Below are 51,409 nucleotides of genomic sequence, written 5' to 3' on the forward strand. Positions count from 1 at the left end.
TCCCCTCTTGTGGTCCGGGATCCACTCCGGCGTATCAAGACAACTGCGGCGCATTGGTAGTGTCCCACTGAACTGCTCAGACCACGCTGCGCTGGGGTGATACGGGGGTACTCCGAAAGTTGGGCTAGACCTCTGGCTTGACAGCTCTCTCCTTGGATAGTAACGTCGAGAAGTGCTCATGGATGAGCAGCGAATCACTAGCGCAAAGGGGATTTCCACTGCACCAGGAAGGCACCATTGCCAACGTGCATCGCAGCAATGGGAGCTGGTCCAATTCTGGGTCCGCCCCTAGTACGAGCAACACCAAGGAGGGTCTGTGCGCACGCTCATATCGGTCATTGTTGTTTCGTTGGCGGTATCCATATCCCTGGTATCGGCGACGCGATCAGCTCCGTTTCAACTGACTGGCGTCATCGCCTCAGGTGGGGGCTCTGGGTCAACCTATCGGATCGTTCTGCGCGGGTCGAACGGGTCAACGACCGGAACCGGCACATCGAAGATCGGCCCCGAGCCGGTGTTCGTGCCCTCGCTCGTGACCCACACCGCGAGCAGTCTCGCTGTAAGCTGCGTCACCTATCACGCGGTCATCACCAGCTCCCAAAGCGTCTATCAGGCCGAGCTCGCGTGGGCACAGGCTGCATGGGCGCGCCTCAGTGTCTATCCGCGATGCGACGCCAACCCAGTCGGCACCCTCAACCTGCTACGGATATGGACCCAGATCGTCGAGGATCGCTTGCCGTCCCCACACATCCAGGTCAACCCCTCCTTTGGTCTCGTCAACATCCCCCTAGAACTCATCACCTCCAGCACCACGAGCACCGCCCTCACCGTCACTACCAATGACGGGAAACTCTCGATTGCGGCACATGGTTGGCTCAGTTGGGGCTTCTCGAGCTCCGAACCCCGTACGGCGCCCCCAGCCGGTCCTGACAAGAGCACCTGGTACCGACCCACCCACCCAGGCGTAATCCGCGCGGTCCTCGTCGAACACTGGCAAGGGACCTACAGCGTCGCAGGAATCTCTGGATCCCTGCCATTGCTGGCCCAGACGAGCGCACCCGTGTCGATTCCGGTCATTAGCCTCACCAGCGAACTCCATAACGTCACATAACCTTGAACTCACGACATGAGCGCTACGCGCGACGTGCTCGCCATCATGGACACCGACTCTTGCACGACTGGCATCTCATGACAGATACGCCCACCCCTGCCAATGCCTGGCGGTCGGGCAGAACTCAATGATGGATGCAACGCCCGAACCTCAAAGGCTACTCCAACCCATAGGCGTGGCAGCGCTGGCGCAGCAACGCGATGTCGCTATTACGCGGACCGTCACCATCGCCAGGAACTTCGAGGATGACATCCGCCGACCGGAAGACGTCATGATCAAGAAACTCAATCAGCGCATCAAGGCCGATCTCACCCTCATCAAGATTCGCATGTCGGTCATGGGCTGAACCGAGATCTGTGGCCGAGTCATTGAGGTGTACGACCGCGACGGAGCCGAATGCCTCCGCCAGTTCAGCAGAGAGTTCGTCGCGCACGCCACGTTCTCGAAGATCGTATCCAGCGGCAAAGAGGTGCTGAGTATCAATGCATATGCCAACTGCACTCGGACGGTTCAACCGATCGACGAGAGCGATGAGCTCCTCGACAGATCGACCCATTGCACCGCCGCCACCGGCGGTGTTCTCGAGCAAGAGCTTCGTTGTCGGTGTCGCGATACCCACGGTCGCCTCGATGGCTTGACTCCACGAAACCAGACTCGCATCGAAACCGCGACCCTTGTGCGATCCCGGATGCAAAACCACACCGCTCAGGGCGAGTTCGGTAGCGGCTGCCATAATCGAGGTGAGCAGCTCTGCCGACTTGCCGATCAGTTCAGGGTCGTCAGATCCAAGGTTGATAAGGTACGGCGCATGCACCACGAGATGGCTGACTCCAAAATTGGGTGCCACCTCCATCACGGCCCCCTCCTTAGCCGGAGCAAGCGGACGAAAACGCCAGGTCCGCGGGGAGGACAGAAAGAACTGGGCCACCTCGACATCAAGCCCATGAGAACGTTGTAATAGGCCATCAAAACCACCAGCTGCCGACACGTGAGCACCTAAACGCATTCGCACCAGGCTAGCTGCTGACCCGTTTCTAGCACCCGACTAGTATTGCCCGATGGCGATCGATCGTCAATCACTGCAATTTTACTAACTGGTTAGGTGGAGGTTCATGGCGACCAAACTCGAGATTGAGTTGACAAGTCAGCTTGACAGCGATAGCTGGACATGGCGTGCTGCAGGAGCACGGAGTCCAAAGGGAACGGTCGCGACGAAACTCCTCTACGAGGGTGCCAAAATCGGCGACATCACAAAAGCTGAGGTCCAAATGGGACTTGACGGAATCGAAGTCCTCGCCGTCACAGCGCCAGCGACCAAGAAGAAGCAGGGGGACAATCGGATCGAGCTTGTCGGTTCCTCTTCCGACGAACCCGCAGTGACGATATCCCTCAAGAAGAAGGATCGCCCAAACCGGGGAGCGCGAGGAAGCAACGAACGTCCAAGTCAAGGAGCCGATCGCCTTAGGAGTGGACAGAATCCACGAGAGCGAGGCGTCCGCAATGACCGGCCAAACGATGGCGATCGGCGGCCCGGTAGCTCCGCTCGAACTGCCCGCAGTCGACCGGGTGCCACCGACCGGCGCAGACCCATTCGCCCAGAACCAAAGCGGCTTCACCCAAAGGAGCTTCACCGCAAGGAGGTCATTGAAGCCCTACTCCCAGAACATCGTCCTATCGGCGAGGCACTGATGAGGGGAGGTCTTCCTGCAGTCAGGACCGCAATCGCCGAGCAGAACGCCCGTGCAGCTGCTGCAGGGAACCCAGAGACGCCGGTTGACGCCACCCTCAAGATCGCTGAGGACATTCTGCCAAGGCTCCGCGTTGCCACTTGGCTCGACCGCGCTGAAGCAGCCATCGAGGTTGCCAACGATGTCTCACTCAAGGATCTACGCTCCATCGTCGCAGCCGCTGACCGATCGGCCAAGAATCCACAGGTTACTGAACTCGTAGCCAAACTCACCGACGTGCTTACTTCCCGTACACGCCTCGAAACAGAGAAATGGCAGAGCGAAGTGGCGGAAGCTCTTGAACAAAACAGGCTCGTGCGTGCCCTCCGACTGGCCGCCAAACTACCCGATTCTTCGGCTAAGTTGCCGACCGAAGTCACACAACGCATGGTTGCCAGCTGTAACGAGGAGATGAATGCTGAGACACCCTCCGATCGGTGGATGGTGCTTATCGATGCGGTTGCGCAAAGCCCAATCCGTCGTCAGGTGCAGCCACGGAGCCTTCCAACCGATGCAACACCAGAGCTCATCGAGTTTGCTAAGGAAAATGCCGGGCGTATCCCAGCGTTAGCTGCACTCACTGGAGTCTCCGTTCCCCCGCCCCCTCGGCCAGAGATTCTCGCGAAGGTTCCTAAGACCTCTCGTCCTGCAAAGCAAACCACACCAGGCAGCACACCAACGGCCGTGGTCCATGAGGAGGCCACTCCGGTCGAAGATGTAATCGTACCCGAGACCACTCCGGCCGAAGACACCTCTGTTGACAACGCGTGACGCTTGAGCATTGAGGTTGTTTCACTAGCCCACATCCCCGCCGACTTTGAAGGTTGGCTCGATGGTGAGGACGCCCTTAGGGAACCTTCGGCATTCGTCGTCGCGCACTATGAGGGTGTTCCGGCTGGCCTCCTGGCGATTAACGTCGTCGGTACCAACGCGGAGATCACCTTCCACTACGTTGAGCCAGAATTACGTGATCTAAGCATCGGAGAATCACTTCTAGAAGAGGCGATCGCGTTCGCGCGTCAATCCGGTTGTAGTACCTGCACGGGATGGGTGCGGCCTGGCGACCGTATTGCCAAACTAACGTACGAGGCTCAGGGCTTTCGTGCTGAACGAATCCGCGTCGTCAGGGCACTCTAGCGTTGCGTCCGCCGTTGGTGCCGAGTCAAGCGAGGCGGGTGCAGATGGCGGTGTCTGCAATCACCATTTACAACGACCAAATACTTCTCGTCAGGCGCTCGCCTGCATGGCCAGAACAATGGGCTCCCCCGGGTGGGAAAGTCGAGCCAAACGAGAGGATTGTCGAGGCGCTGCGCAGAGAAACACAAGAGGAGATCGGCATTGATCTGCATCCCCTGCAGCTGGTGGCAGAACTTGAGCTTCACACTGCGCTCAAAGATTATGTCATCATCGCTTTCCTTTGCGACGTCATCGCCAACCCTGGATCGGTGCGCGCCACAAGCGACGCACTCCAAGCCTCGTGGGCACCCTTCGCTCAGGCAATCCGACTTCCGCTTGCCCCTGGAGTTCGCCAAGTACTGTACAAACTCCACCTACGCTGACGCCAACCCAATTGGTCACCGCCGCAAACTGACCCCAAGGACACATGAGTCGTGACTTTAGAATCGACCCCCGCCTAACGACACGACATGCCCGATCACTCGCTAGTCGAATGCCTTGGCCAGCATGAGACTCAATGGGCCACATACCGACCAAAAACGACCCTAGCCCGAGCACACAGCCATCGCTGTACGCCGGGCCCGAGGACATCCACAATGGTGGTGTTGCTAGGTATCTATTGGTGCTCTTCGCGAAGCTTTGAGACGCGCCCGAGGACCGTACGACGCCGACGGTGTTCAAGCTCAAAGGCCTCGACTTCACCAAGCTGTGCGAGCGTGAGCTCATCCAGGTGTCCTATGACCTCAGCCGCCGTCATGGACTCGTAACCCACAATCCCGCCAACGGTCTCGCTTCCCTCCGCTTCGTGTACGACAGTCTCGTCAACGGTGGGGCTCTTCTCGGAACTCGAAGCTCCATCTTCTCGATGAGTCGCAGTACGATCAGAAAACCCTGCGACCCTTGATTGGGCTGTCTTAATCACCAGATCCGCAGTACCCTCAACCGTTCGGCGTACATCAGCCACCTTGTTCTCTACGTCGGTGATCTGTGCACCATACTTGGCCTTGAAAACACCGGCGGCCATATCCCCAACGAACTTCGCAGTCTGAAGAGGACCCTCTACAACCCGGCGTCCCTCCTCCGCTGCATTCGGAAGCGTCTTGACAACCGCAGCGAGCAGACCAATCGGCTGGAAGACTAAACGATCGACGACCTCCTTCTTGAGTTCATCGAAGTCAAACGACGGAGTCTCCTGTGTAGCCATTGTTACTCCTTTCGGACCGTGCCAACAGTGACACGTTACCTATAGCCTACTAGACGCAGTCCCGGCAGAACATCTTCTCGGAATCCGCGAGCTGAATCATACTCTTAACAAGGAAACACGACTGGCAGACAAACTCATCAGGTTGACGCGGCTTGACCCGAACGACCGTGTCTCCTGACTCGTCCACCTCCTCCTCATCGTCGACCTCTGCGACCACGAAGCGCTCCCGCAAGATATCGTCGAGTGCCGATTCGACCTCATCATCGTCGACGTCATCGGCCTCATCAGTATCGTCATCCGACTCTTCAGCCTCTTCGTCGTCATCGTCATCTTCCTCATCCGGTGAAATCTCTTGCAGTACCACCGCGTCTTCATCGTCGAGAACAATTTCGTCGTCAACCTCTTCGTCAACATCCATGTCATCATCAAGGTCAAGCTCTTCGTCAAGCTCGTCGTCGATTACGAGTTCATCATCAAGGTCGAGTTCATCATCAGCGACAGCCTCATCATCGAACTCGTCGTCGAGCTCTTCATCACTGGCATCCACCGGCGTCTGACTCTTGGTCTCTTTTTCTCGACTAGCCATCTCTACCTCTTTCACTTGTGCGTTGCATCTTTCAATTCGGCAATGCTAACCAGTTTGGAGGTCGTTTAGTTCCTCAAAATGACCTATTTTTGAAGTTTTTGGATCGTGCGCTGTTCTTGGGCCTTTCGGCCCAGGATGTGGTCATCCAAATCAACGAATTGCATGCTCGCGGCGATCCGGTGATGACCCACCGATTCAAGCAACCGATACATCTCCTGGGCTATCTTACGATAGACCGGGTGCCCCTGAGGCTGGGAACGCAACTCCACCATATGCAACAACTCCCTAGCATTGAGCCGCAGCGCAAAGCGGACGCGAGCCGCCATCGGCAATACCATTCTGGCCGAAGCGCGCAGATCATCGCGGACATCGTCCGCGAACCGGAACGCATCGCCAAACACGGGATCGATGCGCTCCAGTAGCCCCTCCTCGATCAGCCGCTCATCAACCTGGTAACCTCCGACGTGAACAGGATCCTGTTCAAGCAGTGTCAAGAGTCGATGTCTAGCGAGGTCACGGTATGACCCGTAGTCGGTCTCGATCTCAAAGGTGTAGGCAGTCATCTCCCATGCGCGCGATGGCTTGTGCCGTCGGTTATCGCGGTCGCCTACATACGCGTCAAAGAGCTCCGACAACTGGGCTTCAGAGAACTCTCGAGCACGCCGCCGACAGGCTGCAAACTCCAGCCCACTGCGCTCATAGAGCATCCAAGCAATGACCTCTTGCTCTCCGTTGGGATCGGCCTCGAGTAAGCGCACAAGAGGCGCAGCAAAAGGTGTTGGCGGCTCCGTGAGGGCTCGGGGCAACAGCCGATCGATGACCGCCTCCATCCCGACTCCACGCTCGGCAAGGTAGCTAGTCCATCGACCACCGCGCTCGGGCCTGTCCATCCGTGCCACGAGTGGACCCAAAACCTTGGCGACTTCGCGGGCGATCTCATCGGCGATCAACCGGCTCTCAACTGATCCAATGGCACGAAGACGCACCACCAAATACTCCAGCGCTTGGGCGCTACCGACGATGCCGACATTCGTCATCGTCGCCATCGGGAGGCAACCCCGAGCGATATCGAGCGCAGCCGCTCGTGCCGCGCGTATACTTGCTACATCTTCTTGGGGCAGCCCCTCGACAAACCGAGCAAACATGATGTCATAGACTGATGCGTAGAGTGCGAACTCCTGGGCAACGATACGTTGATAGTGAAGGCCTAGTTCGCCATCGAGCTCCTCGGGCACCACAACCCGGAAACTTCCATCCGGGCGCAATGACGCAAGGTTGACATAGCGCGTCGATTGCTCCAGAAACGACAAGAGTCGGTGCCGCTCCATCGTCCTCGTTAAAACGGTGGAGACCTGCTCAACAGCGACGTGGGCGACCCCCAACTGAGCGACCGAGTCATCACCGTATTCCCCAATGACCTTCCCCATGAGTGCCCGCGTCCGAGACGTGTCCCCAAGGCTGGAACCTGCTCCAGCATCGCTGAGGTCGTCTGCGAACTCATCCAAGAAGATCCGTCTGAGCGACTTATTTGACCGTGAGTACCTGGCGAACAGCGCAGCCGCAAGCTCCTGGGGAACGTTGTGGATGCAAAACACTGGCCCATCGAGGTTCGTCACGTATCGTTCCAGCACACTGCGTTCTTGATCGGTAAACATTTCGGGGAGGTAATTTGTCACGCCGCCAGCCTAACGATCAAGCACCCGTGAGGAGGCAGGTCCGTCATCCTCTTCGTGGACGACGACAACGGATTGATGACCCAAGGAGATCAACTTGGTCCTATGCCCTGGCCTTTGATGGTTTCTAAAGGCTACAAACCAACCACATCGACGTCCGGCTCCCCGCCAAACTGACCAACCTGATCATCGGGCACCGTGACCTCCGACGAAAGTGCAACGATGCCACGCACAATGGAGGCTTCGGTCCGACGAGCCAACCTTCCAAGAGGTCCATTCGGATACACGGCCGCAACCTGACGCGCGAGATCAGCGATTTGCTTGGTGTTGCGAACAAAATCACCAGGCGGTATCGGCGACGAGCGCAGGATCCGCTCCAAGGGACGCTGATCGGCCCAATCGTATACCAGCTCACTGAAGCCTAGGTCTGGCATACGGGTCAACGGCAACTCTCGCACTCCCTCAAGACGCTGCAACTGGGTCGAGAGGTGTTCCAACTCCACAAAACGGTCAATCAACGGTCGGTGCGTCGAGCGCAACCCAACCCCCGTAAAGCTTGGACGTGGCTCGAACGTCATCCACGACAAGACGGCTGCAAAGCTTGGCTCATCGAGCTCTTCAAGCGCCAAGCTATCGAGCGCCAACGCCACAATAATGTCAGACTCCGCGTAGATGTTAGCCAACACCGCGCCCGTCGGTGTCAACGACCATCCCTTGGAAAATCCAAACGCCTCCATCACCGACAGAACGCGCTCGAAATAGCCTGAAAGTGCCGCTCGCCGCTGGCTGATGCGCTCCTGTAGCCGTGCGACCCTGCCCTCCTGTCGCAGTTCGACATCGCGACTGTGGCCTGTCTCAAGAAAATCCCGAGACGGCTCTACATGGTGGCGGGCCTTGAGGCTACGCTTGAGCTCCTTGGCCGCCTCACGCCGCAACAGCTCCTTGCGACCGCGCTCGATCTGTGGCAAGGTGATACGTTTTTGCATACGAGCCTCGCGCAGATGGGTTGCTCCAAGGGTGTAACCCCGGCCCGCCGGCGATACCGTTTGAATTTTCATTTGCCCGTGCCCGCGCTTGGCAACCGACAACACCACGAGCGACGCTCGGTGACGACTGCCATCACCTCCGGGTACCGAGATGACCGACCCGGGGACAACATGAACCTCGTCAACCGTCCCAAGCGAAGGATCCGGTCGACGTTGACGGCGTAGGCCCCGCAGCTCGGCCTCCAGTCGCACGACCTCCGCATCTTGGGAAAACTGGGCAAACGAGAGGTTCAACAACTCGCGCGCAGCTTCAGGCGTATAGCGTTTGACCAAGTTGGCAGCCATGTTGTAGGTCGGGCGGAACGAGCTGGTGATCGGGTAGAACTCTCCCTCGACCACACGAGCGACATCGGCAAATGCCACCCCGCCACCCCAGGCTACGTAACTGGTGCCTCGGCTGTCGATGCCACGACGACCTGCACGCCCGGAGAACTGTGTGTACTCACCCGGGGAGAGAATCTTATGCGTCTCACCGTTGAACTTGACCATCTTTTCGATCACCACCGATCGAGCCGGCATGTTGATACCCAGCGAAAGCGTCTCCGTCGCAAATACCACCTTGATCAGCAGCCGCTCAAAGCACTCCTCGACGATCTCGCGAAACGGTGGTATCAACCCAGCATGATGCGGTGCGAACCCGGCCTCGAGTTCCGCAAGGAACTCTGAGAAACCGAGCACCTTCAGGTCACGAGGGTCGAGTTTGGCCAGCCGTCGATCAACCACCTCACGCACGAGCCCACGCTCGACCGGAGTCGTCAGGCGCAGACCACTCGCCAGGGTCTCCTCGGCAGCAGCCTGGCAACCAGCGCGCGAAAAGATGAAGATGATTGCAGGCAACTCGCGATTAGCTGCGAGAAACTCAATGAGCTCCGGTCGTCCAACACCACGCGCCTTGGGTCCAAAGGAGCGTCGTGTGCTCGCCAGCCACGGAGGGTCAAGCTCTGATCCCTTTGGATTGGGACGACCCCCTTGCAAAACAGGGAGCGCCGACACCTGCCGAGAGCGACGATCAGCATAGAGATATCGATGATCGAGCGGCACCGGCCGACCTCGCGCCTCGACTACGGTCATTTGACCGCGCACCTCGCGCATCCACGCGGCGAAATCACTCACGTTGGATACCGTCGCGGAGAGACAGACGAGTCGAACGCTTCGGGGCAGGTGGATGATCACCTCCTCCCAGACCGATCCACGGTAGGGATTTTGCAGGTAGTGCACCTCATCGAGGACGACAAGACCCAAATCATCGAGCGACTCGATATTGGCGTAAATCATATTACGCAATACCTCAGTCGTCATCACGACAACCGGGGCACCTGGGTTGATAGCGTTATCGCCAGTCAAGAGACCGACGTTCTCAACGCCAAAGGCATGCACAAATTCGGCATACTTTTGATTCGAAAGTGCCTTAAGTGGCGTGGTGTAGAAGGTCCTCAGCCCAAGGTCGAGAGCGCGACATGCGCCAAACACACCCACGAGCGTCTTACCAGAGCCCGTGGGTGCTGCGACCAGAACAGATTCGTCTCGCAGAATAGCCCCGATAGCCTCCTCCTGGAACGGATCGAACTCAATGTCAATCCGACTCTCAAAGTGAGAGACAAAAGTCACGCATCGCCCCATTCGACACTTCGGTGCTCCAAGAAGGTGACCTTGAGCATTCAGCATCTCCATGCTCAAGCTTACCAGCGAACCGTTAGGTCTCCTGACGAGCGACCTTTGGCGAGCCTCGGAGAAGTATCCTGCCGACCAGAATGGCCAGTTCATAGAAGACCAGCAGCGGCACGGTCATTGCGGTCAAGGAATAAGGATCGTTACTCGGTATGAACACAGCCACGACCACGATGATGCCCAACCAGGCGTAACGCCGTCGCTTCCGTAAAGCCGTTGGCGAAACAGCACCAACCAGCTCCAAGACAATCAGGACAAGCGGGAACAAGAACGATACCCCGAAGGCGACCATCAACAACATCAAAAAGTTCAGGTAGTTCTGCGGCGTGTAAATTGCATGGACGTGGGCACCGGCAGCGGACTCAAAGAAGTGTAAGGCGTGAGGAAAGACCAGGTACGCGACCGCGGCACCAAACCCGAACAGCACAAGCGCACTGAGTACGAACGCAAGACCGTAACGACGCTCCTTGGTATGCAGGCCAGGGGAGATGAAGCGCCAGAGCTGCCATAAGACGATTGGGGAGGCAAAGAACAGCCCGGAGATGGCCGCAACCTTGAGCCGAATCGCGAACCCATCGAATGGACCGGTGACGTAGAGCCCACAGTTGTCCGCACCGTTGGTGACACACAGGGGATGCATCAGGAACGTCAAAATATCTGGATAGACGATGTAGCCCACCACTGCGCCAATCGAGACGGCGATGATGGAGATAATTAGTCGTTTTCTGAGCTCCCTGAGGTGCTCAACCATCGACATTTCATTAGCAGGCGTCGATTGCCGACGGTGGATTGAGAGGCCCATACTAGTTCAGGTCCGGAGATCCAAGAGTGTAGCCGGGGTTGGAGCCAAGCTCCCTTCTCGACTGCGATGCGGGCTGCTGGACAGCTGAAGACTCGGCACCGAGCATCGGGGCACTCGCAGACGTGGGCGGAGCCTGGGGAACCCGTGAGCTGGGTTGGAGAACGGAGTTGACCATCCTGACGGGCTGTAGGACCGAGCCAACCATACCGGCCGGCCCAAACATGGAAGTAACGGTGCCCGCGGTCTTGAGGGTCTCCCCGAGGAAGCCACTTACCGCGCTGTTGGGCAAATTGGTGGCGGCATTGATCTGGCTGGTCAGCGAGTCACGGTGCGTCCGTAACTTCGATAGCAGCTCACCGGCTTTCTTGGCCAGCTCTGGGAGGCGCTCCGGGCCCAGCAGAACGAGTGCCGCGATGGCGAGAAATGCCAACTTGACCGGGTCAATCTCCATATCCAACCTCCTTGGCGGTTAGGTACCCTATCGCATCATAGGCACGCGCCACCGTCGTTGCCGCCTTCGCCCTCGCTCGCTCACGACCCAGGGCCAACCAGGACTGTAGTTGGCCACGATCCGCAAGGAGGGTGTCGTATCGCTGGCGAATAGGGACAAGGTGATCGATCACGGCGTCGGCCGTCGCCGCTTTGAGATCACCGTAGCGATCGAAGTCCCCGGCCACATCTTTGGGGGCTCGGTCGGTAAGCGCACCCAAAATCTCCAGTAGGTTTCTCACGCCAGCGCGCTCCTGATCATCTTCCACATACTGTACTTCGTTGAAGAGATCGGTTTTGGCTTTCATAATCTTACGACGGATCTGCTCCTCGGAATCGAGCAGGTAAATGTTCCCTTGACTATCAGCGGAGGACTTGCTCATTTTGACCTCTGGCCGACTGAGATCCATCACTCGGGCGGCGACTTCGGGAATCACCGCCCGCGGAATCGTGAACACCTCGCCATAGGCACGATTGAAGCGCGTGGCGATCGTGCGCGTCAACTCGACATGCTGGGTTTGGTCTTCGCCAACTGGGACAAGATCCGTCTGATACAGCAAGATATCCGCCGCCATCAGTGCTGGATAGGTGAAGAGGCTTGCGCGGACCATGCTCTGACTCTTGGACTTCTCTTTGAACTGAATCATCCTGGAGAGCTCACCATAGGTTGCCGTTGACTCCATCAGCCACGCCAGTTGCGCGTGCTCTGGCACATGACTCTGGACGACCACAGTGGATCGATCCGGATCGATCCCCACCGCGAACAAGAGCGCCGCCATCTGCAAGGTTCCCTCTCGCAACGCGACGGGGTCATGCTCAACGGTTAAAGCATGCTGGTCAACGATCAAAAAGGTGGTGTCATACCGATCTTGTTGGCGACGCCATTGCCGAAAGGCACCGAGATAGTTACCAAGGGTCGCCTGCCCAGTCGGTTGCACCCCTGAAAGTACGCGTTCGCGCCCCACTAAACCAACTCCAATCCTCGTCGGCCCCGCACCTCGACACTAATCTCCAACGTCATAGACAGTGAATCCTGTTCACTATGTCCCGAGCCATCACGCACCCAACCGTCAACATCAACGCCTATGGTATCGACCGCTATGCTCTGACGACGCCAACGCGCTCCGCTACCATCGGACCCGCTGTGCAACCATCTAGCTCTCTTGTCATAGGGGGACCCTAGCCGCGCACCTCATGGGTTGCAAGACTCACGCAGGATCCACCACTACCTTTCAGACTAGCGCCATCGTCGCTCGATAATTGCCGGTGCGCTGGTACTCCAACACACACGACTGGAGCACCACAGCAGGTTTTTGGCTGGTGACACAACATGGAGCGTCGCTGGCGAGACAAGGTGAAGGTTTAGGCATACTCGCTCACTCACTACGGTCATCTCCCCACCGATGGTCTGTGTACACCCTGGGATGTGAGCACCGCGACCTGGCCCCGCCACCGGCATCACCGTCGATGTCGTCGCCCATTACTGTTCGTATTTGCCCTGGCTATAGCGAATCAGACGCTCGAGCCAGGTCGGATCTGCGAGCTGATGATGAAATGCGAGCAGATCGTCGTAGTTCACTGGAGGGCCAGTGAACTCATCGTGTGTGGTATCCGGCAGTCGCCAAAAATGGATCTTAACCCCTGATGAAACCAGGATCTCAACAATACGCTGGTCAACCGACCTGGAAACTACCATCGTACAACTCGGACAGCGAAAGACGTAGCTTGCCTGTCCATTGGATGAACAGAGCATCACGGTCATGGCGCTCGGCGTAATGTCGACGTCCCCGCATGTCGGGCATGAAGCTCTAATGATTGGCATAGCGACTCCCTTCGCACCTTCGAATTCATCCTGTGCTCCTGGTATCGGTACGTTCGCCCCTTTATCTGAGTCAAATCTCATAAGTTGCAAAAGTAAACATCCGACCAGCGATTCCCCTAGCGATGTCGCCCATTTGCCGCTTATGGACTGGAAAGGCAGCGATGTCCTCGTGCCCAGACTTGGACATCCGACCCAGATGACAAGGGCAACCATGAATCGCTCCGTTCATGGACCATGCGCCCCTAGGCACAATGGGGGCGTCGAGGATCCCCACGCGTAGGCCAAACCGCTCATTGGCCGCCTAGTAACACCACCGGAATCTTCGGAAACGGTGCCCCCACGGTAAGGCACCAACCTAAAAGAAGTGCCATTGAGAGAGCGGCCAGTAGATCAACACCACTCGACCGACGATCAGCGAACGTTGAATCGGGCCAAAGACACGTGAATCAGCCGAATCGCCTCGATTATCACCGAGGACGTAGTATTCGTTCTTCGGAATGTGGATCGGAGCACCCGAGGCCGTGTGAATACCATAGGTCTTCACCCCTTTGGGCAAGAACGGCTCGGCGATTGGCTTGCCGTTGATGTAGACCGATCCATCGTGGCTCCAGATCGTCTGCCCTGGAAGGCCGATGACTCGCTTGACAAGATAGTGGATGTCGGCTGGGGTGTGGTCGTCGGCTGGTTTGTGAAAGACGATGATGTTACCAAAACCGACCGAATGAAGATGATAGCTCAGCTTATCGACCACCATATGGTCGCCGATCTCGATGGTGGGTATCATCGAACCGGAGGGAACGAAAAAAGACTCAAAGACATAGGCTCGCACCAGCACAGCGGCGACGACGGCGACGACCACCACAATGAGCCAATTGCGAAGCGAATGAGATCTGCGGCTAGAACGTTTTGGCGTCGCCTTGGTCTCGGCATTGGCAAGATCTTCGCTCATAACCCAGCAATCAACCTCTCCACCCGGTCATCATAGGATGCAAACGGATCCTTCAACATCACTGTTCGCTGTGCCTGATCGTTCAACTTCAGGTGCACCCAATCTACCGTATAGTCCCTGTGGTGCGCCTTAGCCGCGGCAATAAACTCACCCCGCAGCCTGGCCCTCGTCGTCTGTGGGGGGATGTCGACCGCTCGCTTGATGCGGGCCTCGTCGACCAGTTCAACCGTACGTCCATGTTCGACAAGCTTGTAATAGATACCCCGACGCCGATTGATGTCGTGATACTGAAGGTCGACCAGCGATACTTGTGGATGCGAGAGCGGGAGTGAATGCCGAGCCCGATAGTCCTCGATGAGCCGATACTTGGTTACCCAGTCGACACGTCCCTCAAGCCTCATTGGATCCTCGCGAAGCGCCTCGAGCGCCTCACCCCACATGCTCAATGCTCGTTGCTCATCCGGCGGGATCGAGTGGCCCGTCACGAATCGCTGAACGCGCTCGAAATAGCTCTCCTGGATTTCGAGCGCCGTCATCTCGCGCCCGTTGACCAACCGAACCCGCTTGGTCAACGACTGGTCATGGGAGATCTCTCGAATCGCTCTGATTGGATTCTCCATCGACAGATCTCGAAGCACGACATCATGCTCAAGCATCCGTAGCACCAGCGACATCGCCCCAACCTTGAGATAGGTTGCCCATTGCGACATGTTGGAGTCGCCGACGATCACGTGAAGGCGGCGAAAACGCTCGGCATCGGCATGTGGCTCATCGCGGGTATTGATAATCGGCCGCGAACGCGTAGTGGCCGAGGAGACGCCCTCCCAGATGTGCTCGGCTCTCTGTGATAGGGTGTAGACAGGACCTCGTGAGGTGAGCAAAACTTTGCCAGCTCCAGCGTAGATCTGTCTCGTAACAAGGAATGGAATCAGTACCTCGACAAGCCGAGAAAGATCATCGACCCGCAAGGTTAAAAAATTTTCATGACAACCGTACGAGTTGCCGGCGGAGTCGGTGTTGTTTTTTAACAGGTAAACCGAGCCACGGATCCCCTCTTCGCGCATCCTGACCTCTGCCGAATAGGCCAAGGACTCCAGGATCAACTCGCCAGCCTTATCGTGGCTGACCAGGTCGTCCAGCGTGTCACACTCCGGGGTCGCGTACTCGGGATGACTACCCACATCCAAATACAGCCGCGCTCCGTTCTCGAGAAAGACGTTCGACGACCGGCCCCAGCTCACGACCCTGCGAAACAAGTAGCGTGCTACCTCGTCAGGGCTTAATCGCCGCTGCCCCCGCAGGGTGCATGTGACACCATACTCGTTCTCGATCCCGAAGATCCTGCGATCGAGCTCGCCGACCTTGCTCAAAGAGCATCACCAAGTAACGTCTCAAGTTCAGTCCCGTTCACTCGGCGAAACGTTCTGCGCTCACCCCGATCCTCGAGGACTGCCACCTCCAAATCCTGTGGATTGAGGTGTTGCCCATCTCCTTCGAGGGCCGCGACACAGGATCGCAATGCCTCCGCTAGTCCGAAGGTCTGGTCATAGGCCTGGACAACCCGCTCGGCAATCGCGTCTGAATCACCACCGATGACAGCGAAGTGCTGCTCATCCACGACGGTCCCATCATAGAGAATGTGAAAGAGCTGTGCCTCATGCCCAGGTCGACCGAGTTCGGCGACTAGGATCTCAACCTCAAGAGGCTTGATCTCGTGGGTAAAGACCTGACCTAAGTATTGGGCGTAGAGATTCGCGAGGCTACGAGCGTCAACGTCATCACGAGCGTAGGCAAAACCTTTGGTATCGGCGTGACGAATGCCAGCCACCCGCAACTGGTCGAACTCGTTATACTTTCCAACCCCGGCGAAGGCAATCCGATCATAGATCTCCGACACCTTGTGCAGCGACCGTGATGGATTTTCGGCGCATAGCAACACGCCAACCTCGTAGACCATCCCAATAAGGGCCCGACCGCGCGCGATACCCTTTCGCGCATAATCAGCGCGGTCCTTCATCATCTGCTCTGGAGCTACATAGAAGGGCATACTCATTGTGGCTGCCTCCTCGTCGTTAGCTCACCCTCTAGCTCTCGAGCCAGCACCATGAGTTCATCGTCACCGACACGCTGATAGCCCGTTGCATCAATCACACCGACAACCGGGAAAATCCCCCGTAACAGATCAGGACCCCCGGTAGCCGAGTCTTCTTGCGCTGCCTCAAAGAGTGCCTTGGTGGCCAAGCGCACAATCTCGTCGCGGCTCATCTCTGGCCGAAAGCCGAGCCTGAGCGTGGCACGCGCGTCGCGCCCACCAGACCCAGTGGCATAAAACGCCTCCTCCTCGTACTTGCCGCCTGCAATATCGTAGGTAAAAATTCTGCCCTGACTCCGGTGCAGATCCCAGCCCGCAAAGAGTGGCACCACCGCCAATCCTTGCATCGCCATGCCGAGATTTGCCCGAATCATCTGGGCAAGTTGGTTAGCCTTGCCTTCGAGGGATAAGACCGAACCCTCCACCTTCTCGTAGTGCTCAAGTTGCACCTGGAAGAGTCGCACCATCTCCACCGCCGGTCCAGCCGCACCCGCGATAGCCACAGCCGAATACCGATCAGCGGGGAAGACCTTCTCAATCGTGCGGTTTGCGATGATGTTACCCTCGGTTGCCCGGCGATCGCCCGCGATGACGACCCCGTCGCGAAATCGCGCCGCCGCGATCGTCGTTCCATGAGGAACGCCGTCTAACACCGTGCTCGCAGCACTGCCTCGATCACCTCTCTGCGTGCCAACAGCCAGGACATCCAAAAGACCAGCAAAATCCGGTCCTGGATCCTGTACCACGTCAAACAATGGCAGCGCCAAAACGCCTACCGCCTCTCTATTCTCAGCTGCTTACTTCTCAGTGTCAACCAGTCAACTTCTCAGTGTCAATCGCTTACTGCCCGCCCTTTTGTACATAGTTTCGAACGAACTCCTCAGCGTTATCCTCCAGCACCTCGTCGATCTCGTCCAGGATGTCATCAAGTTCAGCCTTCAACTGGTCAGAGCGCTCAGCCGAAGGTACTACCTCCTCTTCGACGACCTCATCACGATTCGATGACGACTTTCGAACTTGTTCACGTTCAGCCATAGATCCACCTCACCTTTGCACTTTATCCTACTTAGGAACCTAATGCTTCGAGTAACTCTTGCGCACTGTGTACTCGCCGCAATAGCTCACCAACGTGACTCTCAGTACCACGAAGAGGATCCATCATGGGCACACGACGCAGTGGATCCGACCCCAAATCAAAGATGATCGAGTCCCAGTTGGCAGCCGCGATTGCACCAGGAAATCTCGCCAGGCAAGTCCCACGAAAATACGCTCGGGTGTCGGGGGGTGGATTACTCACCGCCCAACTCACATCGGCGTCATCAAGCATTCGCTGCATCGGCAATCGACGAAACAGCGACTTTTCGGGACGCATGTCGTGGTACTGCAGATCAATAGCGGCAAGCCTTGGGTCAATTGCATCAACCTGATGACGCTCTTGATAGCCTCGAACCAATTGCCACTTCGCCACCCAGTCGAGGGTGTCGGCCATGGCGATCGGGTCGCGCTCGAGGCCCTCAAGCACGCGTTCCCACTCTGCCAGCAATGCGGGGCCATCCGTCTCGTTACCAAGATAGGCCATACCGACATGTTCGGCATGCTCCAGAGCACGCTCAAGATAGGCGTACTGTACTTCAAGCGCGCGCATGCGACGACCATCCTGGAGTAACACCGTGCGCTCGAGCGTCGTGTCCCACGAGATCTCGCGCAATGCCCCCACTGGATCAGCCAACTCAATCTTGAGATCCCTCAAAACGCCATCCTCGATCATCGCCAACACGATGGCCGTCAGTCCGAGCTTCAACCAGGTTGACCGCTCGGATAGATTGGCATCGCCGAGAATCACGTGCAATCGTCGAAAGCGCTGGCCGTCAGAGTGCGGCTCATCCCGGGTATTGATGATGGGCCGCTTAAGTGTCGTCTCGAGACCGACCTCCTCTTCAAAAAAATCAGCACGCTGCGAGAGCTGAAAGGCAACGTCGGAGGCGGTCTTGCCAGGAAACTCAGATCCCACCTTCCCGGCACCAACGATGATCTGGCGGGTCACGAAGAATGGCACCAATTCGCGGACAACTTGCTGGAATGGCACACTCCGGTCGACCAGATAGTTTTCATGACAGCCGTACGAGTTACCCTTACGATCGGAGTTGTTCTTATAGACGACGATCTCCTGATTCGGGGGGAGAACCCGCTTTGCGCTTGCCATTGCACGGATCATGACCTGCTCTCCCGCCTTGTCGTAGAGCAGAGCCTGCGACGGGGAGATGCACTCTGGAGACGAGTACTCAGGGTGGGCATGATCGACATAGAGACGAGCACCATTGGTGAGAACGGCATTGACCAGGTGAGTATCGAGCTCAATCCCGGATCCCCCATCGAGGGCAAAACCGCGAGCGTCAACCCCCGGAGACTCATCGACGAAATCCCACTCCACGCGATCAGCAAGCCCAGCGACATAGGCGTTGATCAGCGTGGACGATGTGGTTATTGGGTTGGCATCAGGTGCGCCTGCGACAACGATCCCATACTCAGTCTCGATACCAAGCACCTTCGCTATCGGCATCGTCCCTCCTCTCGTTCTACGGTTTGACGAACGTAGGTCTCATAGGTATTGACCAGTCGCCACCCGCTCGATCGCACGCCCACCTTCAGACCCCTCCTCCTGGGAGAGAAGAATACGCATGAAGACAATCCGCTCACCCTTCTTGCCCGAGATTTTGGCCCAGTCGTCCGGGTTCGTCGTGTTCGGCAGATCCTCGTGTTCTTTAAACTCCTTCGCAATTGACTGCAAGAGGTCCTCCTGTGAGATACCAGGTGGATCTCCCGCAATCTCACGCTTGATAGCGAGCTTCTTGGCTCGACGAACGATATTCTCAATCATCGCGCCAGAGGAGAAGTCCTTGAAGTACAGCACCTCTTTTTCACCGTTTTGATAGGTCACCTCAAGAAATCGATTGCTATCAACGGCCGCATACATCGTCTCAACCGTCGCCTCAATCATCCGCTGCACAGCAACTGCAGCATCACCATTGCCGAGCCGATCGACCTCATTCTTGTCGATGGGAAGATCTGGCGTAAGATATCGTGAAAAGATCTGGCGAGCCGCTTGACTATCGGGACGCTGGATCTTGATCTTGACATCCAACCGACCTGGTCGCAGGATGGCAGGGTCGATGAGATCTTCACGATTGGATGCTCCAATGACGATGACGTTGCGTAACGTCTCGACACCGTCGATCTCAGCAAGCAACTGAGGGACGACCGTCGATTCCATATCCGAGCTGATTCCACTGCCACGCGTACGGAACAACGAATCCATCTCGTCAAAGAAGACGATGACCGGCATCCCTTCTTCAGCCTTCTCTCGAGCTCGCTGGAAGATGAGTCGAATCTGGCGCTCGGTCTCACCCACGTACTTGTTGAGCAACTCAGGGCCCTTAACGTTCAGAAAGTAGCTCTTCACACTCCGCCCAGAAGTCTGCTCGATCTTCTTTGCCAACGAGTTGGCGACGGCCTTTGCGATGAGCGTCTTACCGCAGCCTGGAGGGCCGTACAACAAGATACCCTTCGGGGCTGGCAGCTGGTAGAGGGAGAAGAGGTCACGATGGAGAAATGGCAGTTCAACAGCGTCCTGGATCTCCTCGATCTGTCGATCGAGCCCACCGATATCGTTGTAACTGATGTCAGGAACCTCCTCAAGAGCGAGCTCCTCGACCTCGGGCTTTGGCAACAGCTCCAACACCATGGACGACCTCGGGTCGATCAAGACGCTGTCACCAACCCTGATGCGATCGGCGCGGAGGGCGCCACTGAGGATCCCAACACGCTCATCATCGCCACGCCCAACCACGATGACCCTCTCACCATCATCGAGTACGTCCTTGACCATGGCGACCTCACCGCTGCGGTCCACACCGCGTACACCAATCACGGCAAAGGACTCGTTGAGCGTAACCTCTTGGCCATGGCGAAGATCCGCAAGTGTGATATCGGGGTGCACCGCTACCTTCATCTTGCGACCTGACGAGATGACATCCACCGTCTCGTCATCGTTGACTCCAACGAACACTCCGTAGGCTGCTGGCGGTTGGGTAAGTTTCTCAACCTCCTCGCGCAGATTTGCGATGTGTTCCCGAGCCTGTTGCAGCGTAAACGTCAGCTTCTCGTTCTTCGCCTGCAACTGCGAGAGTGCCCCCGAGACCTCCAAGAGCTTCTCTTCAAGAACCCGCTCACGCGAGGGCGCATCGTTCATTCTTTGACGCAGCTCCTGGACTTCAACTTGGAGCGCAGTAACCATCTGCTGTTCATCAACTGCAGCATCGTTGTCGTAGGGCTTGTTGCGATCGACCATCACGCCTCCTTCCTTTCTTCACGCTACCCGAGTAGCAGCGAAATTAGAACCCTCACAAAGCAGCTAGACTCAAGCATGTTCTTCACCGCGAGGTGCTGAGCCAAAGGGCGCTGATATTCAAGCCAAACAATCGAACCCCAATTGGAAAGGACCTTGATGAAAGTCTGGATTGACCAGGATCTTTGCACCGGCGATGGCCTCTGTGAGGAGATTTGTCCCTCGGTCTTTACGCTTCTCGACGACGGGCTTGCCTACGTGAAGGAAGGCCAAGAGGTCTTTAACAATCCTGGTGGTGCAGCCCAAATGGCCCCCGTGCCAGCGGATCTGGAGGATGCCGTTACTGAGGCTAGCGAAGAGTGCCCTGGGGAATGCATCTTCGTCGAGCACGACTGACGGTTTCACAAGCCTGTCGAACAAGGCGTTCTCACAAGACTGTCGCACGCATCGAACCTTAGTCACACGTTCGCTAGTTCGCCGTTGCTTGCGCGCCGCTGTCGAGTTCGGCACCTTTGCAATGACCAGGTGCGGTGGGCTGGAGTGGTTGCGGGGTCTCGCGCCTGAAAGTATCGCAGTCAACGTGTAATCAAGGGGTGCTCGCGTTTGCCCACGGCGCATCGCGACCACCTTGGTGTCGCATATTTGACCAACAATGGCTGATCACAACGAAGTTCTCCCCACTACAGCAGCAGTCCAAGGTTGTCGATCACACCCACGCAACGATCCGACAGCCATTTAAAGCAACTACCGAAGGAGTCAGCCAAACGCCGATTCGCGAGCAACGGTTGCGCTACCTCGATGAGCTAATGCGCTAGTCGGTCTGCGGTTCAGGATCGGTCAGGGTCTCATCGTTATCAACAACAGTCTCGGCGTTGTCATGCACCGGCCTCGGAGCCGAGGCCCTGGCACTGATAATAAACCCGGTATGACCGATCATCTTTTGTTCAGGACGCACCACGTCGCCGCTGACCACCCAGTTGCGCTCGAGGATCTCCTTCACCGCGTCGATGGAGAGGTGGTTGGCGCGCATGGCCCGCACTGTCTCTTGGACCTGATTGATATTGGTGACATAGACGACCACTCGTCCATCGGAGGCCAACAGCGGGCGAAGATGAGCCACGACAAGCCAGGGGTCCAGAAGGTCGAGCACGATTCGATCAAAGCAACCAGAGAGCTCAACCTCCATGACGTTGCCCACGACGATCTCTAGCTGGCCGTGCAGCGAGGCCGGTAGGTAGCTCTCGACGTTTTTTTGTCCCCGATGGGCGAAGTCCTCTCGCTTCTCAATCGTAACGACATGAGCCCCTTGGCGCAAGAGTCCCATCGTCATCGCACCGGAGCCAAACCCAGCCTCGAGCACTCGATGCCCTGGTTCCAGTGACAGAGCACCAAGCATCGCGGCGATGTCTTTAGGATAGATAATCTGTGCACCACGCGGCATCTCAAGGACGATGTCCTCAAATGATGGCGCCCATACTGCCAACGACGAACCTGATCGAGTCGCAACCGTTGCACCTGACTCGATCCCAATCACGGAGTCATGCTCCAAGAGTCCGCGATGGGTGTTTACACTCGCCCCAGCCTTGAGTCGGAGCAAGAGCCGACGACCCCGTGGATCAACCACAAGAACCCAGGACCCATCCTGAAACACACGCTCGATGGTGGTCACCTCTGCGATCGCGGCGTGGCCTTGATCAGGTAACGAGCACCATCAGCGAGGTCCAAACGGGTAGATCCTCGGGACGCTGGAAATCGCCGACTCAACGCCCCTTTGGTGATTGCTCGAATGACATAGACCGCGAATCCACCAGCCAGAAGCCACCGATTGTTCGCGTTAACAAAAATCCAACGCAGGCTGCGGGCAAGAATCGCCGATGGCCGAAGCGAAGCCAGGACGGGCCTACGAGCCATCCGCACCCCTTAGAGTCTTGTGATTTCAATCACCGAGGTCTTGTTATGACCTCGGCGATAACCGGCTACGAAGGCAACAAGGACAAGTGCACCAGCTGCCAGACCAACAAAACCGGGAAACGCCGGCCTCAACGTTTTAAAAGAGCTATCGGCGGTTCGTTGCACCCCACGAAACGAATTCTCAACATCCGAGAGACTGATCTTCTTTGCCGCCATCATCATCTCCCTCGCTTTCCAATGCGGGCTAGCGTAATTCCCAACACGACACCGACAACCACCAGGGTAATAAGGTAAGGCAACCAGTTAAGATGGCCATGAAAAGTAGAGCCCGTCTCATCTTGGAGAACCCGTAAGAGACCGAGTGCCACCAGAACAAAACCAAACGCTGTCAGCAACGATGCGACGATCCCCCAGACTAACAAGCCACCCAGTCGCTTCGCTGGATCGACTGTTTCCTGCTTGACGTAGTTAAGCGACGTCGATACTGCTGATTTGAGATCATCCCGCTGACTCACCCCAAAAGCCTCCCCACCGAAGAACAAACCGATCGGTTCACATTAGGATAGCAGCGTAATCACCGCTCAACCCCACCCAGGCGATCGTTCGGTCGGCCCGCGATGGCGTCGATCGACAATGGTTCTTCTTCGGTATCACCGGCAACTTCGTGACGCCAAATCGATGGGGTGCGGTGACTATGGATGCAAAGGAGTGAGATGGCTAACTTTCGCTACGAAATTACTGATGACATACCTGGGTGCTTTGCCAATCACGTGGTTACCCATCTGGAGAGTGGCGGACTCGTTCTCCTCTCTGGTGGACATACCATCTTAGAGCTCATCGCTGCGCTGCGCGATGCCCTTACAGCCTACGACGGCAAGCCGCTGGCCATCGGCCAGGTAGACGAGCGCCTCGTCCCATCCGATGATGATCGATCCAACTGGCACCATATCGCCCAAGGTCTCGGTCCTCTTGGCCAGATCGAATTGCCGATGGTGAAGTGCCACACGCCAACCGAGCGTCAACTCCTCGCCGATACCGACGCGTCAGACCGAAGTACCGTTGAGGCGCGTGCCTCACTCGCAAAGGGCTACGCAAAGCGATACGAATTCCTCCTAGCTGAGTACCAACCATGGTCGGTTGTGCACCTTGGACTCGGCGCTGACGGACACACCGCCTCGCTGTTCCCCAATTCACCGGGACTCGCTCAACACAACGCCATGGTCATCGCCAACTCAGATCCCTCCCACACCAATCCGCTAGAACGCATCACCTTGACCTTCCCCGCGCTCAACCGCTTCCGCTTCCGCCTGATCGTCGCCACCGGCAAGGACAAGGCGGCGATCGTCGAACGAGCACTCTTTGGGGATGGATTGCCGATTCACTCACTCGATCGCAAGAACACGCTCCTCTTGGTAGACAGCGCCGCCGCGGCCGCGCTGTCTAATTCCGAGGCGTAAAGCGCGCTACAACCCACAATCGTCAGAAACCAATCGTCAGAAACCAATCGTCAGAAACATAGCCATGCACCCAACAACACGGCGGATCGGGGCAGCTCAATAGGTCTTTGGATTGGGAGGCTGCGCGCATCTAGACAGATTCGATGGGTGGCGCGCCAATCACTGTGAAGGGACGGTGGCTAAGGTGGTCATATGCAGATGAACCCAACCCGATGGTCGACTCAGAAGCTACTCACTGAAGCCGCTAAGCTTCGTGACCGTAACGGGGGCCGCCTCATCACCTATTCACCCAAGGCTTTCTTCCCCTTTACCATGCTGTGTCGCGACAGCTGTGGTTACTGCACCTTCGCGAAAGCACCGGCCCGTCTCACCAAGGCCTACATGGACCTCGACGAGGTGCAAGAGCTTGCAGATAACGCCTCTGCTTACGGAGCCATCGAGGCGCTCTTCACGCTTGGAGAACGCCCCGAGGAACGCTACGCGGTCGCACGAGAGGAGCTAGAACGCAAAGGCTATTCGTCGACGGTCGACTACCTCCACAAGGGTGCCGAAATCGCTCTCGCCGGGCATCTACTCCCACACATCAACGCAGGGACGCTCACCCCAGATGAATTGACGCGGCTGCGTTCGGTCGCTGTGTCCATGGGCATCATGGTCGAGTCCGTGAACGAGTCCCTCCCCTGTCATCGGCTCGCACCAGACAAGAAGCCAAATCGGCGCCTCCAAACGCTGCGAGACGCAGGAGTGCTCGCCATCCCGATGACCACCGGCCTGCTAATCGGCATCGGGGACAGTGAGGAGGATCGCCTCAATGGCCTGCTCGCAATCGCCAATATCGCGAACGAATACGGCAACATCCAAGAGGTCATCATTCAGAACTTCCTACCAAAGCCTGGAACCCAGATGGCACACACCCTGGAACCTTCGCGCGAGGAGTACCTGAGATCGATCGCGCTGGCGAGGCTGATTCTGCCAGAAACCGTAAGCCTTCAGGCTCCGCCGAACCTCTCCGATGACCCAGGCGAGCTGGTTGGGGCCGGTATCAACGATTTCGGTGGCATCTCTCGGGTCACCCCTGATCACGTCAACCCTGAGCGACCTTGGCCCAATATTGAGCAGCTCACCGAACGTCTTGCCCAGCTCGACTTCGCCCTCGTTCCACGGCTCCCGATTTATCCCTCGTATGTAAACGAGATGTCGAAATGGGTTGACGCCACGCTGGTACCTGCGGTAAACTACCATCGCGACCAACTCGGCTTCGCGCGCGAGCATCGGTGGTTTTCTGGGGAACCTGCGGTCTTTCCCACCAGCGTGTTCGCGAAATCGAATGTTCGATCATCCCAACCTGGTTGGCTCACCGAGCTAGCCGACGAGCTCGGTGCCGGTCGCGAAGCACCCGTAGAACTCCTCCGGGCTGCGGGCTCTGCCAAAGGCTTCGACGTAATGGGCGTCGTTGAACTGGCCGACGATCTACGTCGCCGAACGGTTGGAGATGTCGTCACCTATGTGGCAAACCGCAACATCAATTACACCAATATTTGTACCTTCAAGTGCCGCTTCTGTGCCTTCTCCAAAGGACCACTCTCACTCAACTTACGTGGCACTCCATACCTTTTGAGCATGAATGAAATCCTTGACAAGGTTGGAGAGGCCAAAGAGCGTGGGGCTACTGAGGTATGCCTCCAAGGTGGGATCCACCCCACCTTCGACGGCGAATACTATCTCAGCATTGCCAAGGCCATCCACACCAACTATCCATCCATCCATCTGCACGGATTCTCAGCTCTGGAGGTTTTTACCGGAGCTAAGCGGCTCAAGCTCGCGCTAAGCGACTACCTCCAAGAACTCCACGACGCAGGTCTCAAAAGTCTTCCTGGGACAGCGGCAGAGATCCTCTACGACCCCGTCCGGGCTATCCTGTGTCCCGACAAACTGACCACGAACGAATGGCTCGAGGTGCATGAAACTGCCCACTCGATCGGACTTCGCTCCAATGTCACCATGATGTTCGGCAGCGTTGAGGAAATCGATGCCGTCATACGACACCTTGACGTCACCCGTCAGCTTGGCCGCAAGACACACGGATTCACCGAATTTGTTCCGTTGCCCTTTGTCCACATGGCCACGCCGATCTTCCGTAACGGCAAAGCCAGACGTGGGCCGACGCTCCGCGAGACCGTACTCGTCCATGCACTTGGCCGCATCGCCTACCATGGCGTCATCGACAACATCCAGGTAAGTTGGGTCAAGCTTGGCGTTGACGGCGCAGCGTTCCTCCTTGATTGTGGAGCCAACGATCTGGGTGGCACCTTGATGGAGGAGAGCATCTCACATGCAGCTGGGGCAACCCATGGTACGGCGCTCACACCACAAGACTTTGCGTTGGTAGCTCAGCGCGCTGGAAGAACCTTGCGCCAACGCACCACGTTCTATGAACCAGTCGCCGGTCCGTCAGATTCTGCTCCCATGGCTGTTGCCCCAGGGTCATCCCTGTGACCGAGACGCACAAGCCAAACACCCAAGCCCAAGAGCATTCGGTAGATCTTCGTAACCCCAACCGAGACCTCAAGCTCGCCCTGATCAACGAGCTCGAGACGACGCTGGGCGCCGACATGGATCGGCTCGACTTAAAGATGATCACATCGGCGGTGCGTGAGCTACGCGAGGCCTTCACGACATTCGCGCCCTATCGTCGCCGGCGAAAGGTTACGGTTTTCGGTTCAGCGAGAATCGAGCCAACCGACCCCCGTTATCGGCTCGCGAACCAGCTCGGAGCCGCGTTAGCCAACCGTGACTGGCTGGTAATCACTGGTGGAGGTCCCGGACTCATGGAGGCCGCAACAGCCGGAGCAGGTCCAGACCATGCATTCGGCGTCAACATCCGACTCCCCCACGAACAGGAACCAGCGACCGGTCTCGATGCTGCTGGTCACCTCATCGAGATGAAGTACTTCTTTACCCGAAAAGTTCTGATGATCAAGGAGTCATCTGCCTTTATCTCCATGCCGGGCGGCCTCGGCACCCTCGATGAAACCTTCGAGCTCCTGACCCTCATGCAGACCGGAAAGACGCAGCTCGCACCCTTGGTCCTGCTCGAGCCACCAGGCGGCGACTACTTCGATCCACTGATCGCGTTCATCACCGACGTTTTGGTACCTGGGGGTCTCGTCTCGAAGGCTGACCTCGCACTGTTTCGCCGTTGTGAAACCGTCGACGAGGCCATCGACGAGGTAATCGGGTTCTATCACAACTTTCACTCCGCCCGAATCGTGGGTAAGAAGCTGATCCTGCGTCTGCAACGATTACCCGATGCTGCGCTGCTCAACGAGCTGAACCAAGATTTTGGTGATATTCTTCGCTCTGGCAGCATCGAGTCGTCGCCCCCAACCGCATGGGAGGTCCGTGAAGGTGACCATGTTGACCTCAAGCGTCTCTCCCTTGACTTCGACCAGCACTCGTTGGGGCGACTTCGAACGATGATCGATCAGCTCAATCAGATCTGATCGCTAGCCTTGGCCCACCCTCTTGTCGTGGGCCCCGGACATTGCGTTGTCAGAGCCTCGATCCATACTGACACTATGACAACGAAGCAGCTAGAACTCTTTGAAGCATCGGCACCAGCCAACACCTCTGAGTTTCGCCGTCTCCAGGGGCTCCATGGCGTAGCAAAACTCCGTCAAAGCCTCGCGACGACTGGACAGCGTAACCAGGACGTCGCTTAATCTGAATCAATCCGAGAGTCAAAAGATCTTTCGCAGCCTTCTCTTTCATCGCATCGTTCCGACAATCAAGGATATCGGCCCCTGGAACCCGAAGATGCGCGACACCTTTGCCAAGATGGGAGTCCTCGAATTCGCGGATGCTGATCTCGGGTCCATCGAAGCCGAAGACAACGCGCTCGCCGGCCACATTGACGAACTGCGCCGCTCTCAAGCTGCGACTAAAATCGCTGCTGGAGAGGATTCCTAGCACCATACGTGAGCGTTTCAGCTTGCAACACAAAGCACGTTCAATAATATGACCTAAAATGCCGATATTGTGGGTGTGATTAGCTGGCTGAGCCACCTGCATCGAGACGAACGAGGCGTCTCACTCATAAGCGTCGTCGTGGCCTTCGCCATCCTTGCCGGCGTGGTCGGCCCTGCGACCTACCTGATCGAACGCTCAACGCAGCTCGCCGCCTCATCTCGCCAACAGCTCACCGCGTCCAATCTTGCTCAGTCCGAGATCCAGATTCTCAATGCCGAGGCCTCGCAGTCCTTTGCCAACTTGACCAGCATGCTCGGTAGCTCAGCCCACTCGACCATCATCAATTCGGTGACCTACACCGTCACCGACGACCTCTACTGGACCGAGGGTACCTCAAACCCCGACGGCTGCAACGCCAATGCCGCCAGCGATCAGGTGCTCGAACCCATCCTGTCGGCATCTGTCACCGTTACGTGGAGCGACATGGCACCATTTCCTCCGGTGCGAAGCACGACCGGCTATCACGTCCCAGCTGGCTATAGCTCTCCCACGACGGGATCGGTCCTCGTTGTGGCCCAGAATCAGACCGGAGCGCCAGACAGCAATGTGACGGTGACGCTCGTCTCCACCGGCGCCGCCAGCGACACAGCACAGACGATCCAAACCGACTCCCAAGGATGCGCGTATTTCCCCTTCATGTCCCCGGGGTCCTACACCGTCGGACTCACACCTCCAGCCGGCCAGACGTGGGTCAGCCCCAGCGGCGACCCCAATCCATCACAAACGGTGACGGTGAGCGCCGCCGACAACGCTCAAGTTGACTTCACGTACGCACAAGCTGCAACGTTTACAATCGTAGCCCCCAAGATCAGCATCCCGTGGCAGTTCGGGATCTCACTCGGATCTACCGCACTTCCAGGTGACGAGACGATCTACTCCCCCGCCCCCAGCGCTTCCCCAGTCACCAGCATCACACCGATCTTTCCAGCGGCAACCGGCTATCAGGCATGGCTAGGGCAGTGCCAGGTCTACACCTCGTTCAGTGGCACAAGCTTAGGAAATATTGCCATCGCACAACCAGGGGAGACAAGCACCGTTAGTCTTCTCGGTCAACCCATCACGGTCACGGTCACCAATGCCCAAGGACCGCTTGCTGGCGCAACCATCAGTGTTGTGCAAACCGATGCCAATGGGACACCGCTTACCGACTGCTCCAACCCAATAACCACTGTGGGCACCACGAATGCCGACGGCCAATTGACCTTTCTGGCCCCGATTGGATATGTGACTCTGGTGGCAAGGGATGGCACGTCGAGCATCTCCTATCCATCGTCGGGAGCCCTAGCAACGCCTGGAGGAGGTGCGATCAGTGCATCGATCTCACTTCCCTGATAATGAAGGCGGCTTTGGCGTCGTCGAAATGGTCATCGCGACGGCGCTCACTGGCCTGTTGAGCCTAATCAGTTATAAGGTCATTACCTCCTTCTCCGTCGTCCAGCAAGCCACGTTAAGCTCCCAGGCAGCCAACGCGGCAACCGATCTCGCCTCGACGGAGCTCACGAGGCTCCTGGGTGAGGCTGTTACCACTGGCCAGGGGTCGCTCGTCTCGGCCTCACCATCCTCGATACACTTCGAAGCGATCGACCCCTCTGGGCAGCTTGGGATCGAGAGTATTTGGCTCGCCAACCTCAACTGCCCGTGCCAGGTCGACGCACAGTTCCAAACCGGTGCCAGCTCAAATCCCGTCGATGTCCTCGGAGTCACCATCGCATCACCAACGCTATTCTCCTACTACGCAACTCCCCCAAATCCTGTCGCGATCACACAAGCCCAAGTTCTTGTGCCAGCGCAAGGAACCACCAGCACCACAACGCTCACAACCATTCACCTAGTCGGGATCGATCTGACGGAAGACGTCGTCGATGAAGGGCCGACGACAACCCAAACGCTGATCGCCCTGCCAGGATCGACACAGCCTCCACCAGCAACCTAAGGGGATCCAAGAATGTCACACCATCACACCTCTCACCATCGGAACCGCCGCCACTGGGGCTCGTGCTCCAATCAGTCACGCTGCAAACACGGTGACCGAGAACGTGGCGATGCCTTGATCTTGGTCATCATCGCCGTCATGCTCATCACGTTGATCCCAGCCGGGCTAGTCGCAGCCTCCGTCGGCCAGCTACCTCAGACCAAACAACGGCAAGAAAACCAGACGGCCCTCGCCGCCGCCGAGGCGGGGCTTGCCAACTACGAGAACCTCTTGGACCAGTATTCGATCAACCAGCTCGGCAACTATTGGCAATACGATGCCTCGAATCCTCCGCCTGTCACCAACGTCGCCCTGACCGGCTGGGAGTCGGTCTCCGGCTCGAACTCCGAGTACTTTCACTATTCAGTAGATAACACCGAGACCGCCTCGAGCGGAATTGTGCACCTCCTCGTGACCGGTGCCGCCGCCAGTGGTACCAACACCCAGTACGTGACGCTCAATGCCTCCTTTCGATCACAAAGCTTTCTCAACTATCTCATCTTCGACAACAAAATGCTGGTCGACCCCGTCTTCGCTGTGCATGCAGCCCAAATACCCAATAATAAAGCTGAGGCCGATTGCAATTTCATGTTTGCGCAATCCAATGAGTCCAATCAGCAACCAACCAACGGACCGCAGCTTCCGCTGTGTCAATCACTCCTGAACTACTACGTCACCGGGCAGACCTTTAATGGGCCGGTGTTTTCCAACGACATGTTCTATCTGGCCGGTGATCCCGTCTTCAACGGCCCGGTCTACTCCGCCTCAGCCCTCACCAGTGGCATTCCCACACACCCGTACTGGATCGACCCGATCAACGCCTACCTCGGCGGGGACAACAGCGACAATCCAACCTTTAACGTTGGACAAAACGTGCAGTATCACACCCCCCTGGCCCTGCCACAGTCTGACTCGAATCTGGCCCAGATTGCAGCCGAAGGCGGCTGCCTGTACTACGGCCCGACACAGGTTACGCTCAACGGTACCACGATGACCGTCGTGTCACCTCAGACGAAAAATACCAGCTGCGTGGGTACCGACGTGCCCCTCCCCGCAAACGGCGTACTCTATGTCGCCAGCCTGGCAGAGGCCAACAGTGGAACCTGTGCGTCTGGATCGCTGAACATCGACCAACAGGATGCCCCCTGCCAGGAGGGAAATCTCTACATCCAGGGAACACTTAACGGACAACTCACGGCAGCGTCAGAGAACGACACGACCATCACCGGCAACCTCGAATACGCCGGCTGTGGCACCAACGGCACTTCAAGCCTCCTTGGCCTCATCGCCAACAACTTCGTCCAGATCGCCAACGACTTCGCCAAGACCAACACCACTCCAGATAGCTGCTTCTCGCATCCATCGAACGACCCCGTCGTCATGGCAGCCATCTTGACGCTACAACACTCGTTTGCCGTCGAGGACTTCTGGAGGCTTCCCTTTCAAGGCACCATCTACCTCTATGGCGCGCTCGCGGGAAACTACGCCGATATCGAAGGGGTGTTCCAGGGCACCACGATCACCAACGGCTACGCGACCAACTATACCTATGACCCACGTCTCGCCTACCTGTCACCACCGTACTTCCTCACGCCAGTTGATAGCTCGTGGGATAAGCTGAGCTCAATCATCACCACCAACCCCACGGACCTACCGGTACTTCCCTCGTCATAGCGGTATATGCCCTATGACAAAGGAGGCGATGCCTACCCTTCCTCTTGAGGTTGGGTGGCGACAAGCAACTTGCCCACGTTGGCACCACGAAAAAGCGATACGAACGCCGTTGGAAGGCTCTCAAACCCATCGACGATAGTCTCCAACGAGGTCAGCTTCCCTTCTTGAACCCAACCAATCGCCTGCTTGAGATACTCTCCATAGCGTGCCAGATGATCAGAGACGATGAATCCCTGGATCATGAGCCGACGGCGTACGACAAGACCCTCAAGCCCACGAGGGCCCGCAGGCAACTCAGTGTCGTTGTATTGGGAGATCGCACCACACGAAAGCACCCGGGCAAAATCCTTGGTGTGATGTAGCGCCGCTTCGAACTGTGACCCACCGACGTTGTCGAAGAAGAGGCTGATGCCGCGGGGAAAACTAGCCGAAAGAGCCTCGGAGAAGTCCACGGCCCGGTAATCGATCCCGGCATCAAACCCAAGGGTTGCAAGACCCCCCACCTTGTCTGCACCACCGGCAGAGCCAACCACCCTGGCTCCATAGATCTTTGCGAGCTGGCCGACTACCGAGCCAACCGCCCCACCGGCAGCGGTGACGAGGACCTCGTCATCGGCCTTGACCTGACCAAGCAACACCAGTCCGACGTAGGCCGTCAGTCCCGTCATGCCCAGTACGCCAAGGTAGGTCGATGGGTTGACCTCAACATCGATCGGCAACCTCCAAAGGCTTCCCGCCTCGGTCGTGTACGAGGTGGCCCATGGAGCCTCTCCACGGACGAGATCACCCGTGGCTATTGTCGACGCATTGGATTCGACGACCCTGCCGATAGCTGCAGAGGTGATCGGCTGTCCCACCTCAAACGGAGCGACATAGGAGCGAGCATCCGACATGCGACCCCGTAGATAAGGATCAACCGAGATCATGAGCGGTTCAACCCGTACCTGTTGTTCCTCGAGCGCTGGATCGGGCAACTCCACTAGATCAAAATCATCGGGCTGTGGGAGTCCGACTGGCCGTCTTGCTAATACGAATACATGTGACATGCTCTTACAACCTCTCTTCAACAATCTTTGCCAAGCTATCGGCACGCAGGCTCACCGGAATCGTCTGATCATGAACCTCACGGACACCCGAACTAACCAATCCAAACTCCACCCCCAGGCGCGCCGCAAAGCGCCCATCAGTACTCAGCCGATCACCAACCATGATCGTCTCGTTCCCGAGCAACGGACGCAGCAGCTCAACCATCGGCTCTTCGGGCTTACCAGCCACGGTCGGCTGAACCGAGGTGGCTGTCGACACTGAGGCAACCAACGCACCGGTCCCCGGAACCACCATGCGCTCGAGGGGATAGGTCGGATCTGCGTTGGTGGCGATGAAACGCGCACCCGAGAGGATCGCCACGCAAGCGTTGGACATGTCGGTATAGTTGAACGCGCGATACCAACCAAGCACGACACAATCGATACCTTCGACGTCTTCCAACGAGTGAGGCACAATCAACTCAGCCCCGATCGCCTCAAGCTCCTCGGACAAACCGCGCTCGCCGATGGCGAGCACGCGTGCACGGGGCTCAACAAGCGCCGCCGCGGCCATCGCCGAGGTCATGATTTGCTCGCGTGCTGCCGGTACCCCGATACGGTCGAGCTTTTCCACGTACTGTGAACGAGACAAGGAGGAGTTGTTGGTCACAAAAAGAACGTCATGTCCGCCCTCGTAGAGCCGATGGATGGCTTCGACCGAGCCGTCGATCGGGGTGTCCATTCTCCACAAGACCCCATCCAAATCGAGCAACCATTGCATACGTCAATCCACCTCTCGCCTAGCCTGACAGGTTAAATGTCAACTTCGCACTCTAACGCCCCAGGCTACCTCGTGACCCAATTCACACCCACAGTCGTCGAACGAGTGGAGCCGATCCGCTTGATCCACCTCGACCCCGAGGGCCAAGGCGCCGAGGGCTTTGACGATCAAGAAACTCAATTCCGTACTTCTGCCCTCGCGGTCGATGAGGTCGCTGGCTTTTACCGCTACATGCTGGCTAGCGTAACCAGCGGCACGCGGCGACGCATTACGGGCGTTGTTGTTGGCCTTAGGGTTACAAATCAACCTTGCCCTCTGTGGATCGCAGTTGACGCACCGGATCTCGAAGCATTCGTCGCGTCACAGGGTGCTTACCTCGGCAACGTCGCCGATCGAACCAAAACCTTGCATCGTCTGGAGCGCTATGAAGGCGGTGCACTCACCATGCTGGTCAACAACCTGCTCTCGCACCGACCAGCATTGACCGTACAGATTAGGCCAGTTAGCCCTCCCCATGCAACGATAGTACCAGTTCTTATCACAACGCTTGAAGCCTTGCATGCATGTCTTGAACAGAACGTGGAGCTTGCCACTCCAAGGTCCATCGCGCAATGGCTCACCTCGACGATCATGGCATCGCGCTCTCGCATTGACGACTCGGCAATAGCACACTACGAGCTTGATGGCGACGTAGTTTCACTTTCGCGGCGCATAGGCCTCCAAGATGGAGGCGAACTCGAGCCATCGGGTCGCTGGCCATCAACGATGACCTGGCCATCGCCAATGACATGGCATCCCGATGTCCAACTGCTCCGCGACCTCGCCACTACCGGCGACCCTGAGCTCGCACTGCCCGCAGCTCTGACCCTTCACCCGGCAGTAGCTATTCTCTTCGGGGTCGCGACGCCAAGCGAAACCTGAGCGCTGTTCCTTGCCAACCCTAGCGATGCGTTCAACCACAACCAAGCGATGTAGGGCCCAACGCGGGGGAATCAAAGCGCCACCAAGTAGCAATACGCGTAGTGTGGTGCTGCTCTGCACCTGGGGCGCTCAAGATCCGAGTCCGCCGTGGGCCAAACGTTCATCATTAGGCCCCAGCTCGTCGACTAGCTCAATCCTGCCAACCGCTCGGCAACATCGTAGAGGTTGCGATCCTCTTGAAATAGCTGAAGATAGGCCTCACGAGCTCCAGAGACATCACCGGCACGTTCGAACAACTGTGCCAGAAGATAGCGTTGACGAATGCTCGTGAGCGCAGACGCGCGCCTTTCTTTGGCTACCCCCTGCTCCATCAGTGCGATGGCTTCAGCAAGCTTGCCAAGATCCGCCAGTGCGCTTGCATAGACGATTCGTCCCTCGACAATGACCTCTTTCGCTGGCGATGCTTCGCGCAATCTCAACCACCACCGCTCGAGTTCGTTACCTCTTCCCAATGCTCGCACACAATCCATGATGACCGGCACTTGGTCGAAGCTCTCAGTCATCTTGTGAACCTTGCGCAAAACACGCAGAGCCGCATCGTAGCGGCCAAGACGGTATAACGATAGGCCCATCAACTCCAAGACTTCAACCTCGTCAGGGTCCATGGCATCAATGCGACGCGTGATTCGAAGTGTCTCTTCGAAACGGTCGCGCTCATAGGCATCAGCCGCCCGGGCAAGTAGCTGTGTCATGGTCGAGCGACTCTTCGATCGCATCGACGGTCGTTCCGAGCGGACCTTGGAACGTGGCACCTCCGAGGGCACGGACCGTTCGGGTACGGGAGCGTGTGTTGCCTCTTGTTGCAGCCATCGCGAGGCGTGAAAGCGCAGCGCAGGAAGCTCCTTAGCCTGGGTTTCAGCCGCCGCCGCTTCGTCAGCCAACGGTGCGTCATCGCGCAATTCAGTACCAGGAACATCGTCATCGACGTCTCTTGATCGAACCCAGCGGTGCTCACGATCATCGTCTCTTGGACGTGAGTAACGAGGACGATCGCCGTCATCTCTACGGGGTCGGTCGCTTCGGTCACGGTCTGGTCGTGGACCTGGTCGAGTACCGGAGTTCGAGCGATAACCGCCACGATCATCGTCTCTTGGACGTGAGTAACGAGGACGATCGCCGTCATCTCTACGGGGTCGGTCCGATGATCCCGACTCGTTAACTTGTCTAGGATCGTCCGATGGGGTTGACATCTAGTTTCACTCCGATGGTGCACGGGAAAGGGAATACAAAAATTTGCGCCCAGCCATCCTAACCGGTTGCGCGACGCCCAACGATGATCGACCTAGTCTCTCGAGAATAGCTCCGCTAATACTGTGTACCATCGCCAAGGCTCCTGGAGTATTACAAGAGACTGATCTCCCTTCCCACCGTTCCTGGAGTATTACAAGAGACTGATCTCCCTTCCCACCGTTCCTGGAGTATTACAAGAGACTGATCTCCCTTCCCACCGTTCCTGGCATCACAAACACGACAGCGTGCGACAAGTGCCAAGGGATGCCAGGATGGTTGCCCAAATCTCGCTCTCACCAACGTCCGTGACTGGTGCTTGATTTGGACTCGGCCAAGTGTGAGCGCATATCGACCGATAGCCTTACCGACAATGACGAAGTAAAGCCGCCGCAATCTCAGTAATTTTGCTATCGGGACCTTGTGATAGCGCTACTATCCTCATCGCTCATCCGAGCCACTTGTCAATCTCTTGGGTGTCTTAGGCCAGAATTTTGCGAACAATGCCTCTGTTGGATCGGATTACCCGACTCACCTCTTCAAGGGATACAACGCCTCGACTCGCCTCGCTCACGCCGTGACGAGCGCGACGGGCCGTCCATTGCAAACCTTGGACCGCGCATGAATCGCCCGCCTGGTTCCTGACAATCAGGCGTTTACCACATCCGTACAGATCGCCTATGCAAGAGCGGTGGAGGCCACAATTGAGCTTTGGTCGCCATGAGCGTGCAGGCTGGTGCGATCGGCAACAACATCCGCAAAGCAGAAAGCGATGAAAGCGAAGCCCTCAACATTAGCCCGGCAGATCACGGGCTTGCAACTATTAGCATGGTAGGACGAGAGTCGATTCTTGCGATCGATTCGCACTCCTCCCGTCTCGGAAATGAGAACTATGCTCGTCCATGCGAAGTCACTACAGTTTGAGTACGGTGCTCGGTTGCTCTTTGACGAAGTGAATCTGCTAGTAGACCGCGGTGACCGGGTTGGTCTCGTTGGGCGCAACGGCGCCGGCAAGACGACACTGATGAAAATTCTCGCCGGAGAACTTGAGGCCAAAGGGCTCCTAGAACGCAGCGGAACCGTTGGATACCTACCGCAAGACCCGCTGGCTGCCGACCCAAAGATTACCGCACTCTCGCGCATTCTCTCAGGTCGCCAACTCGATGAACTCTTTGTACGACTCACCGAGCTACAACTGGAGATGACACAACTGTCTGGAGCCGCGCAGCAGCAAGCAACACGCGATTACGGTCAAGTCGAGACCTTGTTTGCCAACCGCGATGGGTATCGAGCCGAATCCGATGCCACCGTACTGGCTACGTCCCTTGGGATCGAAGCGCACGTACTCACACAGCCCATCGGCGTGCTCAGCGGGGGTCAGCGACGACGCATCGAGCTCGCCCGCATTCTCTTCTCGGAGGCCGATCTGCTCCTCCTGGATGAGCCAACCAACCACCTTGATGCCGACTCAATTAACTGGCTCATCGACTTCCTCAAGACGTTTAGTGGCGGACTCATCGTGATTTCTCACGATGCACGGCTGCTTGAATCGGTCGTCAACCGCGTCGCGTTTCTCGACCCGCAACGCTCCACGCTCGACCTCTACGCTCTCCATTATCGGGCGTACCTCGTGGCGCGTGCTGAAGATGAGGCGCGACGCCGGCACCTCTACGAAGTCGAGACCACCAAGGCCACACAGCTCAAACGTCAAGCTGACAAGATGCGGGGTTCCACAGCAAAACGCGCCAGAAAAGCAAAGGTCCTCGATAGGAGGGCCACACGCATCCTCGATAACGTCGACGACCTACGCGCCGCTGACAAGGTGGCCAATATCCGGTTTCCTCAACCGTTGCCATGCACTAAGACCCCGATCCAAGCATCCGGTCTCGCCAAATCCTACGGATCACTTGAGGTCCTCAGTGGTATCGACCTTGCGATTGATCGTCAATCACGAGTTGTGATTCTCGGACTCAACGGTGCGGGAAAGACAACCCTTCTCAGGATGCTGGCCAACGTCGAGACGCCCGATGCGGGCGAGATTCACCCGGGCAAGGGTCTCGTCGTTGGCTATTATGCCCAGGAACACGAGATGTTGAACCCAAATCTCACGCCGCTTGAGAACCTGCGCAACGGGGCTCCCCCTGATGTCACCGATGCCGATCTGCGACAGATCCTTGGATCGTTCATGTTCACCTCCGAGATGTTTGCTCAACCGAGTGGAACCCTCTCTGGTGGCGAGAAGACCCGACTGGCACTGGCCACTCTCGTCTCTCAACGAGCGAATCTCCTCCTGCTAGATGAGCCCACCAATAACCTTGACCCTGCAAGTCGAGATCGCGTCCTAGCGGCACTACGCAGTTATACTGGCGCGATTATCCTGGTTACCCACGACCCTGGAGCCGTCGAAGCCCTCCAACCAGAGCGCGTTCTGATGTTGCCAGATGGGGTCGAGGACTATTGGAACGAAGAGCTGCTCGAGCTTGTAACTCTTGCCTAGGCTCGCTCCCAAAGATTTCTAAGGTTGCCCTACTAGCCTGATGTTCATGAAACCTGAATCGAATGACACCAAGCTTGAAGTAGTAATTCAACTCGACACCCCAGATCAGCAGGCCTGGCAGCAGGTCCTGCACCAGATTGGAAACCTTCTGGCCGAAGACGAGTCGGCATCGGTGGAGGTAGTCTGTTCTGGACGAGGCATCGACCTGATTCGACGCGACACGACGCATGTATCAATCGAACTGGCCAACCTCGTCGCACGAGGCGTCTCCTTTGTCGCCTGCAACAACTCACTGCGTCAACGCTCGATCAGCGAGGCTGAGCTTTTCCCCTACGTCACCATCGTCCCTAGCGCGATTGGAGAGCTCATCCGAGCCCAACGCGATGGTAAGGCCTACCTCAAGCTCACCTAGACCCTGGGTCGGGACACTTTCCTCGCCGTTGGGCGCCGGTGTAATGTGTGAACGTTACGACGTTGTGCGCCCCAAAATCAGCGATGGCTGAGAGACCTCAACTTTGCGTCGGGCCCCATCCGCTCCATCAACGCCCAAACTACGTGATGTTGCTAAGTGGCGCTGGGGCCTTGGCTAGCTATTGGTAGCTCTCACTAATTCGCTAAGCTCCCAGGCATCGTCGATCACCTGTTCTGCGTGATGACAGGCGACCGTGTGTTCTGTTCCGACGTCCCGCAGCTGTGGGTGTTCGCTGGTGCATTCAGCGGTTGCATAGGGACAGCGTGGATGAAAGCGGCAACCCTGTGGTGGCGAGAGCGGTGATGGCAGCTCGCCCATAATCTGGCCAGCACGGGCCTTTTGTTGCTCGATCACCGGATCGGGAATGGGAACCGACCGCAGAAGCCCTCGAGTATATGGGTGCGCAGGAGAGGCGAACACAGCATCCGCCGGCCCCAGCTCAACCAACTCGCCGAGGTACATGACGCCGATCCGATCGGCCAGATAACTAACCACGGAGAGGTCATGTGAGATCAGTGCATACGTGAGGCCGAAGCGGGCCTGCAGGCGACGCATCATGTTGAGAACCTGGCTGCGGATCGAGACGTCTAAGGCAGAGACAGGCTCATCGGCTACCACCAGACCTGGCTCAAGCATCAGTGCTCGCGCAAATCCAATTCGTTGGCGTTGGCCACCAGAAAACTCATGGGGATAACGTTCAACCGCGCTATGGCGAAGACCCACCTCATCGAGCAGCGAATACATCCTGGCGACCTGAGCCTTTGCATCACCTGCGTGTTGGACCTTCACGGGCTCGAGCAGGGCAGCACGGATGCGCATCCGAGGATCGAGCGATGCATACGGATCCTGGAACATCAGCTGAAAGTTCCGACGCAGTTTGCGCATCTCGCCAAGCGACCGACTGGCAATGTCTCGTCCTTCATAGGCAATGGTGCCTGCCGTTGGGCGTTCAAGGCCAACCATCATGCGGCCGAGCGTCGACTTACCACAACCCGACTCGCCGACGATCCCAAGCGTCTCGCCACGATACAGGGTGAGGTCGATGCCAGAGACCGCATGAACACTGCCGACCTTCCTCCTCAACGCTCCGGCAAAGACGTCATACTCCTTGACGACTCCCTTGAGCTCAAGCAGTGGCTCACGCCCGAGTTCGCGCTCAGCGTGACGATCGCTAGCAGCGACCACGCCGGAGCGGATCTGATGATCGACCGGAAACCAGCAGGCAAACTGGTGTTCATCACCCGTCAAGGCCGGGTCGTCCGTGCGGCACCGATCTTGGGCAAAGCTACAGCGTTCTGCAAACCGACATCCAGACGGAGGATGTGCAAGGTCCGGAGGAAGCCCCGGAATGCTCGGCAAGACCTGTTCTCGATCATCCCCAATACGTGGTATCGAGGCAAACAGCGAGAACGTGTAGGGGTGCCGCATCTCTCGAAAAAGGCGACCCGTATCGGTGCTCTCAACCACTCGGCCGGCATACATCACCATCACCCGGTCGGCTCGTCCGGCTACCACGCCGAGATCATGGGTGACCAGAATCAGCCCCATGTTGAGCGTGGACTTCAACTCGTCAAGAAGGCTCAGGATCTGTGCTTGGATGGTCACATCGAGCGCGGTCGTGGGCTCGTCGGCGATCAAGAGCTCTGGGGAGTTTGCCAACGCGATCGCGATCATGACCCGTTGACGCATACCCCCTGAGAGCTGGTGCGGGTAGTCATTGAGACGCTCGGCGGCAGCTGGAATCTTGACGAGGTCAAGCACCTCGAGCGCTCGGCGGCGCGCTATAGCCTTGCTTGCCGACTTGTGGATGATCAAGGACTCAGCGATCTGCCATCCGATGGTCTTCGAAGGGTTGAGGCTGGTCATTGGGTCTTGGAACACGAATCCAATCTTGGAACCACGCACCGCACGCATCCTCGACTCACCGGCACCGACGAGCTCCTCTCCATCGAGTTTGACACTCCCTCGGGCGATCACGCCCCCGGCAGGAAGAAGCTGCACGATCGAAAGCGCTGTCATTGTCTTTCCGCAACCCGACTCCCCTACAACGCCAAGTGTCTCACCACGCGCCACCGACAGCGACACCCCGTCGACGGCGCGCACCGTCGTACTGCGCTGGCGAATCTCCGTCACCAGATCATCGATCACCAATAATTCAGCCAACGTATCCCCCTTTAGGAGTCGAAACCGACACCGAATCGATCCAGCGTTCGCAGCCAACAATTGCGCTGGCCGCCATGCGCATCGGCATGCATCAGCGAACGTCGCGTCAAGGCGACGGCCGCGCTACGAAGTGGCTCCGGCGGGAACGGGATTGGCTTGGTGCGCACCAAAGCGAGGTGCTCATAGGGCGAATCCTTGGGTTCCAACCGAGCGCACAGCACCTTGGCGGCAAAACGTGTGGCCCCGACACCGAGCCCAGTAAAACCAAGGGCGTATTGAACCTTGCCTTGATGCCTAGAGCCAAAGAACATCGCAAAGCGAGAGGATGTGTCAATCGCTCCGCCCCATGCATGGCTAAAGCGTACCCCCTCGAGCATCGGGAAGGTGTCAAAGAAGTGCCGGGCCAACATCAAATGTGTCGACGCACGACGGCGATAAGCGCTGCTCACTCGGGAACCAAAGTGATAGATGGCGTCGTAACCACCCCACAGAATGCGATTATCACGGGTCAGGCGATAGTAATGGAAAAGATTACCGAGGTCAGAAAGCCCTTCACGACCACTCCACCCCACCTCAGCCAACTGCTCAGCGCTCAAGGGCTCAGTCATGAGCACATAGTCGTAGACCGGGATGACAAAGTTGCGCACCCCAGGTAAGAGCGACGGAAACGCATTCGTGGCCAGGATCACCTTGGCAGCACGCAGCGACCCACTCTGTGGCGTGGTAACGTCGATCATGCCACCCCTCTGGTGCACACCTTGGACCATTGTGCCTTCATGAATCTTCACACCAAGGGAGGTCGCCACACGGGCCAAGCCCCAGGCGAGCTGGGCGGGATCCACCAGTGCCGTCCTATTGCGGGTGAGGAGACCACCCTCGTAGGTTGGGGAGTGCACGATGGCCTGTGCTTGTCCCCGATCAAGAACCTCGATCTGGTGTCCATACTTTCGCGCGAGATCGGCGTACTCCTCAGCCCCGTCGAGCTGCCACGGCTCGGTGGCAAAGTCAATCGCACCCGAGAACGTAAAATCACAGTCGATACCATGGTCAACGACGAAGTTACCGAGACCCTCAAGGTTGTCACCACCAAGACGCTCGAGCTCCTCCATCTCCTCGGGCCAGCGCGCTAAGCCATTCTCAAGCCCATGAGTCAGGCTTGCGTCAACAAAGCCTCCGTTGCGTCCGCTCGCGCCAAAACCAACCCGACCAGCTTCCAGTACCACGATCTCCCACTCTGGGAATCGCTCCTTGGCTAGCACCGCCGACCATAGCCCCAAAAAGCCACCACCGACAATGGCGAGGTCGACGTCGCGGTGCACGCCAAGTGGAGGCTCAAACGCTGGTACCTTGTCGGTGTCGAGCCAGAACACGTGATCCTTAGCGCCGGTTAGTGCGCGGATAGCCTCTCGTTCACTGTTCATCTACCATCCCCTCCTTGTGCTACCCGGCGCCACGTCAAAGCCACTCGTTACCTCCTCGGACCAACCCATAGAACCGTCGGCCAGGTGAGCCCCATCGTGGCAAGACCGCCTGGTATCCTTCCATGCGACCCATGTCCCTTAGGACCGGGCACCAACATCCCCGTATGGAGCAATCCACAGGTCATGTCAACCTTTCTTTGCATGACAACATCGTCACGATGCCATCGGATCCACCCTACGTCAGCTCGAAGGACCATAGCGCATGTCGCTAGAGCGCCGACGCCACAGCGTTGTGTGCTGGCATAGCATTGCCTACCCGCCCCAAGCTCGCGGTCCCCATATGTACCATACATAGCAAATATGGTGTAACGTTGGCGGTGCCAGTCAAACCCGGCCAACAGATGCGCACCGTCGGAGATCCTAACGGCGCCCATAGCCCACTGCCAACTAGTCGACCGCAAGCGCCATCTGTCGTATCCACCGGCGACTCTTGCTCGCCGCTTGGTGGGGGTGCATACGAAGGATGAACGACTCATTTTCTGGTTACCTGACAACACGCTAGCCACCGCACCGTCGGTTTCCCCTGCTCATCAGTGTTACCCCTACCTCACCCTCGCATCTGTTGCCAGAACACCAACCACGACGATCAACCCGGAAGACCCCGTGCGCTCAAGATCCGGTGAATCAACCGACAACGAGAAGCCCCCGTTGTGTCAACCTGTCGATACCGTCGCATTAGCACCTGCATCGACTCTATTTCAGAACTTGGAGACTTGCAACCGATTCCATCTCGAATTCTCCCCCATATTACTGATTCCTGCTCGAAAGAAGCGAATCGCCCCTGATCTGAAATTTCCCATCCGAAGTCGGCCAACGCGCCATGACCAAAACATTACGAGGAACACGTGAGAATCTTTTTGGTGATCCAATGCGCACGGTCTGGCCGTCTTGCTGTAACATTACAAGCAACTCGACTCACCCCACTGCATGGTCACTGCCGCCATGACGTTGTCAGGTGAGCGAGGGCCGGGTTGAAGGAGGGGCAATGACGGCGATCAAAGTCGCACCATCGAGCGCGGAGGCGCTCGAAGAAGATCGGCGGGTCAGTGCGCTACGAGTTGCGCTGCGCACCTTTGTCGCCAACAAGCTCGCGGTTGCAAGCCTGGTGATTCTCGTTCTCATCGTGCTCTTTTGCTTCGTGGGACCGTTCGTTTACCATACGAATCAGGTCTCCGCCTCCCTGCTGCTAGAGAATCAACCACCGTCATCGGCACACATCCTCGGCACCAGTCCAGCCGGACGCGACGAGCTTGGTCGCCTGATGCTCGGAGGGCAGAGCACCATTGAACTCGGACTTGCGGTTGGGCTGCTTGCGTCAGCATTCGGACTCATCTGGGGCACCATCAGTGGGTTCATTGGCGGCCTTGTCGACTCCGTGATGATGCGCATCGTTGATGCCCTGCTCTCCATCCCCTTCCTCTTCTTTGTCATCTTGCTCGCCTCCATCGTGCGCCCAACGCTGTGGCTGATCATCCTCGTCATCTCGGGGGTGAGCTGGCTCTCAACGGCGCGGCTGGTACGTGGCGAGACACTGACGCTTAAGACACGTGACTATGTCGTCGCGGCCGCCGGCTTTGGAACACCCAGGTGGCGCCTGATCGCACGCCACATCATGCCGAACGTCCTTGGCGTCCTCGTGGTGAATGGCACCCTCAAGGTAGCAGATGCCATCTTGACCTTTGCAGCCCTTGGCTACCTTGGACTCAGTATTCCACCGCCAGCGACAAACTGGGGGGAGATTTTGGCTGGGGGAGTGAATAATATTTTCGATGGTTACTGGTGGCAACTCTGGCCCGCTGCGATCCTCATCGTCCTCACCGTACTCGCAATCAATGTACTGGGTGATGCACTACGTGACGTTGTCGAATCTCGACTGGCTCAGCACTAGGAGGTCCAGATGACACGAACTTGGATCAACACCCATGCCCCAATACAGCCAACGATGGGCGGCGGTCTCCATCCCGACCGCGTAACGGCGCTCCTTACAGAGCGCTGGGATAGGGAGAACATCCTATGATCCGTTACATTCTCAAACGCTGCGGGCAAGCCATTATCACCATCATCGCGGTCTCAATCATCGTCTTTATCATCTTGCACCTCCTGCCGGGAGGACTTGTTCGCGCCCAACTCGGTCAGAAGGCGAGCCCCGTCCAGGTCCACGCCCTCGAGGTCCAAGAGGGGTTACTCCGGCCGCTGCCAGTTCAGTACCTCACCTGGGCATGGAACGCGCTGCGGGGCAACTTCGGCTACTCTTACAAGCTCAGCGAGAATGTGTCTACCCTGCTCGCCGAGTACGTCCCACGCACCTTCTTCTTGGTTGCCATCTCACTGTTGTTCGCGGTCGCCATCGCCATACCCATGGGCCTCTGGCAAGGCTATCGCCGCAATCGGGCTGATGATCACGCGCTCAGTGGCACCATGCTGATCATGTACTCGATGCCGACCTTCCTCCTCGGGGTCGTCTTGATCGTGGTGCTCAACATCTGGCTGCCGGTCTTCCCCTCAACGGCCTCCAACTTTGGCGGCAGCCTCACGATCGACGCTACCGATCTCGCGCTGCCAATCATCACCCTGTGTCTCGCCAACGTCAGCTACTTCAGTCGCTACATGCGCTCCGCTGTCATCGACAACATGCTCGAAGACTACGTGCGCACGGCCAAGTCCAAGGGCGCCCGCAATCGAACGATACTGCTTCGCCATGTGTTGCGCAATTCCCTGAACTCAACACTGACCCTGCTTGGTCTCTCGCTTCCCTATACGGTCTCGGGGTCGCTAATCGTCGAAGCCCTTTTCAACTATCCCGGTGCCGGCCTGCTGTTTTGGAACTCAGCCCAAACCCGAGACTTCCCGGTATTGCTTGGAATCGTGCTTGTCATCGCCGTCATGACGGTACTCGGTAACCTCATCGTCGATATCCTGTACGGCGTCGTGGACCCTCGAGTGAGAGTCCAATGACCTCCGACCACATGGTTGCGTAGGCGCTATCGCCTTAACACATGACGGCGTACCCAACCCGCTTCGTGGTCGAAGGTAACCGGGCTACCCGCTCTCTGTCTCATCCTGATGCCCGATAGCCGTCGTCGATTCGTGCATTCGTCGCCAGAGTACCACTACCGCTCCTGTAAGCTGAAGGGTAACTGAAATCGACTCCGTCCAACGGCGTCTACGCAATAGGCGGCAACATTGAGCTCTGGATCTTTCACACGATGGCGCCAGGATACCTTCCGTTCACTCACGGTACGCAACTTTCGACTCTTCACCATTGGCCAATTCATCTCGAACACCGGCTCCTGGATGCAATCGATCTCGCTGGCCTATCTTGTCCTCACCCTCAGTAAGAGTGGATCACTGCTCGGGCTGGTCACCGCCGTGCAGTTCCTACCGATTTTGCTCTTCGGAGCCCAGGCAGGCATCGTCGTCGATCGGCTGAATCGTCGCCGCCTCATCATGATCACCCAAACCTCATTCATGTTGGTGGCCTTTGTCCTGTTCTACCTTGTGGCAAGCCATACCATCACCATCACCCTGGTGTTCGTTGCCTCGGTTGTGCTCGGCCTCATCAACGCAATCGACACCCCGGCACGCCAGACCTTCGTCCAGGAGCTCGTAGGGCGCGACAGCCTGCAGAACGCGGTCACCCTCAACTCCGCCAGCTTCAATCTTGCACGAGCCATCGGACCCGCAGTCGTTGGCGTCGCCATCGCACACCTGGGCATCAGCTGGGGCTTTCTTCTCAATGCCATCTCGTTCGTTGCCATCTTGATTGCGCTCGTGATGATGCGACCGACCCAGCTCTTTGTCCAGGGCACTGTGGTTCGTGAGCCAGGACAGATCCGGGCCGGTCTTCGCTATGTTCGCAACCGACCGATATTGCTCGCCACCCTCCTCGCCATCTTGATCGCCGGCATCTTCGCCTATAACTTCCCCGTCACCATCCCATTGCTGGCCGAGACCACCTTCCGCGGACATGCACAGCTCCTCGGCGACTTTATGTCCCTCTTCGGCGTAGGGGCCATCATCGGCAGCGTCGGAGCCGCCTCGCTACGGCGACCCGCAAGCCCGAAACTGATGGTCATCATCTCCGTGGGCTTCGCCGGCCTCATGGGGCTCGTCGCGCTTGCTCCAAGCATCTGGCTCGCTGGGCTTGCCTTGATGGGCCTCGGGGCGATGTCCATCAGCTTCAACGCCTTCGCCAACACAACCTTGCAGTTGAACTCCCGCTTCGAAATGCGAGGCAGGGTCATGGCCCTCTACACCCTTGGGTTCCTCGGAAGCACCCCCATCGGCGCTCCGATCGTCGGCTTCATGTCGCAAGACTTCTCACCGCGCTGGGCCTTTGTCGCCGGAGGCGTCTCGCTCCTCGTCGCTGCTGGCCTCTTTGTACGCCTGCACGGCAACAGCTCGGGCCCTAGGGACCACGGTGTCACCGAGGCACCGACCGCTGCCACCGACTGACACAACACCGTATGAGTGCCACTCGGTGTCAACCGCGAGGCCAGTGCTCACTGGTTTGTCCCAAATTGCAGCGTCTTTTGAAATTGGGTCGGCGTCTCGAAGGCTACCTGGCTTCGACGTGGTGGTATCACCTCCAGCTTGGCGCCGTAATCGAAGAAGGACATGACGAAGGTTGCGTAGATCGGTTGTCCTTGGACGTTCAACTCCAAGGTGAACGACATGTGTACGAGTTCACCGGCACCATTGATCCAGATTGCACATGGTGCGAACGTGGGCAGTTCATGAAGACCCTCGCGAAGGATGGGCAAGGACTGCTCAGCCTTGGCAACACCCTCCTGGCGCAACAGGGACGCTAAATCCAGGTTGACAAAGTATTCCTTGACAGGCGCGCCATCATAGGTTGTGTCACGTTGCCCGGTCACTGTGGTGCCCGCAGGTGGGTGGGCCAAGAAGGCGAGGGGACCCGAACTCACTGGATTCTTGCTCTCCGGTAGACTTTGGCCCCCTGCTTGGGAGAGGTTGACACCCACGTAGCGCTTGTCAGTTGGCAAACCGGGCAACGTTGCGCCAGTGGCGCCAAGGTAGAGGACCTTGTTGACAACCAGTTCATTCAGCGTCAACGACCGACCGTTGCCGGTCACCGTTGTTGAGCTCTCAGCGGCCGGCGCATCCTTCGGTGATCTCGGAGCGACGATGAAACCGGAGGAGTTCGTATCCTCCGAGATGACCGCACCGCCATCGATGGTCTCGCCCATCGTGTAGCGATAGGTCGAACCCACCAGCGCTTTATGATAGGCAGTCTCGATGACCTTCAAGCCCTGGAGCGCATCAGTTGGCCTACTCGTGCCCTGAGACCGTATCCCAAGATTCCCTACGCCGGCCGCCAACACGGCAAGGCCAGCCAAGGATCCCACCAGCACGCGTTTACGATGCTGTCCTGATCGCTTGCTCGATACCTCCTTAGACGCTGATGCTCGACGCTTTGCCAGTGCGACATGCCCTGCCGCTAGCACACGTTCGTGCAAACCCTCTGGTAGATCAGCTTCGTCCCGTCGAAATGCCTTGACGACATCAATCTCGTTCATCGATCCTCCCCGATTCCATGTTCTGGCCCCTCGGCACCCGGGCCGGTGACCTCCAATGACACGCTTGCGGCATCACCTAACTCGCGACGGAACCTCGCCCGGATTCTGGAAAGCTTGGACCGAACGGTCCCATCCGCAAGCCCTAGAGCCACCCCGATCTCCCCTGGGCCAAGATCTTCCCAGGCGTAGAGTAAGAACACGTTCCGGTCCTCGGGTCCCAGACTGGCAAGGAGGCGAGCCACGACGGGACTCAACTCGTCACCGAGTTCTCCTGGATCGCTCGACATGGCATTACCAACTGCTGGTTCAGCGCGCAATCGTGCATCCAGCTCAAGCAGACGCTGTTCATGACGCCAATGTGAGCGCAAAACATTTGAGGCGATACCGTAGACCCAGGCACGCAATGGTGCGCGCCTTTCGTCATAGCTCTCCAGTCGCTGCGCAACGGTCGAGAAGGTCTCAATAACAAGGTCGTCGGCCAGCCCGGGACCCACTCGTCGAAGGAAATACCGGTACAGCTGTGGCAATAGTGATTCAACAACGTCATCGAAAACCATCTGGACACCCTCAGGCTCTGCCGCGTCCATCGGTCCCTCTCGTAACCCCATACCTTCTACTTGTCCGTTCGAGGCCAAAACGTTGCATAACCAATAACCACTTAGTCCAACGTGCAGGGACCATCACGAGACCCAGACCGTGCAGACCACCAATCCAGGACTCCGTCGCGCCACATGATCTGCCGAACTGCACACGCGTCAACATGCCACACGTCGCACAAGCCAGCCGCTCTCGAAAGCCTCTGCCGTAACACTAACGTCACCGCCCCTTATGGCGGCCATACCGTCGGCATCCCGTAGGGCTGCACCCGTCAGCACCGACTAGCACACCCCGCCATACGTGCTGTGATCCGCAGCGAACGTAACGCCCCGTTACGCATCTGACAATCATACGTCACTGCGACCTAACTGGAACTCGCTCCACAACCTGCTTCGACACAGCGTTATCGGCTACCGCCAAGACGAAGATAGCGGTCGATGTTGGGCCCAATCTTGCCCACCACAACCGCCCCGTACCACCCGATCCAACACAATCGCACCCCGGAGAACAACGCCTGACTCGATCACGCGACGGCTGGGTTCAGCCAAGGCATGGTGGGAACCATACCATCGGATATCACAGCCATTGCGATCTCACGGCGCGGGCGACCCAAAACGAACGCTATCTACCATTGCTATCCAGCTCCTAGGCGTTAGGACCTGGTCGCAACCGGGCCGCAAGTACCAGGAACAGTCCACCTGCGCGGTCACACGGTAGCCAGACGACAAAACGCCACCTGGCACAATGCAAGGTGGCGCAATGCTACTTCACTTAGAAGTACCACCGAGACGGTACTGGATCTCCAAAGACCTGCTGTGGATTCCATCCATGGAGATGATCCGACACCACCGAAACTTGCCAGTCCCAGGTTGGGAACCACAGGGCGGCGACATGGCTCGAGATGTAATTCTCGTAGTTGAAAAGTGGTTGTAGACCAGCCTGAGTATGGGTATCGTTGATCAACGTTTGGGCGGTTGGCGAGCTATAACCACCACCCCAATAGTTACCCGATCCGAACATCTGACCACCCGTGGGCAGGACATCACCTTGACCATAGTTCCACAGGAACGTCCGATAGAGGATAATCCCCCAGTTACATGGTCCAGAGGATGGACACACTCCACCGATAGAGAACATCGTCGACTGGGATTGAGGATCAAGCACAAGATCGATGCCAGCCGACTTTGCCGCCGTGGCAAACGCCTCAACCTGAGCCTGCAGCGTCGGAGTACCAGTCTGGTACATAAACTTGAGACTTAAGGGCTCATTCTTGGTAATGTTGGCTCCGCACTGGGATGCACCGGTCCCTGGGCTGGTACAGACCATGACGCCGTTGGAACCCATCGACCAGCCGTGGCTAGTTAGCAACGACTTTGCAGCGCTGATCGAATATGGATCAGGATCGGTCTTCTCCTGCGGCGAGACGTACGGCGAACCCGGGAGGTTGGGAACGGGCCCATAGGTGAGCTGGCCATCGCCATGGAGCGTGGCGCTCAGATACAACGGCTCGTTGATGGTGTGCTGGAGCGCCTGTCGGATGTAGAGTTGCTTTACTAGGGGCCCCCAGGTCTTGCTGGTATAACCCAACTCAGCCCACTGCACATAATCGGTGGCCCATGGAGCAATGGTGTACCCATCGCTCTTGAAGGTAGAGGACAACTTAACATCGCTAAGTGGGAGATAGCCATAGTCCAAGCTGCCGTTGCGCAGGGCATCCACCTCCGCCGTCTGCGACGAGAAGCTCTCAAGCACATAGCCAGAAAGCTTGGGCTTGTCTGGCCCGGTAAAAGCGTTGTTACGCTTAAACACCGTTCGCGCAGTCGTCGGATCATAGGACTGGAGTTTCCACGGACCATCGACAACCTGCCATAATGGGTTCGTGGCATACGTCGAGAGCTTGGACGACTGCGAATACAGGAACTTAAAAACCGCCTTGGCGCCAGCGGTCGTCATATCGTAATTGCCGACCTTGCCGCTAGCCGACTCCTTATCCCAACTCTGCTGAGGCAGCGGGACGACATCGGTGAGCTCGTTATCAGTGAACCACAGGGGGTTAACAGCGCTCTTGAGTTTGAGGGTGAACTTGGTCGGCGAATCGACCGTGAAACTAGCGACATTATCAGGGAAGTTCCCTGGTACATACGTCGCAATCTGATCCTTGTTAGCCACGTACAGGTTGTAGTAGAACTGAACATCACGAGCCGTCACCGCGGTCCCATCAGACCACTTCCATGGATTCAAGGTGATGGTCACCGTCGTGTCCCCATTGGAATACACCGGTTGTTGACCGATGCTGTCCGCATAGTTGATCACCGGACTCGAACCCTCACCTGCAACATAGAGTGGCCGGTACATGCCATACTCAGCATTTTGATCCCAAGGCTCGTAGTTGGCCTCATTCGGCAACGGCAACACCCAAGAATACGTATCACCAGTATGCAAGGCATAACTCGCATAGTTCGCCGCTACCTGTGACGCCGAAGAACCCGACGAAGCAGCACCCGAACTCGTCGACCCACATGCTGCGAGTACTACCGACATGCCACCAGCTAACAGCCCCAACTTCATCCAGCTCTTACGTGACGACATCAGCCGTTCCCTCCCTTTACATCAGCACCCAAGAAACCCCCTGGGCAACCTCAGCTACACCAGCGAGCCTTGCACCAGAACATGATGCAACCCCAAGTGGTACACCACGATACAATCCCAACCTGCATCGTTGATTTCGTACTACTTTATTGCTTTTGAACCATCCGGGCAACCGATTCCGCAGAAATTCACAAAACTCTTCGAAACCCCCAACCCCCCAAAACAGCACAACCCCCCTCACGTGGAGGGGGGTTGTGAAACGAGCGGCAGTGCCCTACTCTCCCAGGGGGCCTCCCCCCAAGTACCATCGGCGTAGGTGGGCT

General features: G+C 57.5%; 48 protein-coding genes. 20 read left to right on the plus strand and 28 right to left on the minus strand.

Annotated features, from left to right (window positions below):
• Positions 1–316 precede the first annotated feature (316 nt).
• Entirely contained in the window at positions 317–1,111 is a 795-nt protein-coding gene (locus MP439_06565; GenBank protein MCI2975722.1) for a hypothetical protein, read from the plus strand.
• Between the two features lie 157 nt (positions 1,112–1,268).
• Here MP439_06565 and MP439_06570 read toward each other — a convergent pair whose 3' ends face one another.
• The gene (locus MP439_06570; GenBank protein MCI2975723.1) at positions 1,269–2,099 is read right to left on the minus strand and encodes a deoxyribonuclease IV; all 831 of its coding nucleotides are present in this window, start codon (positions 2,097–2,099) and stop codon (positions 1,269–1,271) included.
• Positions 2,100–2,223: 124 nt separating this feature from the next.
• Here MP439_06570 and MP439_06575 point away from each other — a divergent pair, with 124 nt between their 5' ends.
• From MP439_06575 to MP439_06585, 3 genes are read left to right on the plus strand one after another with little or no spacing between them, the layout of a single operon-like run.
• Positions 2,224–3,609: a hypothetical protein gene (locus tag MP439_06575; GenBank protein ID MCI2975724.1), complete on the plus strand. Its 1,386-nt coding sequence runs from the start codon at positions 2,224–2,226 to the stop codon at positions 3,607–3,609.
• 3 nt (positions 3,610–3,612) lie between these two features.
• The gene (locus MP439_06580; GenBank protein MCI2975725.1) at positions 3,613–3,975 is read left to right on the plus strand and encodes a GNAT family N-acetyltransferase; all 363 of its coding nucleotides are present in this window, start codon (positions 3,613–3,615) and stop codon (positions 3,973–3,975) included.
• Between the two features lie 44 nt (positions 3,976–4,019).
• Complete coding sequence (locus MP439_06585) at positions 4,020–4,397, plus strand: NUDIX domain-containing protein (GenBank protein ID MCI2975726.1); 378 nt, start codon at positions 4,020–4,022, stop codon at positions 4,395–4,397.
• Positions 4,398–4,630: 233 nt separating this feature from the next.
• On the opposite strand, the gene MP439_06590 is transcribed toward MP439_06585, so the two are convergent.
• The 15 genes from MP439_06590 to arc form a co-directional block, all read right to left on the minus strand.
• Positions 4,631–5,218 (minus strand): hypothetical protein, encoded by a 588-nt coding sequence (locus MP439_06590; protein MCI2975727.1) that lies wholly within the window; start codon positions 5,216–5,218, stop codon positions 4,631–4,633.
• A 49-nt stretch (positions 5,219–5,267) separates the two neighbouring features.
• On the minus strand, positions 5,268–5,804 hold the full coding sequence (locus tag MP439_06595) for a DUF4193 domain-containing protein (protein MCI2975728.1): 537 nt from the start codon (positions 5,802–5,804) through the stop codon (positions 5,268–5,270).
• 83 nt (positions 5,805–5,887) lie between these two features.
• Positions 5,888–7,480 carry an FAD-dependent thymidylate synthase gene (locus MP439_06600; GenBank protein ID MCI2975729.1) on the minus strand — a complete coding sequence of 531 codons (1,593 nt, stop codon included), beginning with the start codon at positions 7,478–7,480 and terminating at the stop codon, positions 5,888–5,890.
• 131 nt (positions 7,481–7,611) lie between these two features.
• Positions 7,612–10,131: a DEAD/DEAH box helicase gene (locus MP439_06605; GenBank protein MCI2975730.1), complete on the minus strand. Its 2,520-nt coding sequence runs from the start codon at positions 10,129–10,131 to the stop codon at positions 7,612–7,614.
• Positions 10,132–10,216: 85 nt separating this feature from the next.
• Positions 10,217–10,942, minus strand: coding sequence for a twin-arginine translocase subunit TatC (gene tatC, locus MP439_06610; protein ID MCI2975731.1), 726 nt, complete (start codon positions 10,940–10,942; stop codon positions 10,217–10,219).
• Between the two features lie 52 nt (positions 10,943–10,994).
• Positions 10,995–11,444 carry a twin-arginine translocase TatA/TatE family subunit gene (locus MP439_06615; protein ID MCI2975732.1) on the minus strand — a complete coding sequence of 150 codons (450 nt, stop codon included), beginning with the start codon at positions 11,442–11,444 and terminating at the stop codon, positions 10,995–10,997.
• Complete coding sequence (trpS, locus tag MP439_06620) at positions 11,434–12,447, minus strand: tryptophan--tRNA ligase (protein MCI2975733.1); 1,014 nt, start codon at positions 12,445–12,447, stop codon at positions 11,434–11,436. The genes MP439_06615 and trpS overlap by 11 nt, the downstream gene beginning before the upstream one ends.
• Positions 12,448–12,962: 515 nt before the next feature.
• Positions 12,963–13,178, minus strand: a complete 216-nt coding sequence (locus MP439_06625) for a hypothetical protein (protein ID MCI2975734.1) — start codon at positions 13,176–13,178, stop codon at positions 12,963–12,965.
• Positions 13,179–13,659: 481 nt separating this feature from the next.
• The gene (gene lepB, locus MP439_06630) at positions 13,660–14,253 is read right to left on the minus strand and encodes a signal peptidase I (GenBank protein ID MCI2975735.1); all 594 of its coding nucleotides are present in this window, start codon (positions 14,251–14,253) and stop codon (positions 13,660–13,662) included.
• Positions 14,250–15,623, minus strand: coding sequence for a Pup--protein ligase (pafA, locus tag MP439_06635; GenBank protein ID MCI2975736.1), 1,374 nt, complete (start codon positions 15,621–15,623; stop codon positions 14,250–14,252). Before pafA ends, lepB begins: the two co-directional genes overlap by 4 nt.
• Positions 15,620–16,306, minus strand: a complete 687-nt coding sequence (gene prcA, locus MP439_06640; protein ID MCI2975737.1) for a proteasome subunit alpha — start codon at positions 16,304–16,306, stop codon at positions 15,620–15,622. Before prcA ends, pafA begins: the two co-directional genes overlap by 4 nt.
• Positions 16,303–17,112, minus strand: coding sequence for a proteasome subunit beta (prcB, locus tag MP439_06645; GenBank protein ID MCI2975738.1), 810 nt, complete (start codon positions 17,110–17,112; stop codon positions 16,303–16,305). Before prcB ends, prcA begins: the two co-directional genes overlap by 4 nt.
• Before the next feature lie 73 nt (positions 17,113–17,185).
• Positions 17,186–17,380, minus strand: coding sequence for a ubiquitin-like protein Pup (locus MP439_06650; protein MCI2975739.1), 195 nt, complete (start codon positions 17,378–17,380; stop codon positions 17,186–17,188).
• Positions 17,381–17,411: 31 nt separating this feature from the next.
• Positions 17,412–18,905, minus strand: a complete 1,494-nt coding sequence (locus MP439_06655; GenBank protein ID MCI2975740.1) for a proteasome accessory factor PafA2 — start codon at positions 18,903–18,905, stop codon at positions 17,412–17,414.
• 39 nt (positions 18,906–18,944) lie between these two features.
• Complete coding sequence (gene arc / locus MP439_06660) at positions 18,945–20,693, minus strand: proteasome ATPase (protein ID MCI2975741.1); 1,749 nt, start codon at positions 20,691–20,693, stop codon at positions 18,945–18,947.
• A 156-nt stretch (positions 20,694–20,849) separates the two neighbouring features.
• On the opposite strand from arc, the gene MP439_06665 reads away from it, so the two are divergent.
• Entirely contained in the window at positions 20,850–21,086 is a 237-nt protein-coding gene (locus MP439_06665) for a ferredoxin (GenBank protein MCI2975742.1), read from the plus strand.
• Positions 21,087–21,501: 415 nt separating this feature from the next.
• Here MP439_06665 and MP439_06670 read toward each other — a convergent pair whose 3' ends face one another.
• From MP439_06670 to MP439_06685, 4 genes are read right to left on the minus strand one after another with little or no spacing between them, the layout of a single operon-like run.
• A complete protein-coding gene (locus tag MP439_06670) occupies positions 21,502–22,359 on the minus strand; it encodes a hypothetical protein (protein MCI2975743.1) in 858 nt (285 codons plus the stop codon).
• A complete protein-coding gene (locus MP439_06675; protein ID MCI2975744.1) occupies positions 22,356–22,601 on the minus strand; it encodes a hypothetical protein in 246 nt (81 codons plus the stop codon). The genes MP439_06670 and MP439_06675 overlap by 4 nt, the downstream gene beginning before the upstream one ends.
• A gap of 9 nt (positions 22,602–22,610) precedes the next feature.
• On the minus strand, positions 22,611–22,817 hold the full coding sequence (locus MP439_06680; protein MCI2975745.1) for a hypothetical protein: 207 nt from the start codon (positions 22,815–22,817) through the stop codon (positions 22,611–22,613).
• 2 nt (positions 22,818–22,819) lie between these two features.
• A complete protein-coding gene (locus MP439_06685) occupies positions 22,820–23,116 on the minus strand; it encodes a phage holin family protein (GenBank protein ID MCI2975746.1) in 297 nt (98 codons plus the stop codon).
• Between the two features lie 198 nt (positions 23,117–23,314).
• On the opposite strand from MP439_06685, the gene MP439_06690 reads away from it, so the two are divergent.
• The 8 genes from MP439_06690 (at position 23,315) to MP439_06725 (ending at position 31,733) form a co-directional block, all read left to right on the plus strand.
• Positions 23,315–24,058, plus strand: coding sequence for a 6-phosphogluconolactonase (locus tag MP439_06690; GenBank protein ID MCI2975747.1), 744 nt, complete (start codon positions 23,315–23,317; stop codon positions 24,056–24,058).
• 192 nt (positions 24,059–24,250) lie between these two features.
• A complete protein-coding gene (gene cofH, locus MP439_06695; GenBank protein MCI2975748.1) occupies positions 24,251–26,554 on the plus strand; it encodes a 5-amino-6-(D-ribitylamino)uracil--L-tyrosine 4-hydroxyphenyl transferase CofH in 2,304 nt (767 codons plus the stop codon).
• Positions 26,551–27,561, plus strand: a complete 1,011-nt coding sequence (locus MP439_06700; protein ID MCI2975749.1) for a TIGR00730 family Rossman fold protein — start codon at positions 26,551–26,553, stop codon at positions 27,559–27,561. The genes cofH and MP439_06700 overlap by 4 nt, the downstream gene beginning before the upstream one ends.
• A 75-nt stretch (positions 27,562–27,636) precedes the next feature.
• Positions 27,637–27,780: a hypothetical protein gene (locus tag MP439_06705; GenBank protein ID MCI2975750.1), complete on the plus strand. Its 144-nt coding sequence runs from the start codon at positions 27,637–27,639 to the stop codon at positions 27,778–27,780.
• A 94-nt stretch (positions 27,781–27,874) separates the two neighbouring features.
• Positions 27,875–28,027: a hypothetical protein gene (locus MP439_06710; GenBank protein ID MCI2975751.1), complete on the plus strand. Its 153-nt coding sequence runs from the start codon at positions 27,875–27,877 to the stop codon at positions 28,025–28,027.
• Between the two features lie 69 nt (positions 28,028–28,096).
• Positions 28,097–29,419 (plus strand): carboxypeptidase-like regulatory domain-containing protein, encoded by a 1,323-nt coding sequence (locus MP439_06715; protein MCI2975752.1) that lies wholly within the window; start codon positions 28,097–28,099, stop codon positions 29,417–29,419.
• Complete coding sequence (locus tag MP439_06720; GenBank protein MCI2975753.1) at positions 29,397–30,020, plus strand: hypothetical protein; 624 nt, start codon at positions 29,397–29,399, stop codon at positions 30,018–30,020. The genes MP439_06715 and MP439_06720 overlap by 23 nt, the downstream gene beginning before the upstream one ends.
• 12 nt (positions 30,021–30,032) lie before the next feature.
• Positions 30,033–31,733, plus strand: a complete 1,701-nt coding sequence (locus tag MP439_06725; protein MCI2975754.1) for a hypothetical protein — start codon at positions 30,033–30,035, stop codon at positions 31,731–31,733.
• 32 nt (positions 31,734–31,765) lie between these two features.
• Here the strand turns inward: MP439_06725 and MP439_06730 are convergent, their stop codons facing one another.
• Together MP439_06730 and MP439_06735 are read right to left on the minus strand one after the other, a co-directional pair.
• Positions 31,766–32,779, minus strand: a complete 1,014-nt coding sequence (locus tag MP439_06730; protein ID MCI2975755.1) for an NADP-dependent oxidoreductase — start codon at positions 32,777–32,779, stop codon at positions 31,766–31,768.
• A gap of 4 nt (positions 32,780–32,783) precedes the next feature.
• Positions 32,784–33,539, minus strand: coding sequence for an HAD-IIA family hydrolase (locus tag MP439_06735; GenBank protein ID MCI2975756.1), 756 nt, complete (start codon positions 33,537–33,539; stop codon positions 32,784–32,786).
• A gap of 36 nt (positions 33,540–33,575) precedes the next feature.
• On the opposite strand from MP439_06735, the gene MP439_06740 reads away from it, so the two are divergent.
• Positions 33,576–34,460: a hypothetical protein gene (locus tag MP439_06740; GenBank protein ID MCI2975757.1), complete on the plus strand. Its 885-nt coding sequence runs from the start codon at positions 33,576–33,578 to the stop codon at positions 34,458–34,460.
• Between the two features lie 185 nt (positions 34,461–34,645).
• Here MP439_06740 and MP439_06745 read toward each other — a convergent pair whose 3' ends face one another.
• Complete coding sequence (locus tag MP439_06745) at positions 34,646–35,419, minus strand: hypothetical protein (protein ID MCI2975758.1); 774 nt, start codon at positions 35,417–35,419, stop codon at positions 34,646–34,648.
• 32 nt (positions 35,420–35,451) lie between these two features.
• Here MP439_06745 and MP439_06750 point away from each other — a divergent pair, with 32 nt between their 5' ends.
• The 3 genes from MP439_06750 (at position 35,452) to MP439_06760 (ending at position 38,656) form a co-directional block, all read left to right on the plus strand.
• Positions 35,452–35,679 carry a hypothetical protein gene (locus MP439_06750; GenBank protein MCI2975759.1) on the plus strand — a complete coding sequence of 76 codons (228 nt, stop codon included), beginning with the start codon at positions 35,452–35,454 and terminating at the stop codon, positions 35,677–35,679.
• A gap of 960 nt (positions 35,680–36,639) precedes the next feature.
• A complete protein-coding gene (locus MP439_06755; protein ID MCI2975760.1) occupies positions 36,640–38,244 on the plus strand; it encodes an ATP-binding cassette domain-containing protein in 1,605 nt (534 codons plus the stop codon).
• A gap of 46 nt (positions 38,245–38,290) precedes the next feature.
• Positions 38,291–38,656 (plus strand): DsrE family protein, encoded by a 366-nt coding sequence (locus MP439_06760; protein ID MCI2975761.1) that lies wholly within the window; start codon positions 38,291–38,293, stop codon positions 38,654–38,656.
• A gap of 174 nt (positions 38,657–38,830) precedes the next feature.
• On the opposite strand, the gene MP439_06765 is transcribed toward MP439_06760, so the two are convergent.
• Both MP439_06765 and MP439_06770 read right to left on the minus strand, forming a co-directional pair.
• A complete protein-coding gene (locus MP439_06765) occupies positions 38,831–40,879 on the minus strand; it encodes an ABC transporter ATP-binding protein (GenBank protein MCI2975762.1) in 2,049 nt (682 codons plus the stop codon).
• An 11-nt stretch (positions 40,880–40,890) separates the two neighbouring features.
• The gene (locus MP439_06770) at positions 40,891–42,300 is read right to left on the minus strand and encodes an FAD-binding oxidoreductase (protein MCI2975763.1); all 1,410 of its coding nucleotides are present in this window, start codon (positions 42,298–42,300) and stop codon (positions 40,891–40,893) included.
• A gap of 1,045 nt (positions 42,301–43,345) precedes the next feature.
• Here MP439_06770 and MP439_06775 point away from each other — a divergent pair.
• From MP439_06775 to MP439_06785, 3 genes are all read left to right on the plus strand, one after another.
• Positions 43,346–44,248, plus strand: a complete 903-nt coding sequence (locus MP439_06775; protein ID MCI2975764.1) for an ABC transporter permease — start codon at positions 43,346–43,348, stop codon at positions 44,246–44,248.
• Between the two features lie 125 nt (positions 44,249–44,373).
• Entirely contained in the window at positions 44,374–45,315 is a 942-nt protein-coding gene (locus MP439_06780; protein MCI2975765.1) for an ABC transporter permease, read from the plus strand.
• Positions 45,316–45,543: 228 nt separating this feature from the next.
• Positions 45,544–46,815: an MFS transporter gene (locus tag MP439_06785; protein MCI2975766.1), complete on the plus strand. Its 1,272-nt coding sequence runs from the start codon at positions 45,544–45,546 to the stop codon at positions 46,813–46,815.
• Positions 46,816–46,862: 47 nt separating this feature from the next.
• Here MP439_06785 and MP439_06790 read toward each other — a convergent pair whose 3' ends face one another.
• From MP439_06790 to MP439_06800, 3 genes are all read right to left on the minus strand, one after another.
• Positions 46,863–47,900, minus strand: a complete 1,038-nt coding sequence (locus tag MP439_06790; protein MCI2975767.1) for a hypothetical protein — start codon at positions 47,898–47,900, stop codon at positions 46,863–46,865.
• Complete coding sequence (locus MP439_06795) at positions 47,897–48,508, minus strand: RNA polymerase sigma factor (GenBank protein ID MCI2975768.1); 612 nt, start codon at positions 48,506–48,508, stop codon at positions 47,897–47,899. Before MP439_06795 ends, MP439_06790 begins: the two co-directional genes overlap by 4 nt.
• 760 nt (positions 48,509–49,268) lie before the next feature.
• Complete coding sequence (locus MP439_06800) at positions 49,269–51,086, minus strand: ABC transporter substrate-binding protein (GenBank protein MCI2975769.1); 1,818 nt, start codon at positions 51,084–51,086, stop codon at positions 49,269–49,271.
• Between the last annotated feature and the right edge of the window lie 323 nt (positions 51,087–51,409).

The organism is Ferrimicrobium sp. (assembly GCA_022690815.1).
Lineage (GTDB): Bacteria > Actinomycetota > Acidimicrobiia > Acidimicrobiales > Acidimicrobiaceae > Ferrimicrobium.

Bases quoted from the DNA above. Each gene is read 5' to 3' on its own strand.
- MP439_06575 (MCI2975724.1), top strand. From the start codon at position 2,224: ATGGCGACCAAACTCGAGATTGAGTTGACAAGTCAGCTTGACAGCGAT.
- MP439_06585 (MCI2975726.1), top strand. From the start codon at position 4,020: ATGGCGGTGTCTGCAATCACCATTTACAACGACCAAATACTTCTCGTC.
- MP439_06590 (MCI2975727.1), bottom strand. From the start codon at position 5,218: ATGGCTACACAGGAGACTCCGTCGTTTGACTTCGATGAACTCAAGAAG.
- MP439_06595 (MCI2975728.1), bottom strand. From the start codon at position 5,804: ATGGCTAGTCGAGAAAAAGAGACCAAGAGTCAGACGCCGGTGGATGCC.
- tatC (MCI2975731.1), bottom strand. From the start codon at position 10,942: ATGGTTGAGCACCTCAGGGAGCTCAGAAAACGACTAATTATCTCCATC.
- MP439_06615 (MCI2975732.1), bottom strand. From the start codon at position 11,444: ATGGAGATTGACCCGGTCAAGTTGGCATTTCTCGCCATCGCGGCACTC.
- MP439_06625 (MCI2975734.1), bottom strand. From the start codon at position 13,178: ATGGTAGTTTCCAGGTCGGTTGACCAGCGTATTGTTGAGATCCTGGTT.
- lepB (MCI2975735.1), bottom strand. From the start codon at position 14,253: ATGAGCGAAGATCTTGCCAATGCCGAGACCAAGGCGACGCCAAAACGT.
- prcA (MCI2975737.1), bottom strand. From the start codon at position 16,306: ATGAGTATGCCCTTCTATGTAGCTCCAGAGCAGATGATGAAGGACCGC.
- MP439_06650 (MCI2975739.1), bottom strand. From the start codon at position 17,380: ATGGCTGAACGTGAACAAGTTCGAAAGTCGTCATCGAATCGTGATGAG.
- MP439_06655 (MCI2975740.1), bottom strand. From the start codon at position 18,905: ATGCCGATAGCGAAGGTGCTTGGTATCGAGACTGAGTATGGGATCGTT.
- arc (MCI2975741.1), bottom strand. From the start codon at position 20,693: ATGGTCGATCGCAACAAGCCCTACGACAACGATGCTGCAGTTGATGAA.
- MP439_06665 (MCI2975742.1), top strand. From the start codon at position 20,850: ATGAAAGTCTGGATTGACCAGGATCTTTGCACCGGCGATGGCCTCTGT.
- MP439_06675 (MCI2975744.1), bottom strand. From the start codon at position 22,601: ATGGCTCGTAGGCCCGTCCTGGCTTCGCTTCGGCCATCGGCGATTCTT.
- MP439_06680 (MCI2975745.1), bottom strand. From the start codon at position 22,817: ATGGCGGCAAAGAAGATCAGTCTCTCGGATGTTGAGAATTCGTTTCGT.
- MP439_06690 (MCI2975747.1), top strand. From the start codon at position 23,315: ATGGCTAACTTTCGCTACGAAATTACTGATGACATACCTGGGTGCTTT.
- cofH (MCI2975748.1), top strand. From the start codon at position 24,251: ATGCAGATGAACCCAACCCGATGGTCGACTCAGAAGCTACTCACTGAA.
- MP439_06705 (MCI2975750.1), top strand. From the start codon at position 27,637: ATGACAACGAAGCAGCTAGAACTCTTTGAAGCATCGGCACCAGCCAAC.
- MP439_06710 (MCI2975751.1), top strand. From the start codon at position 27,875: ATGCGCGACACCTTTGCCAAGATGGGAGTCCTCGAATTCGCGGATGCT.
- MP439_06725 (MCI2975754.1), top strand. From the start codon at position 30,033: ATGTCACACCATCACACCTCTCACCATCGGAACCGCCGCCACTGGGGC.
- MP439_06730 (MCI2975755.1), bottom strand. From the start codon at position 32,779: ATGTCACATGTATTCGTATTAGCAAGACGGCCAGTCGGACTCCCACAG.
- MP439_06735 (MCI2975756.1), bottom strand. From the start codon at position 33,539: ATGCAATGGTTGCTCGATTTGGATGGGGTCTTGTGGAGAATGGACACC.
- MP439_06740 (MCI2975757.1), top strand. From the start codon at position 33,576: ATGTCAACTTCGCACTCTAACGCCCCAGGCTACCTCGTGACCCAATTC.
- MP439_06755 (MCI2975760.1), top strand. From the start codon at position 36,640: ATGCTCGTCCATGCGAAGTCACTACAGTTTGAGTACGGTGCTCGGTTG.
- MP439_06760 (MCI2975761.1), top strand. From the start codon at position 38,291: ATGAAACCTGAATCGAATGACACCAAGCTTGAAGTAGTAATTCAACTC.
- MP439_06770 (MCI2975763.1), bottom strand. From the start codon at position 42,300: ATGAACAGTGAACGAGAGGCTATCCGCGCACTAACCGGCGCTAAGGAT.
- MP439_06775 (MCI2975764.1), top strand. From the start codon at position 43,346: ATGACGGCGATCAAAGTCGCACCATCGAGCGCGGAGGCGCTCGAAGAA.
- MP439_06780 (MCI2975765.1), top strand. From the start codon at position 44,374: ATGATCCGTTACATTCTCAAACGCTGCGGGCAAGCCATTATCACCATC.
- MP439_06790 (MCI2975767.1), bottom strand. From the start codon at position 47,900: ATGAACGAGATTGATGTCGTCAAGGCATTTCGACGGGACGAAGCTGAT.
- MP439_06795 (MCI2975768.1), bottom strand. From the start codon at position 48,508: ATGGGGTTACGAGAGGGACCGATGGACGCGGCAGAGCCTGAGGGTGTC.
- MP439_06800 (MCI2975769.1), bottom strand. From the start codon at position 51,086: ATGTCGTCACGTAAGAGCTGGATGAAGTTGGGGCTGTTAGCTGGTGGC.